This window comes from Pseudomonas sp. M2 (assembly GCF_015751845.1).
Taxonomy (GTDB): domain Bacteria; phylum Pseudomonadota; class Gammaproteobacteria; order Pseudomonadales; family Pseudomonadaceae; genus Aquipseudomonas; species Aquipseudomonas putida_E.
Genome location: NZ_JADOUD010000001.1, coordinates 3,952,303 through 4,004,733 on the forward strand (window position 1 = coordinate 3,952,303; position 52,431 = coordinate 4,004,733).

Below are 52,431 nucleotides of genomic sequence, written 5' to 3' on the forward strand. Positions count from 1 at the left end.
TGGCCGACCGGCCCGACGAAGAGTTTTTCGGCCCGCTGCTGCAGGTGATTCGTTACACCGACTTCGATGCCGCCATCGACGAGGCCAACAACACCCAGTACGGCCTGGCAGCCGGGCTGTTGTCAGACTCCCGTGCCCGCTACCAGTACTTCTGGCTGCGCAGCCGCGCCGGCATCGTCAACTGGAACAAGCAACTGACCGGTGCCGCCAGCAGCGCGCCGTTCGGGGGGGTAGGCGCCAGTGGCAACCATCGCGCCAGCGCCTATTACGCCGCCGATTACTGCGCTTACCCCGTGGCTTCGCTGGAGACTGCCAGCCTTGCCCTGCCGGCGACCCTGACGCCGGGCGTCACCCTATAACAACAGGTCACGGAGCCTAGCCGATGAAATCCTATGAAGTGAATTTTGATGGCCTGGTGGGGCCTACCCACAATTACGGCGGCCTGTCCTACGGTAACGTGGCCTCGCAGAGCAACAGCCAGCAGGCCTCGAACCCGCGTGAAGCGGCGCGCCAAGGCCTGGCAAAGATGAAAGCGCTGGCCGACATGGGCTTCAAGCAGGGTGTGCTGGCGCCGCAGGAGCGCCCCGACGTAGCGGCGTTACGTCGCCTGGGCTTCAGCGGCAGCGATGCCGAAGTCATCCAGCGCGCGGCCAAAGAGGCCATGCCGCTGCTGGTCGCCAGTTGTTCGGCATCGAGCATGTGGGTGGCCAACGCGGCCACCGTCAGCCCCAGCGCCGACACCGCTGATGGCCGCGTGCATTTCACCGCGGCCAACCTCAACTGCAAGTACCACCGCAGCATCGAGCATCCGACCACCAGCCGTGTGCTGGCCGCCATGTTCAGCAATGAGCAGCACTTTGCCCATCACCCGGCGCTGCCTGCCGTGGCGCAGTTCGGCGACGAGGGCGCGGCCAACCATACGCGCTTCTGCCGCAGCTACGGCGAGCCGGGCGTTGAGTTTTTCGTCTACGGTCGCAGCGCGTTCGACAGCCGCTATCCCGCGCCGCAGAAGTATCCGGCGCGCCAGACCCTGGAAGCTTCACAGGCCGTAGCACGGCTTCACGGTCTGAGCGAGGACGGTGTGGTCTACGCTCAACAGAATCCGTCAGTGATCGATCAGGGTGTATTCCACAACGATGTGATTTCGGTGGGCAATGGCGAGGTGCTGTTCTACCACGAAGATGCTTTCCTTGAGACTGACGCGGTGCTTGGCCAGCTGCAGGCTAAACTGGCCAGCAAGGGTGGCAACTTCCAGGCCATCCGTGTACCACGGGCAGCGGTGGCGGTAGAGGATGCGGTGCGTTCCTACCTGTTCAACAGCCAGCTGCTCAGCCGCGACGACGGCTCGATGCTGCTGGTGGTGCCAGAGGAGTGCCGCAACAATGAGCGCGTCTGGGCCTACCTGCAGCAACTGACCAGCCAAGGTGGCGCGGTGAAGGAGGTCAAGGTGTTCGACCTCAAGCAAAGCATGCAGAACGGCGGCGGCCCGGCATGCCTGCGCTTGCGCGTGGCTTTGAAGGAATCGGAACTGGCGGCGGTCAATCCAGGCGTTATCATGACCGCCCCGCTGTACGACACACTGTTGCAGTGGGTCGACAAGCACTACCGCGACCGCCTGGGCGAAGCGGACCTTGCCGACCCGCAGTTGCTGGTCGAATGCCGTACGGCGCTGGATGAGTTGACCCAGATTCTGAAGTTGGGCTCGGTCTATCCGTTCCAACGCCAACCTTGAAGAGAGATTTTGTAATGACCGACGCCCTGCGCCTGATCCTTGAAGATGTAGACGGCACCCAGCTGGAAACCTCCTGCACCCGCTTTGCCGTTGTCTGGCAGGGCAAGGAAGTGTGGATTCAGCAAGACGGCCGTGGCCAATTGCTGATCGGTGTCGACGTCGATGAGAACGACACCGAGTACGCCAACCTGCTGCTGCGCCCGATGGCTACCAACCTGGTCAGCCTGCAGCTGGAGATGGAACCGGCAGAAGTCGGTGAAGACGATGACCACGTCCATGGCCCCGACTGCGGCCACGACCACTAAGGAAGCGCCTATGCTCGCCCTTGGCAAATTGCTTGAGCTGACCCTGACCGATCATGAGCCGGCCGAGAAGACCCAAGTCACACCCAAGGGCGTGCGTTTACGCTGGCTGGGGGAGGGCGCACTTGAGGTGCGTCCGCCCGAAGGCGACGATTGCGGGTTGGACCTGCTGTTGTCGGCCGGTATCCATGGCAATGAAACGGCCCCGATCGAATTGCTCGAACGGCTGCTGCATGGCGTGGCCAATGGCAAGATCAAGCCGCGTTCTCGTGTGATGTTCCTGTTCGGCAACCCTGCGGCCATCCGCAAGGGCGAGCGCTTCATCGAGCAGGACATCAACCGCCTGTTCAATGGTCGTCACGAGCTTTCCAGTGGTTTCGAGGCATTGCGTGCCGCGGAACTTGAGCAGTTCGCCCGGGTGTTCTTCAGCAAGCCGGAGCGTACCCGCCTGCATTACGACCTGCATACCGCCATTCGTGGCTCCAAGATCGAGCAGTTTGCCCTTTACCCCTACAAAGAGGGGCGCAAGCATTCCCGCCGCGAGCTGGCTCGCCTGGCTGCTGCCGGCATGGAGGCGGTGCTGCTGCAGAGCAAGTCATCGATCACCTTCAGTGCTTTCACCTATGAGCAGCTAGATGCAGAGGCGTTCACCCTGGAGCTTGGCAAGGCACGGCCGTTCGGGCAGAACGAGCAGGTCAACCTCGACAAGCTGGAGGAGCGCCTGATCCAGATCATCGAAGGCAATGAGCCTGAGGCCGAAGATTCGCTCGATGGTCTTAAACTGTTCAGTGTGGCTCGCGAGATCATCAAGCACAGTGAGGGCTTCCGCCTGCACCTGCCGGTGGATATCGAGAACTTCTCCGAGCTGAGCAAAGGTTATCTGCTGGCCGAGGACCTGGCCGAAATGCGCTGGGTGGTGGAGGAGGAGGGGGCGCGGATCATCTTTCCCAATCCCAAGGTCAAGAACGGGCTGCGCGCCGGCATTCTCATCGTCCCGGACTCGGGGCAGCGCCTGGGCTGAGATTGCGCATTGCCTTGCAGGAGCGGCCTTTTGTCGCGCAAGGGCGCTTCTACAACGGCCAGTCGTCGCTGAATGCTGCCCATGAAAACCATTTAATTCACCGCCTGTTCCATTTTCCCTTCCCTTGAGCGGTAATTGGCTTGCCAGCGGCAAAAGCCTGCATTTAGCATCCGGTCATGTCATTTTCGTTTGCATGAGCCTTAAAAGCCGTCCAATCGACGCTTTGCATCGCATAAACACACTGCACCGAGATTGCAGGACCGATATAATGCGGCCCTTTGCCGTCGTTTCGTCGACGCGTTTGCCCACCAGGGCCGCCGTTTCCGTGGAAGAACCTATGAAAAGCGCAGAAATCCGTGAAGCCTTCCTTCGCTTCTTCGAAGAGCAGGGCCATACCCGAGTCGCCTCCAGTTCGCTGATCCCGAACAACGACCCGACCCTGCTGTTCACCAACGCAGGCATGAACCAGTTCAAGGACTGCTTCCTCGGTGCCGAGAAGCGCGCCTACACCCGTGCGGTCAGCAGCCAGAAGTGCGTGCGCGCCGGCGGCAAGCATAACGACCTGGAAAACGTCGGTTACACCGCGCGTCACCATACCTTCTTCGAGATGCTGGGCAACTTCAGCTTCGGCGACTATTTCAAGCGCGATGCGATCACTTTCGCCTGGACCTTCCTGACTTCCGACAAGTGGCTGAACCTGCCCAAGGAAAAGCTCTGGGTCACCGTCTACGCCAGCGACGACGAAGCCTACGACATCTGGACCAAGGAAGTCGGTGTGCCGGCCGAGCGCATGGTGCGTATCGGTGACAACAAAGGCGCCCCTTACGCCTCCGACAACTTCTGGACCATGGGCGATACCGGCCCGTGCGGGCCTTGCACCGAGATCTTCTACGACCACGGTGCCGATATCTGGGGCGGCCCACCCGGTTCCCCTGAAGAAGACGGCGACCGCTACATCGAGATCTGGAACAACGTCTTCATGCAGTTCAACCGCACTGCCGATGGCGTGCTGCACCCGCTGCCAGCGCCGTCGGTGGATACCGGCATGGGCCTGGAGCGCATCAGTGCGGTCATGCAGCACGTGCACTCGAACTACGAGATCGACCTGTTCCAGAACCTGCTGAGCGCTGCGGCCAAGGCCATCGGCTGCAGCAACGACGGTCAGGCTTCGCTGAAAGTCGTGGCAGACCACATCCGCTCTTGCGGCTTCCTGATCGCAGACGGCGTGCTGCCGTCCAACGAAGGCCGTGGCTACGTGCTGCGCCGCATCATTCGTCGTGCCTGCCGTCACGGTAACAAGCTGGGCGCCAAGGGCAGCTTCTTCTACCAGATCGTCGCCGCCCTGGCTGCCGAGATGGGCGAGGCGTTCCCGGAGCTCAAGAGCCAGCAAGCGCACATCGAGCGCGTGCTCAAGGCCGAAGAAGAACAGTTCGCCAAGACCCTCGAGCAGGGCCTGCGCATCCTCGAGCAGGACCTGGCCCAGCTCAAGGGCGACGTAGTGCCGGGTGACGTGGTGTTCAAGCTGTACGACACCTACGGCTTCCCGATGGACCTGACCGCCGACATCGCCCGAGAGCGCGAGCTGACCATCGATGAAGCGGGCTTCGAGCGTGAAATGGATGCCCAGCGTGAGCGCGCCCGTTCCGCCAGCGCCTTCGGCATGGATTACAACAGCCTGGTCAAGGTCGACACCGCTACCGATTTCGTCGGCTACAACACCACCGAAGGTCAGGGCAAGGTCATTGCGCTGTACAAGGACGGCCAGTCGGTCGACCAGTTGGGCGAGGGCGAGCAGGGCGTCGTGGTGCTGGACCGCACCCCGTTCTATGCCGAGTCCGGTGGCCAGGTTGGTGACACCGGCTACCTGCAGTCGGGCGCCGTACGCTTTGACGTGCAAGACACCACCAAGACCGGCGGCGCTTTCCTGCACCATGGCGTGGTCGCCAGCGGCGCGCTGGTGATCGGTTCTCCGGTCCAAGCCAAGGTCGATGCCGAAGTGCAGCACGCCACCTCGCTGAATCACTCGGCCACTCACCTGCTGCACGAAGCGCTGCGTCAGGTGTTGGGCGAGCACGTGCAGCAGAAGGGCTCGCTGGTCGACAGCCAGCGTCTGCGTTTCGACTTCAGCCACTTCGAGGCGGTGACGCCTGCGCAGATCAAGGCTCTGGAAGACATCGTCAACCGTGAAGTGCGCAAGAACACCCCGGTGGAAACTGAAGTCACTGATATCGAAACCGCCAAGCGCAAAGGCGCGATGGCCCTGTTTGGCGAGAAATACGGCGATACCGTGCGCGTGCTGAGCATGGGTGGCGATTTCTCCGTCGAGCTGTGCGGCGGGATCCACGCCAAGCGCACCGGCGATATCAGCCTGTTCAAGATCATCAGCGAAGGTGGCGTGGCCTCTGGCGTGCGCCGTATCGAAGCGGTTACCGGCGCTGCCGCGCTGGCTTACCTGAACGCTGCCGAAGAGCAGGTCAAGGAAGTCGCGCAGTTGGTCAAGGGCAACCGTGACAACCTGATCGACAAGCTGTCGGCTGTGCTCGAGCGCAACCGTCAGCTGGAGAAGCAGCTGGAACAGCTGCAGGCCAAGGCCGCCAGCGCCGCAGGGGATGATCTCTCCAGTGCGGCTGTTGAGGTCAAGGGTGCCAAGGTCCTCGCCGCCCGCCTGGATGGGCAGGATGGCAAGGCCTTGCTGGCCCTGGTCGATCAGCTGAAGAACAAGCTCGGCCACGCAGTGATCCTGCTGGGCAGCGAGCATGAGGGCAAGGTCGTGCTGGTGGCCGGCGTGACCAAAGACCTCTCCAGCCAACTCAAGGCTGGTGACCTGATGAAACAAGCCGCTGCGGCAGTGGGTGGCAAGGGCGGTGGCCGTCCGGACATGGCTCAGGGCGGTGGCGTCGACGTCGCTGCGCTGGACCAGGCCCTGGCGCTGGCCGTGCCGTTCGCAGAGCAGGGACTTTGAGATGGAGGGGCCGGTGGTCTAGTCACCGGCCCCTCCATGTTGGATGGTTTTTTTGAGGCCCTGTATGGGCTGAGGCACCATTGAAATGGCGTTGATCGTACAGAAATTTGGCGGCACCTCTGTCGGTTCCATCGAGCGGATCGAGCAGGTTGCCGACAAGGTCAAGAAACACCGTGAAGCGGGCGACGACCTGGTTGTTGTGCTGTCGGCCATGAGTGGCGAAACCAATCGCCTGATCGACCTGGCCAAGCAGATCACCGATCAGCCGGTTCCGCGTGAGCTGGACGTGATCGTGTCCACCGGCGAGCAGGTCACCATTGCCCTGCTGGCCATGGCCTTGATCAAGCGTGGCGTGCCGGCGGTGTCCTACACCGGCAACCAGGTGCGCATCCTCACCGACAGCGCGCACAACAAAGCACGCATCCTGCAGATCGACGACCAGAAGATTCGCGCCGACCTCAAGGAAGGGCGCGTGGTGGTTGTAGCCGGTTTCCAGGGGGTCGACGAGCACGGCAGCATCACTACCCTGGGCCGCGGCGGCTCCGATACCACTGGCGTGGCCCTGGCGGCCGCGCTCAAGGCTGACGAGTGCCAGATCTACACCGACGTCGATGGCGTCTACACCACTGACCCGCGCGTCGTGCCGCAGGCGCGCCGCCTGGAGAAGATCACCTTCGAAGAGATGCTGGAAATGGCCAGCCTCGGGTCCAAGGTGCTGCAGATCCGCTCGGTGGAGTTCGCCGGCAAGTACAACGTTCCGCTGCGCGTGCTGCACAGCTTCAAGGAGGGTCCAGGTACCCTCATTACCATTGATGAAGAGGAATCCATGGAACAGCCGATCATTTCCGGTATCGCCTTCAACCGTGATGAAGCCAAGCTGACCATTCGCGGCGTGCCGGACACTCCGGGCGTCGCTTTCAAGATCCTCGGCCCGATCAGCGCCTCGAACATCGAAGTGGACATGATCGTGCAGAACGTCTCGCACGATAACACCACCGACTTCACCTTCACCGTGCACCGCAACGAGTACGAGAAGGCCCACAGCGTGCTGGAGAACACCGCACGTGAAATCGGTGCCCGCGAAGTGATCGGCGATACCAAGATCGCCAAGGTATCGATCGTCGGTGTTGGCATGCGTTCCCACGCAGGTGTTGCCAGCCGCATGTTCGAAGCTCTGGCCAAGGAGAGCATCAACATCCAGATGATCTCCACGTCCGAGATCAAGGTGTCGGTAGTCATCGAAGAGAAGTACCTGGAGCTGGCCGTTCGCGCGCTGCATACCGCGTTCGAGCTTGACGCTCCGGCCCGACAGGGCGAGTAAGGCGTTGCCTTGAGGGGCGCGGCTTGCCGCGCCCTTCGCGTTTCTGCTCGTCACGCAGGCCCTGTCCTGCCAGCGTGACGCGCTATGGGCCCCTGTGTCGTCGTCCACGACCAGGCCCGGTTTTTCCCAGACTGTTATCCCTGAATGTCTTGCGTAAGGAGAAAGCTATGTTGATTCTGACTCGTCGGTGCGCCGAGAGCCTGATCATTGGAGATGGCGAGATCACCGTGACGGTGCTCGGCGTCAAAGGAAACCAGGTGCGCATCGGCGTCAGCGCCCCCAAGGAAGTGGCTGTTCACCGCGAGGAAATCTACCTGCGGATCAAGAAAGAGAAGGATGAGGAGCCAAGCCTTTAATTTTTTTGAAGTTTTTTTCAAAAAAAGGGTTGCAAACGAGGAAGAGCCTGTTTAATATTCGCCTCGTGTTGCGGTGAGGTGGCCGAGTGGCCGAAGGCGCTCCCCTGCTAAGGGAGTATACCTCATAAGGGTATCGGGGGTTCGAATCCCCCCTTCACCGCCATTATTCGCTTAGGGCGCTGTAATCGGTAAGAACGCTAAGTCGTTGAAGTTAAACGAAAAAGTTCTTGCAAAAATGTTTCAGCGACCTATAATGCGCGGCAAGACACGGACTCATAGCTCAGCTGGATAGAGTACTCGGCTACGAACCGAGCGGTCGGAGGTTCGAATCCTCCTGAGTCCGCCACTTTTGAAGTGGCTTTGCTTAAAAAGCTGCTTCAAGCAACCAGTGGTAATCTGGTCTAAAACTACCAACTACGGACTCATAGCTCAGCTGGATAGAGTACTCGGCTACGAACCGAGCGGTCGGAGGTTCGAATCCTCCTGAGTCCGCCACTTTTGAAGTGGCTCTGCTTGCAAAGCGACTTCAGTAAGCCAGTGGTAATCTGGCCTAAAACTACCAACTACGGACTCATAGCTCAGCTGGATAGAGTACTCGGCTACGAACCGAGCGGTCGGAGGTTCGAATCCTCCTGAGTCCGCCACATATCAAGAAGCCCGCTCAATTGAGCGGGCTTTTTGTTTTCTGCCGTTCACTGATTTATCAGTGATGCCCGCTAGACTGAAAATAAACCCCCCGACACTTCTTTGCGCGCCGCATGTGTTTTTTCTTTGGCTCGTGCCGTCGCACACATGGCTTCGAGCGTTGTCATAGCTTTATCGCGCAAACGATTGTTCTGGCCAAAATTTTAAGCGATCTGACAGCTTAGGCAGTGTATGATTGCGCCCGTCAGCCCCGCCGGGGCTTGTGGAATACCACCATGGACTTACCCAGTAGTTACTTCTTAACAAGATTCTTACAGCCTGATCTGACCGATTGATTCCCCCGGCGTGCTCCGCTGCTGGGAGTGGAGTTCGCCTATGACTGAAGTAGAAGTAAAGAAAGCACAAGAGAGCCTGCAGGATCGCCTGGCCCAGGTGGTCGAACTGTTGCAGCGCCAACGCGTGGTTGAGGACCTGACCCACCGTCAGGAAGGTCATCACCACGACCTGGTGGAAAACCTCGTCCACCGTCAAAACCTCGTCGAGTTGCAGCGCAAGCTCGACGACCTGCACCCTGCAGATATCGCCTATATCCTCGAAGCATTGCCCCTGGAAGACCGCCTGACGGTCTGGCAGCTGGTGCGCTCGGATCGTGACGGCGACATCTTGCTTGAAGTTTCCGACTCGGTTCGTCAATCGCTGATCGCCGACATGGACGATCACGAGATCCTCGCTGCGGCCAAGGAAATGGACGCCGATGAGCTGGCGGACCTGGCGGCGGAGCTGCCGCGTGATGTCGTTCACGAGCTGATGGAAAGCCTCGATGCGCAGCAGCGCGAGCGTGTGCGCTCGGCGTTGAGCTACGACGAGGAGCAGGTCGGTGCGCTGATGGACTTCGAGATGGTGACCATCCGTGAAGATGTCAGCCTGGAAGTGGTTCTGCGTTACCTGCGTCGCCTTAAAGAGCTGCCCAACCACACTGACAAACTGTTCGTAGTCGACTACGACGGTATCCTCAAGGGTGTGTTGCCGATCAAGCGTCTGTTGGTCAACGATCCGGACAAGAAGGTCGCGGAGGTCATGGCGATTGATCCGGTCTCCTTCCACCCCGACGAAGATGCCTACGATGCGGCGCAGGCTTTCGAGCGCTATGACCTGGTTTCGGCGCCGGTGGTGGACAAGAGCGACCGCCTGATCGGCCGTTTGACCATCGATGAGATGGTCGACCTGATTCGTGAAGAGAGCGAGAGTGAAGTTCTCAACATGGCTGGCCTGCGCGAGGAGGAAGACATCTTCGCCTCGGTCTGGCGTTCATTGCGCAACCGTTGGGCCTGGCTGGCGATCAACCTGATAACCGCGTTTCTGGCCTCGCGTGTGATCGGCCTGTTCGAGGGCTCGATCGAGAAGCTCGTGGCACTGGCGGCGCTGATGCCGATCGTGGCGGGTATTGGCGGCAACTCTGGCAACCAGACCATTACCATGATCGTTCGCGCCATGGCGTTGGACCAAGTGTCGCCGGGCAATACCAGCCGCCTTATGCGCAAGGAGCTGGCGGTGTCGCTGCTCAATGGCCTGATCTGGGGTGGAGTGATCGGTGCTGTGGCGTTCTGGCTGTATGACAGCTGGTCGTTGGGGTTGGTGATGACTGCGGCCATGACCTTGAACCTGCTGCTGGCCGCGCTCATGGGGGTGTTGATCCCGATGACGCTGACGCGCCTGGGGCGCGACCCTGCCATGGGGTCCAGCGTGATGATCACTGCCGTGACCGACAGTGGTGGGTTCTTCATCTTCCTGGGGCTGGCTACGCTGTTCCTGCTTTGATATTGGGAAGTGCACGCCAGAGCGATCAAGGCATGCGCCTGGCCGCACCACCAAGGCCTGTGCGCAGCCCAACAAAAAAGCCAGCTTACGCTGGCTTTTTTTGTTCTCGCTACGCGCCTCAGGAGGCGTCGGCTGCCATTTCCACATCGTGAGCGATGAGGGCGACCAGCGCGTTCTGCTGTCGATGGGACAGCTGACGGAAGCGTTGCAGCAACTCGCGCTCATGCAGGGACAGCTCGGGGCTATCCAGGCGCATGCTCAGCTCGTCGCCCAGCGCACCTTCCTGGATAAGGCTCTGCTCCAGGCGTGCGATGATCTCGGAGTTCATGCTGCGGTGATGGTTGCGCGCTACCTCGGCAATGCGCTCACGCATTCCGTCTGGCAGGCGGACGACGAACTTGTCAGCGGTGCGGCTCGAATAAATAGCCTGTTTCATTGGGCGCATATAAATTAACCGGTTTTTGGTTCAGGGGAAGCGGTTCACAAATTGGCCGCACGGGATGCAGGTACGACCGTGGCGACGACAAAATGTTCAACCGCCTGGAAAATTTGGTGCTCATCTTGCCTCAAGGTCGCCGTTTCCTTGGCGTCAATTCTGTGACAAATAGTGATCCCGGTAAAGGCTTTTTGCCAGTACCAATTATCAGAAATGAGTACTGGTTGGAAAAGTTTTGCATTTCCAGGTTCGCCTTACCGTCAGCCCTTTGCCGTCAAAAACCCGTAAAACGCGGCAAAGGGTAGAGAAAACCCTTAAAATGCGCAGGTTTCCTTCCATAGAGCATAGTGGCTATGCAACATGACGCAAGCTCCCAAGATAAAGCCTCAGGCGTGCTGATATATCTGATGGGACCCTCTGGCTCGGGAAAAGATTCCCTGATCGAGGCCGCTCGCGCGCAACTGGCTGGCGCGGGTGTGGAAATTGCCCGGCGAGTCATCACACGTTCCGCAGAAGCCACAGGTGAAGCGGCGCAAAGCGTCACGCCAGAGCGCTTCGAAGCGATGCGAGCGGCAGGGGAATTTGCCATGCATTGGCAGGCCAACGGTCTGGAGTATGGGATCCCCAAGCAAGTGGACGTTTGGCTCGCGCAAGGGCGGTCGGTGCTGGTCAACGGTTCCCGTAGCTATCTGCCCGAGGCGCGTAGGCGCTATCCCGGTCTGCTGGCAGTACGCCTGGAGGTTGACCCAGAGGTGTTGCGTGCGCGCCTGATTGCCAGAGGCAGGGAGACACCGCAAGAGATCGATCAGCGCCTGGCGCGTAGTGCCAGGCTCCAGGGCTGTCCCGATCCCGGCGTGCATGCGCTGGACAACTCCGGGTCACTGGCCACGGCGGTCAGCGCATTGTTCGACCTGCTGCGTCAACAGGGAGTGTCCGTTTGACACGAGCATCGGAAAAGCCCTACGTGCAAAAAGCCCGATAGATGCATGACAAACGGCTGCCCTCTGGTTAACATGCTCGCCGTCCAGCTGTGCAGCGTTCGCTGCCGGTTCTTGTGTCTCAGTAGCTCAATTGGATAGAGCATCCCCCTCCTAAGGGGAAGGTTGCAGGTTCAAATCCTGCCTGGGACGCCATATTTATCAATGGGTTAGAAGCATTCACTGAGAACGGATTTTTCTCTGCGGGTGCAGGATGGGTGCAGTTGAGCATTCTCTATCACTACACAAGCCAGCATGGATTGCTCGGGATTCTCAGCTCTGGATCAATCTGGGCTACCAATACTCACTATCTGAACGACCACACTGAGTTCGTTCATGCTTTGTCGTTCGCGTCCTCTGTTGCGAGCTATTTTTTTGATACGGATTACTGGCACTCCTTCAGCCTGATGCTGCACAAAGCCCTTGGCGAGCTACGGGGTGAAAGCGTGTATGTGGCATCCCTTAGTGAGAAACCCGATCTGCTCAGTCAATGGCGAGGCTATTGCCCTGGAGGTAATGGTTACTGCATCGGCTTTGATCAGAATCTCTTGGCCGAGTATTGCGAGGAGAAGGGCTTTCGCTTTGAAAAATGCCTTTACAGGCACGACGATCAACAAGCCGAGGTGACTGGTATTATCACTTCGTGTATGGGCCTTTTCCCCTCCATCCCCTACACCCTTGAGCAGTTCCATGACATGGGCTTGGAACAGCAAGCCGGTGTGATGGAAGAGTTCCATAATCGGTTATCTGGTGATCTCAAAGCTCAAGCTGAGGAGGCTCTCAGCGTGATTTGCGAGTCTCTGATTGAGTTCGCTCCGAGGTTCAAGAATGAAGGCTTTCATGAGGAGGCCGAGTGGCGAATCATCGTCAACGAGCCTCATGATGAGGTGCAATTCCGGCCTGGTCCTTCCTACGTCATACCCTATATTTCCATGGACTTGATCGAGGCTAAGCCTGGGATCCTGCGCAAAATCATTGTTGGGCCTAACCCCAACCAGTCGCGGGCTCTCAAAGCGGCAGAATTCCTAGTCCAAAAATATGGCTACAGCCCTGACATCGTCACTAGGTCAAACCTGCCGTTTAATTTCTGGTGATCATCCCGCGTCTCGGATACGCAGGACAGTTGTTGTTGAACAGCTGGCGTGCCTGGCCGTGGCTCGGATACCCAGGCCGGCGCCGAGCAGTTCCTTGACCCGCTTGTGGAGTTCCTCGTCCACCGGCCGGCCTTGGTACTTGCCGGCCGCTTTAGCCTTCTGGATACCTTGAGCTTGTCGCTCGCGACGCTGCTCGTAGTCCTTCCGAGCGATCGCCGCCATCATCTCCACTAGCATCGAGTTGATCGCGGCCAGCATCCGGCCGGTGAACTCGTCGCCGTGTGTGTCGCGCATACCCTGGTGGCTGGTTGGCAGGTCGAGTGCGACTATGCGCAGGCCCTTGGCGTCGATCGCACCCTTGAGCTTGGCCCAGTCGTCAGCGGGGAGGCGAGAGAGGCGGTCGATGGATTCGACCAGCAGCACGTCACCCTTGCGGGCGTCCTTGAGCAGGCGCAGCAGCTCCGGCCGATCTGCGGCTGCACCGCTGGCGTTCTCCAGGTACTCACAGGCGATGACCTTGTTATGGTCGCTGGCAAACTTCTCCAGGGAGGCCCGGGCGCGGCCGGCGTCTTGCTCGTCGGTGGATGCTCGGAGGTAAGCGCGGATAAACATAGTGCAACCTGTATCAGTTAGGGTGTTGTCCTATCACTGTTGCACTTTGGGTGTTACTTTTCAAGCGGAAAGGCTGATAAAGGCTCAAATTGCCCGTATCAGCCAAGGCATACTTAACGAGCAGCACTGCTTCAAGCATGATGGCCATTTCACCATAAGGACCACCAAGATGAGTTCCCAGATCCAAGCGCCAGGCTATCGCCTCGCAAGTTTTACTTGTATGCACTGTGGGGTGATCTCGCAGATGCATTGGGCCGACCTGGCGATTCCTCAGTTCGGATCCTTTAACTCAACAAATTGGGTTGTATGCGCGTGCCAGCATTGCAAAGGCGAGAGCATTTGGCGGAAATCGGGGAATGTAGGCAAGGGAACACTGGCTTATCCCAAGACTCTGATAGCCCCTCCAGTACATGAAGATCTGCCGCCCTCCTGCCTAGCTGACTTTGAAGAAGCCAGACTCATCTGTGGAGTTTCTCACCGCGGCGCAGCCGCTTTGCTGAGGCTGTGTCTTCAGAAGCTTCTCGGTGAAATCGGTGGCAAGGGCGAGCACATTGACACTGACATCAAGACCTTGGTGCAAGGTGGGTTAGACCCCCACATCCAGCAAGCGCTGGACGTAATCCGGGTGACTGGAAACAACGCGGTCCACCCCTTGGACATGAGCCCGGAAGATCTTCGCGACTACGTGCCGGTGATGTTCGATATGATCAGCCTGATCGTGGAAGAGCGCATCGCCAGGCCTAGAAAAATTGCGGAGCGCTTCGCCGGCTTGCCCGAAAAAGCGCGTCAGGCTATTGAGAAACGGGACCGACCTAAAGTCTGAGGTGGGTCATAAACAACTTTGAGTGGAGCGCTCTAGAGAATGCTTGCCGGCGCCGAAATCGGCATACGCTCGCCGATACAGCGCTACAGAGCTTCCTGAGACGTTGGCGTCGACCTGCAGGACCTCGCTCGCGCTGAGGCCGTTGGCGCTTATCAGCCTATAGCCTGACGTGGTCTCGGACAATGTCGCATCAGGCCTTTGCTCTTGCCATTGGGGAAAGACGCAGAGCGCATACTGCTTCGGCGATTTGAGGGTTGTGCCCGTAAAAACCGGGCCTTGTTTGATGAGTTCACTAGGTGAGTAGCAGCCGCTAGAGAGAAGGCTTATCGCAGCTAGCAGGCCGATGTGGATATAGCGCATGATCAGATCATCCATTACCAGGTCAGCAGGCAACCTATCATGCGCCACAGAGTTTCCGCACTTCTAGGATTTGTCCTGGGCCTCAATTGAGGCCGAGATGATCGCCCCACCCCAGCGCCGCTCGCCGATGCAGATGGGGACAGGGTTTCCGCTGGCGGTGGTGTTCTTGGCGCTCCCGAACGCATACGACGGCAGGTTTTCCGGCGCGGCGCTCTGAGACAGGCCGCCGGCCTGAGGGCTCAGCATCTGGATGACGCCGCCGGCAGTTGCGCCAATGCCGGCACCGAGGAATGCTGCTTGGGAGCCTGGCGCAACGAAGAATGATGCGACGATCAACACAATCCCGACGATCGTTTGCATAACGCCGGCGCGTTTGCTTCCCTCAACTACGGGCACGATCCGAACCTCACTGGCGCCGGCACGCTCAAAATCTTCTTCGCCAACATTCTGCCTGTTGCGGAAAATGGCGAACCGCATACCCAGTGCTTCCAACCGCTTGATCTCCTGTTCAAAGCCTTCCAGCGTTGCCTTCAACGCTCGGAATACCTCCCAGGTGTTTTGGCTATCAAGCAGGTAGTCCTTCTTGCGGAAGAATTTACGAATCAGTGGGCCGGACAGGTAAACGGTGGTGAGGGCAGGTGAATTTCGGACTTGGGCGGCCATCATGGATTCTCCTTTGGCATTGGCAGGTACACGCCGAGTCGGCGAGCTAACATCTCACGACTCTGCAGGCCCTGGATGCGAATAGCCTTCTCGCGGGCAGGATCAGGGTTCCAGGCGGCGCAGTGGCAGGCCGATACCGCCTTGACGCCGCGGTAAGACCCGCGCAGCAGATCGGCAGAGATGCGCGCCTCTTCTTCGGTGAAAAATGGGCCGTCTATGTCGACTTGGCGACCACGCTGCACGCATTGCACATTCCAGACGTCATAGCCGCTCACAGCTATGGGATTGACGGCGAAGTCGCCGGTTTTGCACGCCTCGCTGAATCGATCTTGGTAGCTCATCAGGCCCCCTCCACAGAAGTCTGCTGCTTCATCCGCTCAGCCATCTCGGGCGGCAGGGGGTTGTTGCTTGGCAGTTCCAGCGGAATCGGCTTGAGCCACTCGATCAGGTCCATCAGGCCCTGGCTTACCTTAGTCAGGGAGCCGATCTCTGCTGTCTTGCTGTCAAGCTCTACCCCGGCCCGGATGACGTCATTGCCCAGGGTCTGCACCATGTGCAGAAGGTCGCGCATACCACCCGCCAGGCGGCCCAGCGTAAGCACGGCATCAGCGTGATGGACGGCAATGCCGGCGGCGCCGAGCTGGATCAGCTGTTGATTGGAAAAGCCGCTGAGACGGGCTGGGCCGCGCAGGATGGCTGCTGTAATGCGCTGCTCCCGGCCCTGGCGCATTTCGGCCATCAGGTCACTTCGGTCCTTCGAGTTCAGGTCATAGACATAGGCCCTGCACTCGGCATCCATCGCCGCGCCCGCTGCGTCAGTCGACGCCAGTGGCTGAACGGGCAGCAACTGGGTGGATGCGAAGGTGTGAAGGTTGGTCGCTGTTTCGACGATGCTGGGCAGAGCCGCTTTAGCGGCGTCGGCGAATAGAGTGTATGCGTCGAGCGACTGGCGGGCCTTGGCAGCGTTCGTCAGATCGACGTTCTCCCGGATTCGCTGAGCCTTGGCGAGCGCGGTCCCGTGCTGATCCATGATCAGGTTTTGTAGGCGCATGAGTGGGCCAACGTTCGGCCAGAGTGCCCACTTAGTGCCCGGCAGGTTCTGACCTTGATACTGGACGAAGTCGTTTACGAAGGCGCTCGCGTCGCCGATGCGGGTGAGGGTGCCTACAGCGTGATTCAGTTGCATGGTTTGATCCCTTTTTGGGTGGTTTTCTGCTCTGCCTCCAGGTCGGAGAACAGGGTTGCTAGGTCGTTTGTCTTGGCGCCGCTTCCGCCGGCGGCCGCGGCGCTTAGCTCATCCATGATCTTGCTGATCTCCATCACGGTCTGGTCCTCGCTCAGGGTAGAGACCTGCCTGCGCAGGCCATCAATGCGCTTGCGTGTACTCATGGCGTGCCTCGATGGCTTGTTGATAGAGGGCGGCCGCGTAATCGGGAATGGAGGCGCCTGCTGGGAGCTGTTCGGCCGTAACCGCCCCAGGTGAGGGGAACGTCATATCGAGAAGACCGGCCGGGCTCCTGCGACCCAGCCGCTCGGTCTTTCGGGCGTGCTGGACAATCGCCAGGGCTAGTTCCTCTGCCTGAGCGCTGCTCATCGCCGAGAAGGGGAAGAAAAACGATGCGGGGTGCCCCTGGATTCGATAAGCCAAGACGTGGCCCGTTTGGTCAGGTAGATCCATCTGCCCGGCGGACGCGTCCACAACGGTCAGCGTGACCAAGTGCACCGAAACCTCATCTGCTCCGATCAGCGACGCCAGGCGTTTCACCTCGGAACGGAGGCTGCGCGCATTCATCGCTGCATCTCCTCGATCTGCTCTCGCAGCTCTTCGACGGCTTTCTGCAGCTCCTCCACTTCAATCACCTTGGCAACGGAGCTGAGGGCTTCGATCAGGTGGCGACCTTGATCCGGCGGCAACTCGCCTGAAGCGATGGCCCGCAGGATGGATTTCGCCGCGCTGGGCAGGTCGGAGTCGTCCAGGTCGAAAAGCACGGGCTCAGAGGTGGCTTTGATTGGCGGCACCAGGCGTTCAAGGATCAACCGGCACGCCTGCATATCACCCTTCTTGGCAGCGGCCAGTACTTTCTTGGTCACCGCTTCAGCTCCCTCTGCGAGCTTCGCGCGGATGGCTTGCGTTTGACCCGAGCGCCCGCCAGGGTTGCCGGAATGGCCTGGCTTGAACTGCCCGCGAGCACTGCGCTCTGGCTGATTAACTGACTCGTGCAAGACCGCCCTCCATTGAGAAGGCCGGTTTGTTCTCGGCAAGGGCGATCAGCAGTGCGTTTGCTTCGATGTGGCCCTGCTCAGCGGCAGCGCGAAGGCGCGTCCAGGCGGCGGAAATCTCTGCCTTGGTGGGCCGTACCTGCTGGCCGCGCAGCTTCGTAGGCGAAGTCATGTGGGGTCCTCAAATAGAGACTGTGAGAACCCACATTAGGGCTGATCTGAGCGCATAACCAGTGTTTTATGGGTGCACCTTAGGTGCTACACATAACGGGACAGAACGGGACGAATAAGCCTGATTTTCGGGCCTCTGAGAGCGGCGTTTTCGTTCCACTATATTAGAACCACCCTAAGTGATACGGGTCGCCAAACTTCGAAGTTTTCGTGGTATGCCCAGGTTCGCACCGCCGGTGGAAACCTCGCGCCACGAAATGACGAAGTTCGGTTTTGTGGTGCGCCTGCGGCTGGGGTCTCCTCATTTTTGAGGCCCCCCCCCCCCGGCCACCAGGGGAACGATTCGTTCACCCCCAACGGGGAATACCAGGAGATCAGGAGGGGTTCGATTTGAAATCGCGCCCCGCACCCGGCCTAGCTGTAGCGAAGTGGGATTTCCTCGCATCGAGACAAAGGCGGGGGGCGCACTTCGCTGGCTCCCATGGCTTACATGTGAGCCACGATCACCTGTTCTGGCCTGCTGTCAGGGCAGTGCTACCAGGCCTATCTAGAGGTCAGAATCGGACGACTTGGTCTGTCTCGGCTGGAGGTCCGGCTTTCGACTCAAATCCAGAAGTGGGCGAGCTAAGCCGGAATCACGGCTTAGCCAGGGCGGGAATTCCCGCGTTGGGGATTGGCTTGGGGGTGATGTAGGATCGCTACTATCACTCACGAGCGAGGTGCGGGTATGGACGAAGAGATGCTGCGCAAGATGCGGGAGGCGATCGAGAACTTCCCGCCTCGACCGGACCTGGACGCGCTAATCGAAAGCGGCGATATCGTCAAGGTTCCTGGTGGGTACCAGGCGCCGACTGAGAAGGGGCGCAAAGCGATTGAGAAGTACGCGATCGGCATCACGATCAGCAACAAGGGCAAGCCCCCGATTTACCGCCTCAGCATTCGCAGGGCGCGCAAACCTTCCGCCTGATGCGGCAGCGCCTCCACCGTGTGGAAAACGACACACTGTGTAGAGATCAACACTGACGAGCTTTTACGACCAAGTCGCTAAAGGGGATTGGCTGAGGTTTCAGCCGATCTTTGGTTGTCGAGTCGACTGATTTTGGTAGTTTCGGGCACCGGCGAGAGATGGCGGATAATCTACCGGCATCTCGTGTGCTCAGATCTGAGCGCATCTCCCGGCGTGGTAATGCCCTCAAACTTGAGGAGATCTGAGCAGCTGTGCTCACATCTCACCGATCTGTTCCCACAGAGATCCGTTCAGCTGAGTGGATATATCCTCAATCTGAGGAAGTGTGAGGGTGCCAGGCCTGATGGCTGGGCCTGGCTGGCCAACTTAACCTCGGGCGTCTCGCCCAGGCTCGTCCTCAGCTACCCGGAAGCGCCAGTAGCGGTCAGGTTTTACCCAGACCACATTGTCAGGGGTGAGCTTTCGGAAGGCAGCAAGAACACCTTTGCTGAGTACTTGGTTGCCGTCGGCGTTTTCGATCAGCAGCTCCTCGTGGCCTGCCTTGATGATGTGGTCAACCACATCGTCCTGATAAACACACGCTTCAGCTTGAACCTTTGACAGCATCCAAGAGGCGACCGAGTTAGCATCCATCAGTCTTCCTCATCAGCAGTTATCCGCACCAAGCCCTCAGACTTGAACTCGCCTTGCTCAAGTTTTTTTCCGGCAAACCACTGACATATATAGATCTCACTGCTCGGACGATAGGCCTTAACTGACATATCTGGCCCGCCCACGTTCAGCTTGACCATGGCCCCGATCTCGAACTCTTGTTGGCTCATTCCTTACTCCTTGCGTTCTTAGAGGAGGATCCCTCAGTCGGTACTTGGGGGCTGGCCATTTGCTTTCAAGGGAGCGACAGCCAACATTCACCATTGGTGGGGTAACGCTGCCAGCGTTAGCCGTTCATCGGGGTGAAACTAATTGCATCGTAGCACTTGCGTAACTAGTCACGATGACGCAGTATTGGTCCGTCGTAACTAGTCACGGAGAATTTGATGACCGACGAGCAGAAACAGCCTCGCTCAGCGGCAGAGCGCCAGAGGCTCTACAAAGAGCGTCAGCGCGAAGCTGGGTTTCGGCTTACCGCACTGTGGATTCATGAGGAAACGGAGCAGGAAGGGCGCCAGGCGGCGTTAGACGGTAAGCCACTCAAGCCCCAGGGGAGCAAAGACCCGGTGAGCTGGGCGATCGGGTGGTTGAACGAGAAGGGCAAGCAGTAAAGGGTGGGTTTTTTCCACATTTGGAGGTGGCCAACCCGGTGCTCGAACACCGGGAGGGCCCATCACACGACGACGCTATGAGGCACACGTCATGCAATTTATGCAAGATACCAGCACCACGCAACAACACCAAGTGCCCGTAGGCACTGCAGGCTCGATCGAGCGCCGGAAGGCCTATGCGACTCACTTGGTCAAAACGGCCCTGCGCTATGCCGATGAGGCCGAGCTGCGCCAGATCATCAGCGCGGTCGAACTTCAAGTGGCCACGATGCTGGCCAGCCGGTTCAATCCCGGCCTCAACGATGCGAGCTATGAGGTGTATCGCAAGTTCTGGCTGAATGGGGGTGCGAAATGAGCCGCCTACCACAGCCGGTAATAATCGAGGGGGAGGTCCTGGGCGAAGCGGTCCTGGATGCACGCGAGATGTGCTCGATGAACTTCGCCAGGGATGAGTTCCACAAACTTTACGCGCTGCTCTACCCAATGTGCTCTAGCCATGAGGAAGGGCCGATGTGCGATATTGCGCGGCATCTGGAGCAGGTCATCATCTTCACCGGCAACTTCATGTGGAAGCATCGCCACCTTGGCGCCTCGCACGGCGTAGTGGGTGAAGAGGGAGGTGGTAAGTGACTGTCTCTTTTGCCGATGCACTACAGGCCGAACGCTCTCACTCCGACTCATGGTGGCTTGCGCTGAGCCAATTACGCAGTGACGGGCAGCTGCCCAGATGGGTCGACGGGCTTGGCACGACGGGGGATTTGCATCTGGCCAGGGAGCTCCGTTTGAGGTTCGACATTGCCTTGCGCGATCAGTTGGCCCTGGGTAAAGGGCGAGCATCCGATGATGCTGGACGACAGATGCTGGTGGACCTCATCGAGACGGAGCGAACTCTTTACCTGCGCTGGTGGGAAGCCTTACGCAGGCTGCGACGCCAGAAGAGCGCGCCGCAGTGGGTGATGGATCAATCGCTTAGCCGTGGACCCGATTGGGATCGATTCGATGAGAAGCGCAGCCAGGTCAACATGATCATGTTCGGCGTGACAACTGTTCGTGGCCAGAGCGGTGAGATTACGCGCTAGTCCCTAACTGGCTTGAACGGGCACTACCCTGAACCGGGGTGGTGCCTTTTTCGTTGTGCGGTAGATGATCCAGATACGGGCCAGATGCTCGTGCCGTCGAGGTGCAGTGCACGCAATCAGAGCCCATGGGGATGGTAAATTATAAAGACTGGGAGTTTTTCCGTTCACAGGGTCCCCGCAACCCCAGCAAAGCCGGCGAGTGACTGGGAAAAAATCCCAGTCGGTCGCAGGGGTGTCAACACAACCGGACGCAACCGGAAAGCCGTATGGGAAAAATTCCCAGTCGATGGCGGAAAAAATCCCACCGAAAAAATCGAAATCAGGTGAACTTGAATGGCGCCGGGCCTGGGGATATTTCTAGGTTCTTCCCTGGACACTCGTCGATGTATGCCCAGGCGAGCGCATACAGCGCGCACTGAGCCATACCAGGTTCACGGCCACCCTTCCTGTAGGTGCGAGTTCGGATAATCAGGCCTGCGTCGATCAGTTCCTGCAGCGCTGATGCGAGCGTTTTGGCGTCCATCTTGCGCCCCTCGGCCATCATCTCGACAGTGCAAGCCAGGTCACCATTGTTGCGCCCGTTGTAGTGCCGCCCAAGCTTGATCAGGACGGTAACCGCCTTGGGGCTCAGGTTGTCGAATGCTGGGTGCATGAGCAGTCGATGGGGCAGGGCGAACACCCGCCCCCCAAAGTCGACCTTGTACTGTTTCTTTCTTGCCATTCGGCGACTCACACCAGGGCGCCGGGGGCACGAGCTATAGCGCCCCCGGCTGCTGCCTTAGTCGATATCCGTGTGCAGGACGTACAGTCCTACACGGTGCGGGCGCCGGCCTGGCGCTGCAGCTTGGTAGCACCACCTAGTCAGGATGCCCCAGCCCTGCCGCCGCAGGTGCCGGATCGTGGAGGGCGGGTGGACGATATCCAGCGACTGCGCCGCCTCGATGGACGATACAGGGCCCTTGCGCAGCGCGGCGATCATTCGCGATGCTTGGGCGTGGGTTGAATGGTTGTCAGGCAGATCAGCATCTGCGATAGTTTCGGCCGTCATATTGGCTCCTTTCAGTAGGGGTCAGGCCCAGGTGGTGGTAGTGCACTGCCTGGGCAATTTCTCTCTCCTCGTATCCATCCCTTCGCTACGCCCCACGGCCATCTATCGCCGCAATCCCTTCAAGCAGACGCCTAAGGTAATGCTGGCTGGTAGCAGCAGCCTTCGCCGTCGAGTCGGCCAGCTTCCTGACTTCCTGAGCGCTGCCGTAGCCGCTGGCGATCATTCGCATACCCGTAGCCAAAAGGCTGAGCATTGCGTGGGCTTCGTCCACGGCTTCTCGCAAGTCGTCGTAGGTAGGTCGGTAGGGAGTAGCGCCCAGTGTGGGCGGATGGGTAGAATCGAGGCGCTGCGGGCTGTCTCCAGATTGCTTTGCGGCACGCTGGGCCAGTGCCTCTAACACTGGCTCGGCACCACCCTTCACCAGCGTCAGTTCTGGCGCATCCTTGTTTCGAGCCATTACCGACCACCTTCCTTAGCTGCCCGCTCGATGAACGCCTTTAGCTCCGACATCAGAGCCAGGCGGCGGCGCCCGATCTTGAACGTCTTGATTTCTCCCTTTGCAATGAACTCGTAGGTGGCCGATCGGGAAATCCCGAGGATGCGGCCGGCCTCCTCAACGCCAACGGACAGAGGGGTGGTTTGTGGTGCTTGTTCCATGATGTCTCTCCTGCGGCCCGCGACGCGGGGTCGAGAGAATGCTAGGTGAGAAAGCTAATGCACGTCAACTGATGTGCAGCACTGTTTGTGAGTGCATGGACTTCTATGGACGTGCCGTATACGCTGCTTGGTCTCAGATGGAGGTGCGTTATGACCAAAAACAAGCCCAACCAAGGTGCCCGGAAGACCGAGGCCTTGACGTTGCGTCTAGACCCCAAGGTGCGATTCCTCATCGACCTATTGGCGAGGCAGAAACGACAGTCAATAACAGGCGTGATTGAGTCGGCGATTGAGACTTACGCAACGAATTTCCACATTGAGGCGGATCTGTGGAGTGAGGAGGATGGAGAAGATAAAACGCAGACAGTGTCGATGTATAAGCTCTCTAAAGAGCTATATACCACAGACGATTCTTTCCGCTTCATGATGCTTGTGTGGCATTGTCCGAGACTTTTAAGCTATGAAGAACTCAGGCTTAAAGAAACAATTTACAGCTCGAAATTTTTCTGGGACCAATATCCAGATAGTACAAATGCTGTGGACGACATAGATACTGATCTTCTTCGAGAACATTGGGTCAGCCTACTAAAACACGTTGAAGAGCATAAGAGTTCGCCGACCGTAGTGCCCTACGAATCTAAATGAGTTCGACGGCAGCAGCCTTGCTGTCCGGAGCAAGGTGCGCGTAGCGCAGGGTCATCTTGATATCCGAGTGGCCCAAGAGGTCGCGCACTGTATTCAGGGGTACGCCGGCCATCACCAGGCGCGAAGCAAAGTCGTGCCGCATATCGTGCCAGCGGAAGCCGGTTATCCCTGCGCGCTCCAGTAGCCCGAGCCACGCGCTTTTGACGTCCTCGAGCCGTCCTCCATCATATGACGGGAATACGAATCCCGACTTCTTTCGGCATTCCTTCTGCCAAACCTGAAGAGTTTCGAGAGCCTCCTTGTTCAAAGGGATGTGGCGAGTCTCATTGGTCTTGGCTGTATCGCCGATGATAGTAAGTGTCTTGGTCGCAAAGTTGACTCTTGGCCATTCGAGGTTGAATAGCTCGCCGCGCCGGATACCGGTGTTGAGTGATACCAGCACCATTGGCTTTAGATGGTCAGTGAATACCCGGCCTGCAAATGAAGGGAGCAGTTTTCGGCCTCTATCAGCTCGCCACCTATTGGCGCTTTCTCGATCTGCCCGGGCTTCATCTTGGCGATCGTCCAGGGCCTTGCGCAGTTGTAGGTTCTCGTCGGCGCTCAGGTACCGCACGACCCCCTTGCTGTCGACCTTCAGCTGTTTGAGTTTGGCCATTGGGTGGGTAGTGATGATTTCCCATTCCACCGCTCGACTGAATACACCGCTGATACTGCCCATCTTCCGATTCACAGTGGCCGGTTTGTTGCCAGCCTGCAGCCAGGTAGTGCGGATCTTCTCCAGATCGTGGCCGGTGATGGCGTCGATGCGCTGGGGCATGATCGTCTCGAAGTTGTTGGCGAGCGTGTGGGCAGTCTTTTCGTAGCCCCGGTGGTGCGCCTTGAACCACGGGAGATAGGTGTCGGTGATGAAGCAGCGCAGGGAGGGTAGGGTGGCTCCTCGGCGACCCTGTGAGACGGCTGTGGGCTCGCCGTGCTTGCGAGCTTCAGCAAGGTACTGGGTCGCTTCTTGGCGGGCCTGTTCGAGGGTGAGGATGCCCACCCGGCCCAGGGTTTTCTTGCGGCCCCTGGCCCAGGTAACGACATAGGACCTCGCCCCCGCGGCGGTCACGCGCACGTAAAGCCCGGTGATGGTAGTGTCGTGGACTTCGTACTCGCGACCGGTGACCTGCAGGCCGGCCAGCAACTTGGCGGTTAGCTTCTCTTTCACTTCGTCCCCGTGGGTGCATTGTGGGTGCAGAAATGAATATACGGGTGCGTCTGGTTAGACGCAACTGGACGAAAAGCCTAGTAAATGCTGGCGTGTTTCCATTGCTGTGCTGGTTAAAATGGCCCTCCTAAGGGGAAGGTTGGCAGTTCGAACCTGCCCTGGGACGCCATATTTTCTCTCGCTCCATACGCTTACTTGCAGTTACCCGCCTTGCGGTAACCTGCACTCTGCGCTTCTGCTTCACTGCCAAATGCCACCTGATTTTTCTGAGCGACCTGGCTGTAACCGGGGCAACCGCTGGCCAAGTGGTACACGTGACTGTTGCGGTTGCCAATGATCGCACCGTCAGTCGACGCACTCGCCAGGGTCGGCTTGCCGATATCTCTCGCAGCCGTTTTCGGGGTTGCCGAAGCTACCACGTCCATAGCCCCGGCAGGCTTGTAGCCCAGCGTCCATTTCCGTTCGCCGGTGACGAATGGGTTCGAATGCCCCATGATCGCGGCGATTCGCTGATTGCGCTGCTTTTCCCACGCAGAAACCGGGTGCTGTTTATCCCAGGCCATAAGCACCTGCTGCTGTTGTCTCGACATGCTCAACTTGTACCGGTCGAACATGTAGAACGTGGTGCGCGCAACCAGCCCTTTGACTTCGTCACGCGGCTCGGCGGTTTTCTGCTGGAAGTCGACCTTGGTGGTGCACTGCCCGTACTGGGGCGCAACGCCTGAAACCATGCCGTAGTTGAAATTGCTGCGGTCACCGTTCACTTCACCCACGGACGGATAGAGGTTGAACAGGTCGGCTTCCATGGCGCGGAAGGTAGGGTCTTCATTGACGCAATGCTCGCGACCGCCGTTCTGCCAGCATTTGCGCTGGTGGCCAAAGGTCCAGGCCGGCACGATGTGCTCCCATTCGGTACGTTCGGCGCGGGTCTGTACCTTGCGGGTTTCGTAGCCGCAGGATTTGGCGTCGACCCGGCCACCGGATTTGCCGACCCAGGTCCATTTACAGCCACAGTACAGTTCGCCCATTGGGCTGTTTGCCTGGTCGAGGAAGATTTTCTGCTTGGCGACAACCTTGGCTTCGGTAAACGTTGCGGGGGGATTGGCGAAGGCGGCAGGGATGACAGAGAGGGCGAGGGTAACGACGTACAGCAGTTTCTTCATGAGAAAGCATCATCGGATTTCGGGGGCAGAATTATACGGTGTGCTGACGTCAATTGAAGAAATGTCCTATCGCATCGCCGTAGTGTGCCTATTGCGCGACGCTGATGGGGTTTCTCGATTTGGGTCTACGCCTGTTGCATAATGTCCCGAAACCAACGGTCATGATTTGAAGCGCGCGGCCGATAACGGGGTTGCTGCACTACGCCCTTGTTGACCCCTTCGAAGCGAATACCATGCTCCCCATCTATTTGAACCTAGGTTGCGCCGATCATCCTCGCCAAGGCTTTATCAATATTGATGTGGAGCCCACAGGGGCCGATCTGCAATGGACGCCGGGCCAGGCTTTGCCGTGGGAACAAGGCACGGTGCCAGGAATCTACAGTGCTCATCTTCTGGAGCGACTCGGGCGTAACCAAGGTATTCGCTTGCTGCACGAATGCCGTCGAGTCCTGCAGCCCGGCGGGGTTATCCGTCTCGTCTGCGCCAACCTGGAAACGTTGGTCGACGATTATCTGAATAACCGCACACGCCCTGAGGCGCCAGGCATCGGTCGCGCCGAATGGCTGAACAAGGCCCTGCGCCAGCATGCCTGGACCTTCGACGCCGAGGAGCTGACGCGAATCTGCAAGATGGTCGGCCTGGAACCGGTAGCTATCACCGCAGAAGGCAACAGCAGCGATCCGCACCTGAGTGGGCTGGACGCTACGGTGCCGGGCCAGTTGGTGCTTGAGTTTTGCAAGCCGCAGCGCCAATTGGCGGCCGATGCCCAGCCGCTGGTCAGCATTGTCATGCCGACCTACAAGACCGAACACCTCTACGACGCCTTGGGCAGCGCGCTGAACCAGACCTACCGCAACCTGGAAATCCTGGTGTGCGACGACTGCCCGACTGATGAGATCGAAAGGATCTGCGCCGACCTGGGCCAGGACGACCCGCGCGTGCGTTATGTGCGCAACCCAGATGCTGGAAAGGACATTGGCCGTCTTAACCATGTCCTTTGCCTGAAAGAGGCGCGCGGCGAATTCATCAAGTTTCTCAACGACGACGACCTGCTGGAACTCGAATGCGTGGAGCGGATGCTCGACAGCTTCCGCAGTTATCCAGACGTTACGCTGGTAACCTCCAAGCGCCAGCGCATCGACCAGTACGGCGAGCCGCTGGCCGATATCGCCGCAACCCAAGCCCCCGTGGCAGACGATGCGATGATCGAAGGCCTGTCGCTGGGCACCGCACTCATGCAGTCGCAGATCAATTTCGTTGGCGAGCCGAGCACGGTCATGTTTCGCCGCGCCGATATGCTGGAAATCACTCCGGACTTCATGTCGGTAGACGAACAACCCATCGCCTGGGCCTCCGACGTGGCGATTTTTCTCAACCTCGCACTGCGCGGCAACACCGTTTATCTGGTCCAGCCACTGAGTAGCTTCCGCATTCACGGCGAGCAATGCCAGGTGCTTTACGGCGCCGCCGCACAAGGTGAATCCCGACGCTCCTGGGCAATCATGCGCGACTTCTGGGCGCGGCATGAATTCGACAAGGCGCTCTGACATTGCGCAGTATGCCCACGCCTGAACAACACAAGGCCGGCCAACGCCGCCAGCCGCAGGAACACCGCTCATGAATGGTCGGCCCCCCGTTTTCGTGACCCAGCCCGCATTGCCCGAGCTGGAGGCTTTCTTGCCATACCTGCGGGAAATTTGGGACAGCCGCATGCTGACCAATGGCGCAGCCATGCACCAGCGACTGGAAGCGGCGCTGTGCGCTTACCTGGGCGTGGAACACATTTCGCTATTCTGCAACGGTACCCAGGCGCTGATAACGGCGTTGCAGGCGGCCGGGCTCAGCGGTGAGGTGATCACCACGCCGTACTCCTTTGTTGCCACTGCCCATTCGCTGCTATGGAACAATCTGACGCCGGTGTTCGTCGATATCGACCCGCACACCCTGAACCTAGACCCGGCACGCATCGAGGCGGCCATCACCGACCAGACCACAGCCATCCTGCCGGTACACTGCTATGGCCATCCCTGCGATGTGGAGGCGATACGCGCGATTGCCGAGCGCCATGGCCTGCAGGTGATCTATGACGCGGCACATGCTTTTGGTGTTCAGGATACAAACGGCAGCCTGCTGCGCCACGGCGACCTCGTGACCCTGAGCTTCCACGCTACCAAGGTGTTCAGTACCTTCGAGGGCGGCGCTGTCATCTGTCGCGACGAGGCGACCAAGCGGCGCATCGACCAGTTGAAGAACTTTGGTCTGTCTACCGACGGAAGCACCGTAGAACTGACCGGCACCAACGGCAAGCTCAGCGAAATTCACGCAGCCTTTGGCCTGTTGCAACTGGAGGGCCTGGATGAAGCGCTGGGGAAGCGGCGGCTGATCGACCAGCGTTATCGCGAAGGGCTTGCGGGGATTGCGGGTATTCGCTGTATCGAGGGCAGGGGCGAGGCAGTCGCCAATCATGCGTACTTCCCGATACTGGTAGGGCCTGAGTTTGCTCTTGGCCGTGATGCGCTGTTCTCGCACCTCGCCGCTCACGACATTCATGGGCGGCGTTATTTCCAGCCCCTGATCAGTGGCCTGCCGATGTACCGTGGGTATCCATCGTCCAGCGCCGACAACCTGCCGGTAGCGCATCAGGCGGTGGAGCAGGTGATCTGCCTACCGATCTATCCTGACCTGGATTTCGGCACCGTGGACTTCATTGTCGGTTTGATCGCCGGGGCCGGTGCATGACCAGGGTGGCGATCATGCAGCCGTACCTGTTTCCCTACATTGGCTACTGGCAACTATTGAAGGCCGCAGACTGCTTCGTAGTCTACGATGACGTCAACTTCATCACGCGGGGGTGGATCAACCGCAATCGCATCCTGATTAACGGGGCGCCAGGGATGATCACGCTGCCGTTGTTGCAGGCCTCGCAAAACCGCAAGATCAACGAAATAGAAATTGCACCTGCTGCTCAGTGGCAACGACGCATGCTACGCAGCGTGGAAATGGCCTATCGCAAGGCACCCTGTTTCGATCAGGTATTTCCAGTGATCGAGCATATTCTGGCGCACGAAGACAACAACCTCGCGGGTTTTCTGAGTCATCAAATTCAGGTGTTGGCCAACTTCATGGGCCAATCGACGCGGCTCGTTACCAGCAGCCAGGTCTACGGCAACGCTCAACTTACGGCGCAGGCGCGGATTCTGGATATCTGCCGCCATGAAGGTGCAACCTGCTATATCAATGCCCAGGGCGGGCGCTCGCTCTATGAGCCGGAGAGGTTCGCCGACGCCAATATAGATCTGCGTTTCATCGGTATGCGGGTACTGGCCTATCGCCAACGCTGCGAGGGTTTCACACCGTACCTGTCGATCATCGATGCCCTGATGGAGGTTGGCGCCGAGGGCATCGGGCCGCACTTGGCGGCCTACGATTACCTCTGAGGTTCAAGCCTGGCAGACTACATAGATACTCGCAGTGAGGTCCGGGTATTTCATGCCCATCTTGTAACAGCCTTCGAAGAACGCCTGGTCGATGATGCCGGCACGCAAGGCTGCATCGAACTGAAAGTTGGCCATCGGCTTGAACAGGATGCCGCCGCGCTGGGTCACCTGGAAGCCGGCCTGTAACGCCTCGTGTTCCAGGGTGTCGAGGCTGTAGGTGCAACGGTGGCCGTGCTTGCGCTCGCCATCGGTAACAGCCGCATTGAAGTCGATCAGCCCCATGCCCACCGCGATCTGCCGTGACGCCGCATTGGCATTGGGCACGACGATGAACAGCCGGCCGCCCGGCGCCAGCCACTCGCGTATCTTCTTGAGTACCGGCTGTGGCTCGGTGAGATGTTCGAGGGTATGGATCAGGAAGATGTTGTCGAACCGACGCTCCAGGGTAGTGTCTTCGAACCGACCCAGGATGAATGTTGCGCGCGCATCGCCAACGTTCTTGCGGGCGACTTCGATCAGGTCGGTGGCCCCTTCAAGCACGGTCACGTCATCGAAGACCTGCAGCAACTTTTTGGTGAACTCGCCGTGATAGCATCCCATTTCCAGCGCATTTCCAGGGCGAAACTGCCCGTTGAGCGCCTTGAGCATGTAGTCGCGGTGGATGTAGTCGAAATCGTAGGCGTACAGGCGGTTTTCCGTGTCCTGGTACTCGGTGTTCAGGTCGCGTGACATGGTTAACCCTGGTTGGAGTGATACATGCGCCTGGCCGGTGGCTGATACCACTCGTCCAGCGTTGCGGGTACCCGCGCGTTATAGCCGATGACCTGGCGCATCATCGGGTCGAGGTTTGGCCCCAGGTCATAACCCAGGGCCCGCGGGTAGTCGAATTGCTGCTTGATGAACGGCTTGGAAAACATCGGCGTGACCGAGCGGCGCACCCGGTCGGTAACGTTGCTGCCGCCGGCGTGCCAGACATTGGAATTGAACATCAGGATGCTGCCGGCCGGGGCGATAGCCTGTTCGGCGTGGGCCATGAAATAGTCGTCGGTCGGCTTGGCTTCGGCCTTGTGCGAACCGGAGAGCATCCAGGTCGCGCCATTGGCGGCGGTGAAGTCGTCGAGCATCACCAGTGTGTTCAGCAGCAACGGCATATCACCGGAAAAAGAACGGATATCCCGGTGAACGCGCTGGGCGTAAGACTGGCTGTCGCGGGTGTTGATGGCCCCGCCATAGGAGTTGAGGATGAACTGCCCACCGAAATAGCGCTCGATGAAGGCATAGATAGGGTAGGCCTTCAGGCAGTCGAGAAAACTGCCAAACTGGCCGATCAGGTGGTGCACGGTGTAACTGGTGTCCTGATCGATGCCGTTCTTGATCTGGTAGTCGCGGCAGATTGCATAGGCCTTGTGGATGTCTTCACGCATCTGCTCGACGATAGCGATCGGGATGGCGCTCTCGAAGATAACCCAGCCTTGCTCCGCCATGCGCCGGTCGAATACCTCGCTGGAAATCATGGGCGCTTCACCTGATCGTGACGATGCATTTGGAGGGGTACAGCTCGCACTTCTCCAGGGTGTATTCGGAAGGGGTGAAGACTTCTTTGAAGGCCAGTGCTTCGCCGGGTGCTTGAGCCCATGTCAGCTCGTCCATCAGTAGCATGCTGCCGGAAACCAGGTGTGGCTTGATCGCCTTGAGCGCTGCCAGTGTCGGCTCGTACAGACCCATGTCGAAGTAGGCGAAGGCGACGATGGCCGAGCCGTTGTTCTTGAAGAATTCGGGCGCGGTCTGACAGACGTCCCCCGCAACCAGTTGATGTACTCCGCGCTTGTGTCCCAGCACGTTGTTGCCTTCGTGCACCTGCAGCAGTTCGCTCAGGTAATCCTTGTAGCTGGCTTTGGTGGAGTAGGAGTTCTCAACCCACACACCGCTTTCCTTGCAGTCTTTTTCACCCGGTGCGCAATAGCCTTCAAAGGTGTCGAAGCCGACGATCTGCCGCTGTTTGTTGAACGGTTCGTACATGGCCCTCAGGTTTTCCAGCAGCACCAGGTTGTGGCCGTACCAGGTGCCAAACTCGCAGATCATCCCCGGGATATGCTTGAAGCGTTTGTACAGGTCGCTCAAGACGATGAACTTCACCAATACTGAGCTGCGGGTATACAGGCCGATATTGAAAAGCACGTCGTCGTCAGAGAGCGGGCTGTTCAGGTACATGTCGCGCAACTTGTCACGAAAGGCGTACTGCAAATCCGATGCGGTGGATTCGAGTTTGTAGACTTCGTTTTGAAGCTGTTCGTTATTCATCATCACTCCACTGGGCCAGGCCGAAGCCGCTGGTCCCGAAACGGTTGCCGTTGTACAGCATGTAGGTGCGCTCGCCGCTCTGGAAGATGAACGGGTAGCAGGTCATCAGCGAGTCCCAGCCTTCGGCTGACGGTGCGATACCCGCATCGTCATGGCGGGTCCAGGTCCTGCCGTCGGGCGACTCTGCGTAGCGGATGCGGTACGAGCCTGCGCCGTTGCGGTAGTCCTGCGATGCGCGGGAGCAGTACCACATCTTGTAAATCCCGTTTTCCTTGATGACGCAGGGGCGGGAAAAGGCTTCGGTCTCAAAGCGCGATTCCAGGCATTGCGGCGCGAAGCGGGTGAACTCGAATCCGTCCTTGGATTCGGCGTACTTGATCACGTACAACGGCTCGTATTTGCCGTCCACCTCCAGCCAGCGTGTACCGGACACGTACCACATCTTCCACAGGCCTTGGTCGAACAGCACGGTGGGCGTCACGGCCAGGTAGGGCTCGGTTGCAGTGCGATCCATGATCGGGCCTTCGAACAGTTTTTCGAAGTGCAGCCCGTCGTCATCAGAAACCGCGACGCCCATGGCATTGTGGTAGGGCACGGTCAGGCGCTGGTTCCACCCGCTGTAGTACAGGTAGGTACGGCCATCTTTCTTCAGGGCGTAGCTGGGCATCACGCCTTCGTCATCGAAGGTGCCGGGAGCGCCGAAACCCAGGCAAGGTTCTCGGTGGCGGGCAACGACGGTGCGCGGGTCCTGCTTGTCCAGGTCTACCGCGTAACACAGGCTTTTGCCTGCGCTGTTGCGGGTGGAGATGAATACCCGAATCACATCGTCCAGCACCAGCGCGGTGGGCACTTGGGCGTGGGAGCCGACCCAGTCTTTATCGGGGTCGAAAGTTCTACCGAGTTTTTTCCAGGCCATGCTCTACCTAAAAATCCAGTTCCTGACTGCTCTTTACCGCGCGCGCGGGTGCGCCGATGTAGAGCTGCCAGGGTTGAGTGTCTTTTGAAATCAGCGCACCCATGGCAACGCAGGTACCTGCGCCGATGGTGCAATTGTTGGTGATGGTCGCGTTGACGCCGAACCAGGCGTAGGGCTCAACCAGGCAATGCCCGGAGAGGACCACATGGGAAGCAAAGAACACATGGTCGCGGATCTCGCCATGGTGGCCGATGTGGTTGCCGCTCCACATCACCACATTGTTGCCGATGGTGGTGAAAGGTTGCAGTGTGTTGTCTTCGAGAATGAAGCAGTTTTCACCGATGACGTTGTCGTTCACCGTGGCATTGGGGCTGACATAGCTAATGAAGTCGTAGCCCTTTTCCTTGCCCTGAATGTAGACCGACTCACGTAGGCGGTTCATCTTGCGCCCGGTCATGGGCGCAAACAGCTTGTAGTCGGTGCTTGGGAAATAGTCCTGCAGGGTTTCGAAGGGCACCACCGGCAGCCCTTCGAACATTCTCGATTCTGGCAGGTAGCGTTCGTGCACGGTAAAGCCGACCACGTCCACTGCAGGGTCTTTTTTCAGGTAGTAGTGCGCCAGTTGGGCGGTGTCCAGCACTCCGAAAATGACAACTTTTGGCATCAGGGTATCCAGGGTGTTCGAGGATGAGTCAGGTCAACCGGAGCTGAGCGTACGCTGTGTATACTGCTGGCCACGATAGCACCTCCGCTTGCGTAACAAAAAAGGGCACCGGGCCGATGGGAAAGATTCTTGATCGAAATCAAATCCGCTTTTATCGCGAGCAGGGTTACTTGGTTGCCGACGGCATTTTCGACCCGCTTCATCTCGATGAAACCCTTGCCCACTTCAATCTGGCATTTGCCCAACAGTTGGACCGCATGGCTCTGCCTGTCGCTGGTGGCCCTACCCTTGAAGCCCTGCACCTGAACATGGCCGCACTGCTGGGGGCGAGCGTTCCTCTCTATCTGGCGACGCTGCGCATGTGCTCCAAGCTGTACGGCGTCTACCGGCTGATGACCGCCGAGCGCCTGCGCGACGCAGCTGCCGACCTGGGCGTCGTCACTCCGTTGTTCCAGACCACCCCTGTGTTGCATCTGATGTCGAAAAAATTGGTGATCCCGGGAGGTTATCAGGGGTTCGACGTGCACCAGGACTGGACTTCAGTCCAGGGCAGCCTGGATACCATCACCACCTGGATCCCGTTCATGGACATCGACCCGCAGTTGTTCACCATGGAGGTGATGCCCGGCAGCCATTTGCTGGGCCTGCTTAGCGGCGACCAGGAACAGCATGTGTTGAGGGTCGACGAAAAGCACTTCAAGGAAGATGACTTCGTTCCTGTCTGTGTCGGCAAGGGCGGCGTTTGCTTGATGTCGAACTTCACCATTCATCGGTCTTCCCGTGAAGGGGATGAACGTTTGCGGATTTCCGTGAGTGGGCGCTATGAAAATGCCAGTGAGCCCACGTTCATCGAGCGTGAGTATCCGTTCACCCAGCACAAGACTATACAGCGCGGGTTGATTACCGAGCACTTTCCGAGCGTGGAACAGGTACGCGGCGTGTATGCCAGCGAAGGCCACCAATAGCCGACATATGGCCTGCATCGGCTGCACGCACGCTTAAAGTTTCCTGCCGGCATGCCGATCACTGAAGCACTGGATACAGGCAATGCACCTGTATCGCCGTGGTTGGAGTTCCCGCCCTCAGCGGCTGGATGCGTCGCCTTGCGTCCGCTTCAATCCATGCACCGCTGCCAGTCGACGTAGTTCGTGGTGGGCATTGGTCTCAATGAGGTCCTGAAGGGGCAAGTATGAATTTTTATGTCAATCAGGTGAAGAACAAGCCGGACTACCGGGGCTCGCTGTTCAGGGGTGATATCTTCCTGGAAACCGGCCTTGGCAATGCACATGAGCTGTGTGCATTGGCCCGGCAGAGCATCACCGCCGCCTTTGATGGCGAAACTGACCACCAGTCGCTGCACAAAATGATGCCGGTGGAGACTTTCGTAGAGCGCGTCACGGCGCTCAAGCGGCAGTTTACCAATGGCCCGCAGGCCAAGGCGTTGATCCGCGATTTCATTCGCGAGATTGGGGCCGACCCCAAGGACTATATCTTCGACGTGCCTCGTGTGCGTGTAGTGCCCAACTACGAATACCTGCATGCAGGTGTGAGTTACGCATACAAGCCCCACCGCGATACCTGGTACGGCAGCGTGGAAAGCCAGGTGAATACCTGGATGCCGGTGTACAGCATCGAGCCCGAACAGACCATGATGATCAACCCGGCCTATTTCGAGCGGCCGGTGCGCAACAGCTCCGCCGATTGGAGCCTCAATGACTGGATCCATGTGCAACGGCACAAGGCTTCGCAGAACATCACCGAAGAAACCCGGGTACACCCGGTGCCGCTGGAAGACATCGATACCAGCGGCGAACTGCGTGTGGCTGCCAACAGTGGCGAAATGCTGATTTTCTCTGGTGCCCATCTACACGGCACCGTAGCCAACTTCACCGACAAGGTACGGTTCAGCGTGGACTTCCGCCTGATCCACCTGCAAGACCTGCTGCATAAGCGCGGTGCACCGAACGTCGACAACGGTTGTTCGGATGCAGAGGCCGGCTTCAAAGACTTTTTCAATGCCAGCGACTTTTCGCAATTCCAGGGAGTTAACCCATGACCAAGCGTCGTCTGACTGCTGCCGAGGTCGAGTACAACGAAAAGCGCGCCAGCGTGCTGAGCCGTGTCGATGCCCAATACGTGGCTGATGCGCCGTTCGTGTTTGCCAACCGTATCGCCGTGACCGCTGCGCTTTCGCGCATCGAACTGTTCAAGATGGTGCAGGACATTCCGGGCGCTATCGTCGAGTGCGGCGTATACAAGGGCAACTCGTTGATGCTGTACATGCAGCTATCGATGATTCTGGAGCCCTATGCGATCAACCGTTCGATCATCGGTTTCGATACCTTCGGCGGCTTTGCCAGCATCGATGCCGAGCAGGATCCAGCCGACATCAATGAAAGCATGTTCTCCGACACCGACGAGACCCTGATTCAGGACATGATCGAGGCCAACGATCTGATTCGCCCGGTCAATCGGATCCCGCGCTGCGAGATCGTCAAGGGCGACATTCTGGAAACCGTGCCTGCTTTTGTGAAAACCCGCCCCGATCTGGTAGTGGCCATGCTGATCCTCGACACGGACCTGTATTCGTCCACCAAGGTGGCGCTGGAGACTTTCCTGCCTTACATGCCTAAAGGCGCGATCGTGGTGCTGGACGAAGTCGCCTACCGCAACTTCCCTGGCGAGACTGCCGCGCTGCGTGACGTGCTGGATCTGAACAAGATCGAACTCAAGCGCCTGCCGTTCGATTCGTCGGTGGGCTACTTCCGCGTTTGACCTGATCATCGGCATGTCTGCAGGCCAATGCAGCATCGCCGAATGAAAAAAAGCCCGCAGCGCCGAGGGCGCTGCGGGCCAAATCGGCCGAAGCCGCTTCAGTGTCAGATGTGCAGGGCGTGGCCCAGCGCGCGCAATGCCGCTTCCTGCACCGCTTCGCCCAGGGTCGGATGAGCGTGGATAGTGCCCGCGATATCCTCCAGCCGCGCGCCCATTTCCAATGACTGGGCAAACGCTGTGGACAGCTCTGAAACCGCCACGCCAACCGCCTGCCAACCCAGGATCACGTGATTGTCACGCCGCGCCACCACGCGCACGAAGCCGGTTTTCGACTCCAGGCTCATGGCGCGGCCATTGGCGGCGAAGGGGAACTGCGCGACGATGCAGTCCAGCCCTTGCTGGCTGGCCTGTTCCGGGGTCTTGCCGACCACAACGACTTCCGGGTCTGTAAAACACACTGCTGCAATTGCGCAGGGTTCGAACCGTCGTGCCTTGCCGGCAATGATTTCGGCGACCATTTCACCTTGCGCCATTGCGCGGTGTGCCAGCATCGGTTCGCCGGCCACGTCACCGATGGCCCAGACGTTGCGCATGCTGGTCTGGCAGCGTTCGTCGATGGCGATGGCCGCACCGTTCATCTTCAGTTCGAGGCTTTCCAGATTGAAGCCCTGCGTGCGCGGGCGGCGGCCAACAGCCACCAGCACCCGGTCGGCCTCCAGGCGCAGCTGTGCACCTTGAGCATCGCGGGCCAGCAAGCAACCGCTGTCGTAACCTTCGACGCTGTGCCCAAGGTGCACAGCGATGCCCAGCTTCTTCAGCGATTCGGCCACCGGCGCGGTCAGCTCGCTGTCGTAGGTCGGCAAGATGCGCTCACGCGCCTCCACCACGCTCACCTGCGCGCCCAATTTGCGGTAGGCGATGCCTAGCTCCAGGCCGATATAGCCGCCGCCAACCACCACCAGATGCTGGGGCAGTGTTTGAGGGGCCAGGGCTTCGGTCGAAGAGATGATCGGCCCGCCCAGCGGCAGCATGGGCAGTTCGACGCTGTTCGAGCCGGTGGCCAGCAGCAGGTGCTCGCACTGGATGCGCTGGCCATCGACGTCGACGTGCTTGCCGTCGAGGATCTTCGCCCAGCCATGGATGACCTTGACCCCGTGTTTTTTCAGGAGTGCAGCGACGCCAGTGGTCAGTCGGTCAACGATGCCGTCCTTCCAGGCCACGCTGCGGCCGATGTCCAGGCGTGGCGTGGAGACGCTGATGCCAAGTTCGGACGGCTCGGTGTAGCGGGATGTCTGATGGAACTGCTCGGCCACATGGATCAGTGCCTTGGACGGGATGCAGCCGATGTTCAGGCAGGTGCCGCCCAGCGCCTGGCCTTCCACCAGCACGGTGGGGATGCCCAGTTGCCCGGCGCGGATGGCGGCCACGTAGCCGCCAGGGCCGCCGCCGATGATCAGCAGGGTGGTGTCGATAGTCTGTTGCATGCTCACTCCACGAACAGGCAGGCGGGTTGTTCAAGCAGGCCACGTACAGCCTGGATGAACAGCGCGGCATCCATGCCATCGACCACACGGTGGTCGAACGAGCTGGACAGGTTCATCATCTTGCGAATAACGATCTGGCCATCGATCACCATCGGCCGCTCGACGATACGGTTGACCCCGACGATCGCCACTTCCGGTGTGTTGACCACCGGTGTGCTGACGATGCCACCCAAGGCGCCCAGGCTGGTCAGGGTGATGGTGGAGCCGGACAGTTCCTTGCGGCTGGCCTTGTTGTTGCGTGCGGCGCTCGCCAGCCGGGAAATCTCGCCGGCGTTGCCCCACAGGCTGCCCGCTTCGGCGTGGCGCAGCACCGGTACCATCAGCCCGTTGTCGCCCTGTGTGGCGACCCCCACATGCACCGCACCATGGCGGGTGATGACCTGGGCTTCGTCGTCGTAGGTCGCGTTGATCTGCGGGAAGTCGCGCAGTGCCACGACCAGGGCGCGGACCAGGAATGGCAGCAGGGTCAGCTTGCCGCGGCTGTCGCCGTACTTGCTGTTGAGCTCTTGGCGCAGGGCTTCGAGTGCGGTGACGTCGATTTCCTCGACATAACTGAAGTGCGCCACACGGCGCTTGGCATCCTGCATGCGCTGGGCGATCTTGCGGCGCAGGCCGATCACTTGCACCTGTTCGCTGTCGGTGCGTTTCGCGTAGCCTCCTGGCGCCTGGCCCGCAGGGCTCTGCGGCTTGCTGATGAATGCATCCAGGTCTTCGTGCAGGATGCGCCCGGCCGGGCCGCTGCCATGCACGTAACGCAGTTCGATGCCGGCATCCAGGGCGCGCTTGCGCACGGCAGGCGAGGCCAGAGGTTTTTCGTCGGCCTGGCGCGCCACGATCGGCGCGGCGGTGTGCGCCGAGACAGCCGGGCTGGCTACCGGTTGCGCTTCGACACGCGGTTCTGCCTTGGCGGCTGCTGGGGCTGCCGGGGCTTCTACCGGTTTGGCCTGCGGCACATCCACATGGTTGCCGCTGCCTTCCACTTCGATGCGGATCAGCTCGCTGCCGACCGCCATCACTTCACCCGGCTGGCCGCCCAGGGCCAGCACCTTGCCGCTGACCGGCGAAGGGATTTCCACGGTGGCCTTGTCAGTCATGACATCGGCCACCACCTGGTCTTCGGCGATTACATCGCCGACCTTGACGAACCATTCGACCAGTTCGACTTGCGCGATGCCTTCGCCAATGTCCGGCATCTTGATGACGTGCGTGCCCATTCAGACCTCCATGACCCGTTTCAATGCCGCGCCTACCCGCGAAGGGCCTGGGAAATACGCCCATTCCTGTGCGTGAGGGTAGGGCGTGTCCCAACCGGTGACGCGCTCGATGGGCGCTTCGAGGTGATGGAAGCAATGCTCCTGCACCAGCGCTACCAGTTCGGCGCCGAAGCCGCAGGTACGGGTGGCTTCATGCACCACCACGCAGCGGCCGGTCTTTTTCACCGACGCGACGATGGTGTCCAGGTCCAGCGGCCAGAGGCTGCGCAGGTCAATCACTTCGGCATCCACACCGGTTTCCTCGGCGGCCACCTGGGCCACGTAGACGGTGGTGCCGTAGGTCAATACGGTGACGTCGTTGCCTGGGCGGGTGATGGCCGCTTTGTCCAGCGGCACGGTGTAGTAACCGTCTGGCACGGCACTTTGCGGGTGCTTGGACCACGGCGTCACCGGGCGGTCGTGGTGGCCGTCGAACGGGCCGTTGTACAAGCGCTTGGGCTCCAGGAAGATCACCGGGTCATCGCATTCGATCGAGGCGATCAGCAGGCCTTTGGCGTCGTACGGGTTGGAGGGCATCACCGTGCGCAGGCCGCACACCTGAGTGAACATCGCTTCGGGGCTCTGGCTGTGGGTCTGGCCACCGTAGATGCCGCCACCGCAAGGCATGCGCAGGGTCAGTGGCGAGATGAATTCGCCGGCCGAGCGATAGCGCAGGCGCGCCATTTCCGAGACGATCTGGTCGGAGGCGGGGTAGAAGTAATCGGCGAACTGGATTTCCACCACCGGCCGCAGGCCATAGGCACCCATGCCCACGGCGGTGCCGACGATACCGCTCTCGGAGATCGGCGCGTCGAACACGCGCGACTTGCCGTACTTGGTCTGCAGGCCCTCGGTGCAGCGGAACACGCCGCCGAAGTAACCCACGTCCTGGCCGTAGATCACCACGTTGTCGTCGCGCTCAAGCATGACGTCCATGGCCGAGCGCAGGGCCTGGATCATGGTCATGGTAGCGGTGGCCATGGCGGTTTCCGGTTTGATGCTGTTGTTGTGGTCGTTCATCTCAAACCCCCAGTTCCTGGCGCTGACGGCGCAGGTGGTCGGGCATTTCCTTGTACACGTCCTCGAACATCGAGGCTGCACTCGGGATGTGGCCGTTGGCCAGGGTGCCGTATTGTTCGGCTTCCTTTTGCGCGGCGATGACGGCCGCTTCGAACTCGGCGGTGACGGCCTGGTGTTCTTCCTCGGACCAGTGGCCGATCTTGATCAGGTGCTGCTTCAGGCGGGCGATCGGGTCGCCCAGCGGGAAGTGGCTCCAGTCGTCGGCAGGGCGGTATTTGGATGGGTCGTCGGAGGTTGAGTGCGGGCCGGCGCGGTAGGTGACCCACTCGATCAGGCACGGGCCCAGGCCACGGCGGGCGCGTTCGGCGGCCCAGCGCGAGGCGGCATATACAGCGACGAAATCGTTGCCGTCCACACGCAGGGAGGCGATACCGCAACCCACGCCACGGCCGGCGAAGGTGGTCGATTCGCCGCCGGCGATGGCCTGGAAGGTGGAGATCGCCCACTGGTTGTTGACCACGTTGAGGATCACCGGGGCGCGGTATACGTGGGCGAAGGTCAGCGCGGTGTGGAAGTCCGACTCGGCCGTGGCGCCGTCGCCGATCCAGGCCGAGGCGATTTTGGTATCGCCCTTGATCGCCGAGGCCATGGCCCAGCCGACCGCCTGTACGAACTGCGTCGCCAGGTTGCCGCTGATGGTGAAGAAGCCGGCTTCGCGCACCGAATACATGATCGGCAGTTGGCGACCTTTGAGCGGGTCGCGTTCGTTGGACAACAGCTGGCAGATCATTTCCACCAGCGACACGTCGCGGGCCATCAGGATGCTCTGCTGGCGGTAGGTGGGGAAGCACATGTCGGTGCGGTTCAGCGCCAGCGCCTGGGCGCTGCCGATAGCTTCTTCGCCCAGGCTCTGCATGTAGAAGGACATCTTCTTCTGGCGCTGGGCGACCACCATGCGGCTGTCGAATATCCGCGTCTTGAGCATGGCGCGCATGCCTTGGCGCAGCAGCTGCGGATCGATGTCTTCGGCCCACGGGCCAAGCGCATCGCCGTGCTCGTCGAGCACGCGGACCAGGCTGTTGGACAGGTCGGCGGTGTCGGCAGCATCGACATCGATGGGCGGTTTACGGACTTGACCCGCGTCGTTCAGGCGCAGGTAGGAAAAATCGGTCTGGCAGCCTGGCCGGCCGGTAGGCTCGGGCACATGCAAACGCAGGGGGGCGTACTCGTTCATGCTTTTTACGCTCGCTCGGATGTTGTTTTTGTGAGCTCTGAAGCGGCCGCCGCTGATCACCGGCTTGTGACTGGCAGGTCAGCGTCAATTACATAGTAGTGACACGCCGGGAGAATTTTTCTCTCAAGTTGATTGCCTTTAGCGAGCGGCGCAGATAAACATTCCGCATAAACACAAAAAACCGGTGATTTTGTCTCATGCGCAAACTCGATCGTACCGATATCGGCATTCTCAACAGCCTTCAGGACAACGCCCGCATCACCAACGCAGAACTTGCGCGGTCGGTGAACCTGTCGCCCACGCCCTGTTTCAACCGGGTCAAGGCCATGGAAGAGCTTGGCGTGATCCGCCAGCAGGTGACCTTGCTGTCGCCAGAGGTGCTGGGGCTGGATGTCAACGTGTTCATCCATGTCAGCCTGGAGAAGCAGGTAGAGCAGGCGCTGCACCGCTTCGAGGAAGAAATCGCCGAGCGGCCGGAGGTGATGGAGTGCTACCTGATGACCGGCGACCCCGATTATTTGTTACGGGTGCTGTTGCCGAGCATCCAGGCGCTGGAGCGGTTTCTCGATTACCTGACGCGGCTGCCGGGGGTGGCGAACATACGGTCGAGCTTTGCCTTGAAGCAGGTGCGGTATAAAACGGCGCTGCCATTGCCGTCCAATGGCATGACCCTGCGCGAGTGAGGGGGCAAGAACTGCATCGTTGCGGATGCAGGTGCTTGATATTTTAAACACCCCCAGCCTATGTTGTTGCCAGCCCATAACAACAAGGACAAGCGTCATGACCACCGCAGCCCCGCGCTCGCTCGCCGAGCACCTCCAGGGCATCGACCAGATCGAATGTGTCACTCCCGACCTTAACGGTGTCCCTCGTGGCAAGGTCATGACTGCCGAAGGCTTCCTCGAAGGCAGGCGCCTGCAAATGGCACGTGGCGTCTTGTTGCAATGCATCATGGGGGGCTACCCGCCAGCGAAATACTACGGCAGCGACGATGGCGATCTGGCCCTGGTGGCGGAGCCTGCGCAGATCCACCGCTTGCCCTGGAGCGAGGAGGGCCTGGCGCTGGCGATCTGCGATGCCAATGAGCTCGATGGCCGGCCGTCAGGGCTGTCCACCCGCGGGCTGCTCAAAGCGGTGATCGCCCGCTACGCCGCTTTGGGCCTGGCGCCGGTCGTTGCAACCGAGCTGGAGTTCTTCGTCTTTGCGCCCAACAGTGACCCTGTACAGCCATTTTTGCCGCCGTTGGGCAAGGATGGCCGCCGCGAGCTCGGCCACTCGGCATTCAGTGTCAGTTCCAACAACGGCCTGCGGCCGTTCTTTCAGGAGGTTTATCAGTGCATGGCGGCGCTGGGCCTGCCGCGCGACACCTTCATGCATGAAATGGGCGTCAGCCAGTTCGAAATCAACCTGCTGCACGGTGACCCCTTGTTGCTGGCCGACCAGACCTTCCTGTTCAAGCACCTGCTCAAGGAAGTCGCGCTCAAGCATGGCCTGACAGTGGTGTGCATGGCCAAGCCCCTGGCGCATACGCCGGGCAGCTCGATGCATATTCATCAGAGCCTGGTGGAGATCGCCACGGGGCGAAACGTGTTCAGCGATGACCAGGGGCGGCCGAGCCAGACCTTCCATCATTTCATAGGCGGCCTGCAGGCGTGCATGGCCGATTTCACCGCGCTGTTCGCGCCCAATGTCAACTCGTACCAGCGGCTGTGCCATCCGTATGCGTCGCCGAACAATGCCTGTTGGTCGGAGGACAACCGCGCTGCGGGGCTGCGTATTCCGGCCAGCGCCCCCGTAGCGCGGCGGGTCGAGAACCGCCTGCCGGGTGCAGATGCAAACCCCTACCTGGCCATTGCCGCCAGCCTGGCAGCCGGCCTGCACGGCATCGAGCAGCGCCTGGAGCCTGCACCGGCCATCCAGGGTGAGTTCGAGGTGCCTGAGCACCTGAGCCTGCCATGCACCCCGCATGCGGCGCTGGAGCGTCTCAAGCGCAGCGCCTTGGCCCGGGAACTGTTCGGGGCTGAGTTCATCGAAGGTTACGCTGCCACCAAGACGCTCGAGTTGACTGATTTCTACAACGAGATCACGCCGTGGGAGCGGCGAGTGTTGGCGGCACAAGCCTGAGCGCGACACGAACGCTACTGCGCGCGCCCCTGTTCTGCTATTTCGCAGGCAGGGGACTGCGCCGCGGCTGATTTGCTTTTATGCTTGCCAGCAAGCCAACGCCACCTGACCAGGGAGCCCGACGGGACGTATGCGAAACATCTGGAAGCCGTTTCAGTCGTTGTATTTCGCTGCCTTGATGATGCTTATCGGCTCGGGTCTGCTCAGTACTTACCTGGCACTGCGCCTGGCGGCCGATCATGTCGACAGCCTGTGGGTCGGTGCCTTGATGGCGGCCAACTATTTCGGCCTGGCTGTTGGCGGCAAGGTTGGCCACCGACTGATCGGCCGGGTAGGGCACATCCGGGCCTATACCACCTGCGCCGGAATCGTCTGCGCGGCAGTGCTGGGCCATGGCATGACCAACTGGCTACCGGCCTGGGTCGGGCTGCGGATGCTCGTTGGCCTGGGCATGATGTGCCAGTACATGGTCATCGAAAGCTGGCTCAACGAGCAGGCCGACGCCAAGCACCGCGGCGCGGTGTTCGGCGGCTACATGATTGCCTCCTACCTGGGGCTGGTGCTCGGTCAGCTGATTCTGGTGGTGCACCCCGAGCTTGGCCCTGAGCTGTTGATGCTGGTCGCGATGTGCTTCGCCCTGTGCCTGGTGCCGGTGGCGATGACCCGGCGCATTCACCCGGCGCCGCTGCGCCCGGCACCGATGGAGCCTAAATTCTTCATCAAGCGCGTGCCGCAGTCGCTGAGCACCGTGCTCGGTTCGGGTTTGATCGTCGGCTCCTTCTACGGCCTGGCGCCGCTGTATGCGTCCAGCCAGGGGCTTTCTACCGAACAGATCGGCTTGTTCATGGGTAGCTGCATCTTTGCCGGGCTGCTGGTGCAGTGGCCGTTGGGCTGGTTGTCCGACCGTTATGACCGGGCCGTGCTGATCCGCAGCGTGGCTGTGGGCCTGGCGCTGGCGGCGGCGCCGCTGGCGATCCTGCCCAATGTGCCACTGGAGTTGCTGTTCGGTATCGGCTTTCTGATTTCGCTGCTGCAGTTCTGCCTTTATCCCCTGGCTGTCGCTTTTTCCAATGACCACGTGGAAAGCGAGCGGCGTGTCTCCTTGACCGCCATGCTGCTGGTCACCTACGGCGTGGGGGCGTGCATCGGGCCGCTGGCGGCGGGGGTGCTGATGAAGGTGCTGGGCGCACAGATGCTGTATGCCTTCTTCGTGTTCTTCGCGCTGGTGCTGGTGTGGCGGATTCGCCCGAAGGCGGTCACCGGGCTGCACCAGGTACAGGATGCGCCGCTGGGGCACGTGGCCATGCCGGCGGCGGGTTCGCCGTTGTCGGCGGCGCTCGACCCGCGTGTGGATGAACAGACCGTGCAGGAGGTGATGCAGGCGCCGGTGGCGGCTGAAGATACCGAGGCGGAAGAGAAGGCCGAACCGGCTGACCCGGGCGAGGTTAGCAAGCCGGTTTGAGGCGGGGCCGGGGTAGGCACAAAAAAATTAGCTTTATTAGGGCTGCTGCGCAGCCCATCGCCGGCAAGCCGGCTCCTACAGGTACAGCGCAGACTTCAAGAGCTGCGCAGACCTGTGGGAGCCGGCTTGCCGGCGATGGGCCGCAAAGCGGCGCTAAATCGCTTGAAAGCCTGGCATTAGTCTTGAGGTGGCGTTTGCGCGTTCGGCAGGCGATCAATAATCGTCTTTATCGAACCGCCGCGCTTCGCGCTGCAACTGGTATACGAAGCTCTCTATCTTGCGCTGCGCCTGCCCATTGAGGTTATGGAAACGCACGCCGGCAAAGGTGGTGTTGATCCGCTCTTCGTAATGCAGGTGGCGCAGCTCGACCATGGTGTCCACCAGCCCCAGCGGGCTGCTGGCCTTGAAGCGCTCGTAAACCTGGCCCAGTTGCAGGCGCTCCTCGACATTGCCTTCAAAGCGCAGTTTGCAGCCCGTGGCGGAGATGTCCAGCAGCTTGCCGCGCAAGGCGCCATTGCCCTTGAGGTGGGTGCCGTCGAGAATCACATCGACCAGCTGCGACAGCTTCAGCGCGGCGCGAAATGCATTGCGGCGCTGGTGGTAGGTCATCTCGTCCGGCAGGGCACCGCGGTATGAGCGGTGGCCATCGACCTCGGTGATCCTCAGTTCGTGGTTGCACTCCCACGCAATGCGTACGCCGTCGTGGAAACCTTCGACGCGGAACGGCTCGCCGTTCTCGATGAATTTTTCGCCATCGCGCGGGATCATCTCGTCCAGCGCCAAGGTATTGCTGTCACGGTCCACATGAACCACGTAGCTCTGAAAGCGCTGGCTGCGCTCATGGAAGGTGATGATCAAAGGATCATGGCTCTCCATCAACTGGCGCAGGTTGGCCGCAATCTCCAAAGGAGTGTTCAGCACCTTTGGCGGCTGCGGAGCATCGGTCTCATTGAACACGGGTTATCAATCTCCAGGCAAAAACGACACACGCAAGTAACGGCATTTTGCCAGTATGTTCCGTGCCTTGATAGAACTAATCACACTTGGCTGAGCGCCCGGGGCTTGGCCAATGGCGAGGTGGCGCCACGGCTGTCGTAGAGCGACGGAGAGTCGCCGCCCATGAGGATTCTGATCTGGTTGGCTGTGACGTGCTGTTGTACCTGAACGATCCTGCCATTGGTCTCGTTGACCTTCTGACAGGTTTCCATCAATTCGGTCAGCACGTTGAGTTGTTGCATGATGACTTCACCGTTCGGCGACTGCGCAGCGACGGCCTGCACCCCGGCGCGGTCGGCGCTGAGGCCGAGGCTGGTGAGCAGGTTATGGCGGCGGATGCCTTGCTGCTCGAGCAGAACGATCAGCGATTGCTTGCGGGCCAGGATGCCCTCCAGCGGCGCCATATCGCGCCCGTGCAGGGCGACTGCCTCCTGCTCAAGCAGGTCGAGCAGCTCCTGGGTAGGGGCGATGTCGTCTTCGATCAGTTGCAGCAATGTGATGTCGTGCATGGCTAACTCTTGGCTTTTCAAGCGTCCGTGAAGTCAGCGCGCCGAACGGTCAGCGCTGGGCTTCGAAATCGAGCAGTTTGCTGGCGACCCGGCCGGCATCGACCTGGTAGCTGCCATCTGCGATCGCCTGTTTCAACTGTGCCACGCGGGCATTGTCGACAACGGGCTGGTCGCGCAGCTTGTCGCTGACCTTTTGCAACTGCTGGGCCTCTTGGCTGAGGTGTACCGCTTCTCCGCTGGCGCTTGCGCTTTTCGGCGCGGTGGTTTCGCCGGACTTGTCGGCGTTGCCGGGCGCGGCATTGCCGCGAACGCCGCCCGTGATGGACGGAGAGTTATTCAAACGACTGAAGTCGATGACCATGATCAGAAACCCCTGGGTATTTGGACGCTTGCCATGTTTTCGGCCATCCCGAAAGAAACTTTAGGCACAAATGCTTAGCCGCCTGTCGGCAAGCCCGCGAACCCGTTCTGACACAGTTTAGGAAAAGCGGTTGCACACCGCCAGCCCAATCTACATGGCGACCTCCACTTGGCCGGGGGCCGTGACCCGGGCCTTCACTACCCGCTGCGAATTCAGGTTGCGCACCCGGATCTGTTCGCCCTGGCCGCCCTTGCTGAGGGCCTCGCCGGGCATACGTACGGCGAGGCTGCCGCTGCGGGCGATGATCACCACATGATCGCCCTTGCGTATCACTTCGGCCTGCTCCAGGTGCTGCGGGGTCAGCACCTGGTCGATCACCGTCGGGCGCAGCATCTTCATGCCGACCGCCTGGTCGAGGTCGGTGAGAAAGCCTTGGGTGAGGGTGCCAACGTCACGTTCGCGCAGGGCCACGTCACCTTCGCCAACGATATTCTGGCGCTTCAGCGGGCGGGTAACCACCACCACATCGCGGAACAGCCGCACTGTTGCCGGTACGAAGACGGTCCACGGCGCGGCGCCGTTGCAGGCTACACGTATCGTTACACGCCCCAGTGGCTGCGCCGGGCTTTCCAGCGAGGCGTCCAGTTGCTGGCTGCACAGGGGCATGCGCAGGCGCGGGTCGAGCGAGTTGACCTGTATTTCGTAGCGGCCTGCTGTCTGGGTCGTGGCCAGGTAATCCTCTACGGTGAATTCAAGAAACCCTTGGGTGACACCGATAAGCTGTTCAGGCAAGGTAACCGCGTCCGCCAGCGTGCGAGCGCCGGGTGCCAGCAGGCACAGCGCAGCCAGCGAGCCGCTCAGCAGGTGCGTCAGTCGTCGGAAAATTGTCGTTTTCGTGTACATGACGCTCAAAAAAGCAAAGCCCGTGCCGACTCGCTGTAGGAGTGGCTACGAAATGGCAGAAAGAAAAAGGAGTCAGGCATGGCGGGGGTTATGGATTCAGTCAACCAGCGCACACAGCTGGTTGGGCAGAATCGCCTGGAGTTGCTGCTGTTCCGCCTCAATGGCGCGCAGCTTTACGGCATCAACGTGTTCAAGGTCCGCGAGGTGCTGCAATGCCCTGAGCTGACCGTGCTGCCCAAGTCCCACCCGGTGGTGCGTGGTGTGGCCAACATTCGTGGGGCGACCATTCCGATTCTCGACCTGTCGATGGCCACCGGTTTGCCCGGGCTGAAGGAAGAGACTCGCAACAGCTTCGTGATCATCACCGAGTACAACACCAAGACCCAGGGTTTTCTGGTGCACTCGGTGGAGCGCATCGTCAACATGAACTGGGAAGAGATCCACCCGCCACCCAAGGGCACCGGCCGCGATCACTACCTGACTGCGGTCACCCGGGTGGACAACCGCATGGTTGAAATCATCGACGTGGAAAAGGTGCTGGCCGAGGTGGCGCCGTCGTCCGAGTCGGTGTCAGCCGGTGTGGTCGATGCCGAGACGCAGGACAAGGCCGTACTGCTGCGTGTGCTGACCGTCGATGATTCGTCGGTGGCGCGCAAGCAGGTCAGCCGCTGCCTGCAGACGGTCGGTGTCGAGGTGGTGGCGCTCAATGATGGGCGCCAGGCTCTGGACTACCTGCGCAAGCTGGTGGACGAGGGCAAGCGGCCGGAAGAAGAGTTCCTGATGATGATTTCGGACATCGAGATGCCAGAGATGGACGGCTATACGCTGACGGCCGAGATCCGCAGTGACCCGCGCATGCAAAAACTGCATATCTGCCTGCATACTTCGTTGTCCGGGGTGTTCAACCAGGCGATGGTCAAGAAGGTCGGTGCCGATGACTTCCTGGCCAAGTTCAAGCCGGACGACCTGGCCCAGCGCGTGGTCGACCGGATCAAGGCAACGCATTGAAGTAGCCGGGAGGCGACTCCCGGTACCTGTGATTGAAAAGAGGCCGCAGTAGTGTCTACGGGTAATTTGGATTTCGAACAGTTCCGGGTATTCCTGGAGAAAGCCTGTGGCATCCTGCTGGGTGAGAACAAGCAGTACCTGGTCTCCAGCCGACTGAACAAGCTGATGGAGCAGCAGGGCATCAAGAGCCTGGGTGAGCTGGTGCAGCGCATCCAGGCCCAGCCACGTGGCGGCTTGCGCGAGCAGGTGGTGGATGCGATGACCACCAACGAAACCTTGTGGTTTCGCGATACCTACCCATTCGAAGTGCTGAAGAACAAGGTCATTCCCGAGTTCATCAAGAACAACCCCGGCCAGCGCCTGCGCATGTGGTCGGCGGCCTGCTCGTCGGGCCAGGAGCCGTACTCCATTTCGATGGCCATCGATGAGTTCGAGCGCGCCAACCTGGGCCAGTTGAAGATGGGTGCGCAGATCGTTGCCACCGACCTGTCCGGTTCGATGCTGAACAACTGCAAGACCGGCGAGTACGACAGCCTGGCGATCGCCCGTGGCCTGTCCCAGGAGCGCTTGCAGCGCTACTTCGACACCAAGGGGCCAGGGCGCTGGGCGGTGAAACCGGCCATTCGCAGCCGGGTCGAGTTCCGCTCGTTCAACCTGCTCGACAGCTATGCCGCGCTGGGCAAGTTCGACATCGTGTTTTGCCGGAATGTGTTGATCTATTTCTCGGCACAGGTGAAGAAAGACATCTTGCTGCGTATTCACAGCACCCTGAAGCCGGGTGGGTATCTTTTCCTGGGGGCGTCCGAGGCGCTCAATGGTTTGCCGGACCATTACCAGATGGTGCAGTGCAGCCCGGGAATCATTTACCAGGCCAAGTGATGGGCTGCGGGCTGTTTTGGGAAGCCTGACATCGAGCGCCGCCAGCGCGGCGTTCGATCTCAAGAAACCCGCACTCTAAAAGCAGGCCTTTTGCACCCCGTCGCCACTCACGCCGCTTGACGTCAATTTTTTGTTTTGCCGCTTTTGCCGCCCGGCAATTGCCGCTTTCCCTTCTCCAGGCGGAAGCCTTTTGCCGCTTTTCTGGCATCGCGCCATCAGCCATCCCTGCTCCAGCCCAATGTTTCCGGCCTTTCAAAACATTGGCACAGCCCTTGCTATAGCTTGGCCAACGATATTCCGGTCAACCTTCGAAGGTTTCCCCGACATGAGCATCAGTTTCGACAAGGCGCTTGGCATCCATGAAAAGGCCCTGGGCTTCCGCGCCCAGCGCGCCGAAGTGCTGGCCAACAACATCGCCAACGCTGACACGCCCAATTACAAGGCGCGTGACATGGACTTCTCTTCGGTGCTCGCCGCCGAAAGCCAGAAGCAGCAGAGCGGTGGCCGCTTTGCCATGGACCGTACCAACAGCCGCCACATCGAGGCCGAAGGCCTGGCAATGGCCGACGACACGCTGCAGTACCGCACGCCGACGCAGCCGTCGATCGACCAGAACACCGTGGACGCCCAGATCGAGCAATCGAACTACACGGAAAACGCCATTGGCTTCCAGGCCAGCTTTACCCTGCTCAACAGTAAATTCAAAGGGCTGGTATCGGCCCTGCGCGGAGAATGACCATGTCCCTGTCCAGTGTTTTCAACATTGCCGGTAGCGGCATGAGTGCGCAGAACACCCGCCTCAACACCGTTGCTTCCAACATCGCCAACGCCGAGACCGTTTCGTCGAGCATCGACCAGACCTACCGCGCGCGGCACCCGGTGTTTGCCACCACCTTCCAGAATGCGCAAGCCGGCGGCAGCCAGTCGCTGTTCGAAGATCAGGGTGAGGCAGGGCAGGGTGTGCAGGTCAAGGGCATCATCGAAGACCAGAGCAACCTCGAAGCACGCTACGAGCCCAACCATCCGGCGGCGAACAAGGACGGTTACGTCTACTACCCGAACGTCAATGTGGTCGAGGAGATGGCTGACATGATCTCCGCCAGCCGCGCGTTCCAGACCAACGCCGAGCTGATGAACACCGCCAAGAACATGATGCAGAAAGTACTGACCCTGGGTCAGTGATAAGGAATCCAGACCATGGCAGTCGATAGCACCAGCGGTGTGAACCTCAATGATGTCCTGACTGCGTCGGGCGTCGGTGGCACCGCCAAGAAAGCCACCGATACCGCGTCCAAGACCGGTACCGACGCGCTTGGCAAGGACGCGTTCCTGCAGTTGCTGGTTACCCAGATGCAGCACCAGAACCCGCTGGACCCGCAGGAGAACGGCGAGTTCGTGGCCCAGTTGGCGCAGTTTAGCAGCCTGGAAGGCATCACCTCCCTGAACGAATCGGTCAGCAGCATCACCAATGCCATGGCTTCGTCCCAGGCCCTTCAGGCCTCGTCACTGGTCGGCCGTTCGGTGGTGGTGCAGAACGACAAGGCGGTGGTCGATACCACCCAGAGCTTCAATGCGCAGTTCGTCGTGCCGCAGGCAATCAGTGAAGCGAAGATCACCATCAAGGACAAGGACGGCAACACCGTCAAGACCATCGAGTTGGGCGAGCAGGCAGCCGGTTATGCCGATTTCATCTGGGACGGCACCAACAACAGTGGCGAGAAGGTCGACCCGGGTACCTACACCTTCACCGCCAGCACCACCGTGGATGGCCAGTCGGTGCAGATGAGCACGCTGCTGCCAGCGAAGGTGACCAGTGTCAGCTTCAATGCCACCGGCGAAATGGTGCTCAACCTTGCGGGCGTCGGCAAGGTCTCCCTCTCTGACGTACAAACCATCGGTATCTAAGGCCCGCTAGCGCGGCACAGGAGCGAATTCATGTCTTTCAATATCGGCCTTAGCGGTCTGTACGCAGCCAACAAGCAGCTGGACGTTACCGGCAACAACATCGCCAACGTCAATACCACCGGCTTCAAATCCTCGCGTGCCGAGTTCGCCGACGTCTATGCTGGCGCCAATCGCCTGGGTGTGGGCAAGAACCAGGTCGGCAACGGCGTGCGTCTGGCGGCGATCTCGCAGCAGTTCTCCCAGGGCGACGTCAATAACACGGGTAACGTGCTGGACATGGGTATCCAGGGGCAGGGCTTTTTCGTCCTCTCCGACAACGGCTCGCGTGTCTACACCCGTGCCGGTGCTTTCCAGGCCGACAAGAACAACTTCGTGGTCACCTCGGACGGCCTGCGCCTGCAAGGCTACGCTGCCGATGCGACCGGCAAGATCCAGAAGGGCGTGCTGACCGACCTGCAGATCGATACGTCGGCGCTGCAGCCCAAGGCCACCTCGCTGATCGACCAAGGCATCAACCTGAATTCGTCGGCCACCGACATTCCGTTGGAAATCGATGATGGTACGGGCGCCATGGTGCCGAACCTGCCGTTCGATCCTACCGACGAGACGACCTATTCCAAGTCGTTCCCGACCAAGGTGTACGACAGCCAGGGTAACGAGCACACCATGGAGCAGTTCTACCGCAAAACCGGTACGAACGAATGGACCATGTACACGTTGGTCGACGGTCGTAACCCGTTCGATCCTGCTTCCACCACGCCGCTGACCGGCACCATCAGTTTCAGCAGCGATGGTTCTGTCAGCAGCATGACTGCCGATAACACAGGGCACCCGGCGGGTGCATCGTTCACCGTGACCAACAACACCTTCACCATGACTGGTTGGGTGCCGGCGGTGGAAGATGCGGCGGGCAACTGGGCGTCCAATGGCGCTGCCGGCAACGCCGACGGCATGAAACTGTCGATGAACAGCACCACGTCCTACAACACCGAGACCGCGCGCATGTCGCAGTCCCAGGATGGCTACGCCACCGGTATCCTCTCGAGCCTGAGCATCGACTCCACTGGTGTGCTGTTCGCCAGCTTCAGCAACCAGCAGTCGCGCGCCATTGGCCAGGTGGCACTGGCCAGTTTCGCCAACGAGCAGGGGCTGCAGCAGATCGGTGGCACCCGCTGGACCGAAACCTTCTCTTCCGGCATTCCCGGCATCGATGAGCCCAAGACCGGTACGCTGGGTAGCGTCGAGTCCAATGCGCTGGAGGCTTCGAACGTCAACCTGACCCAGGAGCTGGTCGAGCTGATCAAGGCGCAGAGCAATTACCAGGCGAACGCCAAGACCATCTCCACCGAAAGCACCATCATGCAGACCATCATTCAGATGACTTGATGGTCGCGGGTTAATGGTGTGAAGGCGAACCCCTTTGTCGTGAAGGGGTTTGTCGTTTTTGCAGGAGTGTTTCATGAAAAGGTTGCTTGTCGCGTTGCTCGCTGCCTTCTGCCTGTATCAGGCGCAGGCCGGTACTGCGCCCTGGTGGCGCTGGGAAAGCCAGGTGGATGGGCGCTTGGTGTGCTCGCAGTGGTCGCCGGGGGATGGTTGGAA

65 protein-coding genes and 5 tRNA genes (2 of these 70 cut by a window edge) are annotated in these 52,431 nt (G+C 59.9%); 38 read left to right on the forward strand and 32 right to left on the reverse strand.

Annotation, left to right across the window (positions count from 1 at the left end; translation table 11 throughout):
• The 12 genes from astD to mgtE all read left to right on the forward strand — a co-directional run.
• Positions 1-359 carry the final stretch of a succinylglutamate-semialdehyde dehydrogenase gene (astD, locus tag IWW33_RS18340; RefSeq protein ID WP_119687580.1) on the forward strand. 1,105 nt of this gene lie to the left of the window's left edge, so 359 of the gene's 1,464 nt are visible here — the last part of the coding sequence; its start codon lies beyond the left edge, outside the window; the stop codon is at positions 357-359.
• 23 nt (positions 360-382) lie between these two features.
• Complete coding sequence (gene astB / locus IWW33_RS18345; protein WP_125924513.1) at positions 383-1,732, forward strand: N-succinylarginine dihydrolase; 1,350 nt, start codon at positions 383-385, stop codon at positions 1,730-1,732.
• A gap of 14 nt (positions 1,733-1,746) precedes the next feature.
• Positions 1,747-2,037: a hypothetical protein gene (locus tag IWW33_RS18350; protein ID WP_039602667.1), complete on the forward strand. Its 291-nt coding sequence runs from the start codon at positions 1,747-1,749 to the stop codon at positions 2,035-2,037.
• 10 nt (positions 2,038-2,047) lie between these two features.
• Entirely contained in the window at positions 2,048-3,055 is a 1,008-nt protein-coding gene (gene astE, locus IWW33_RS18355; RefSeq protein WP_046785389.1) for a succinylglutamate desuccinylase, read from the forward strand.
• Positions 3,056-3,392: 337 nt separating this feature from the next.
• Positions 3,393-6,017, forward strand: coding sequence for an alanine--tRNA ligase (gene alaS / locus IWW33_RS18360; RefSeq protein WP_174142110.1), 2,625 nt, complete (start codon positions 3,393-3,395; stop codon positions 6,015-6,017).
• A gap of 85 nt (positions 6,018-6,102) precedes the next feature.
• Positions 6,103-7,338 (forward strand): aspartate kinase, encoded by a 1,236-nt coding sequence (locus IWW33_RS18365; RefSeq protein WP_119687577.1) that lies wholly within the window; start codon positions 6,103-6,105, stop codon positions 7,336-7,338.
• Between the two features lie 167 nt (positions 7,339-7,505).
• Positions 7,506-7,694, forward strand: a complete 189-nt coding sequence (gene csrA / locus IWW33_RS18370; RefSeq protein ID WP_003254503.1) for a carbon storage regulator CsrA — start codon at positions 7,506-7,508, stop codon at positions 7,692-7,694.
• A gap of 72 nt (positions 7,695-7,766) precedes the next feature.
• Positions 7,767-7,857, forward strand: a tRNA-Ser gene (locus IWW33_RS18375).
• A 106-nt stretch (positions 7,858-7,963) separates the two neighbouring features.
• Positions 7,964-8,040 (forward strand) — tRNA-Arg (locus IWW33_RS18380).
• Between the two features lie 72 nt (positions 8,041-8,112).
• Positions 8,113-8,189: transfer RNA gene (locus IWW33_RS18385), tRNA-Arg, on the forward strand.
• A 72-nt stretch (positions 8,190-8,261) separates the two neighbouring features.
• Positions 8,262-8,338 (forward strand) — tRNA-Arg (locus IWW33_RS18390).
• A 376-nt stretch (positions 8,339-8,714) separates the two neighbouring features.
• Positions 8,715-10,157, forward strand: coding sequence for a magnesium transporter (gene mgtE / locus IWW33_RS18395; protein WP_012315589.1), 1,443 nt, complete (start codon positions 8,715-8,717; stop codon positions 10,155-10,157).
• A gap of 118 nt (positions 10,158-10,275) precedes the next feature.
• On the opposite strand, the gene IWW33_RS18400 is transcribed toward mgtE, so the two are convergent.
• Complete coding sequence (locus tag IWW33_RS18400; RefSeq protein ID WP_003254499.1) at positions 10,276-10,602, reverse strand: Arc family DNA-binding protein; 327 nt, start codon at positions 10,600-10,602, stop codon at positions 10,276-10,278.
• A gap of 344 nt (positions 10,603-10,946) precedes the next feature.
• On the opposite strand from IWW33_RS18400, the gene phnN reads away from it, so the two are divergent.
• The 3 genes from phnN to IWW33_RS18415 all read left to right on the forward strand — a co-directional run bounded on the left by phnN (position 10,947) and on the right by IWW33_RS18415 (position 12,664).
• Entirely contained in the window at positions 10,947-11,534 is a 588-nt protein-coding gene (gene phnN, locus IWW33_RS18405; protein WP_174142109.1) for a phosphonate metabolism protein/1,5-bisphosphokinase (PRPP-forming) PhnN, read from the forward strand.
• A 115-nt stretch (positions 11,535-11,649) separates the two neighbouring features.
• A tRNA-Arg gene (locus IWW33_RS18410) sits at positions 11,650-11,726 on the forward strand.
• A 68-nt stretch (positions 11,727-11,794) separates the two neighbouring features.
• Positions 11,795-12,664, forward strand: coding sequence for a DUF2971 domain-containing protein (locus IWW33_RS18415; protein WP_196914305.1), 870 nt, complete (start codon positions 11,795-11,797; stop codon positions 12,662-12,664).
• Here the strand turns inward: IWW33_RS18415 and IWW33_RS18420 are convergent, their stop codons facing one another.
• Positions 12,665-13,276, reverse strand: a complete 612-nt coding sequence (locus IWW33_RS18420; protein WP_196914306.1) for a recombinase family protein — start codon at positions 13,274-13,276, stop codon at positions 12,665-12,667.
• Between the two features lie 169 nt (positions 13,277-13,445).
• On the opposite strand from IWW33_RS18420, the gene IWW33_RS18425 reads away from it, so the two are divergent.
• Positions 13,446-14,099 carry a DUF4145 domain-containing protein gene (locus tag IWW33_RS18425; RefSeq protein ID WP_196914307.1) on the forward strand — a complete coding sequence of 218 codons (654 nt, stop codon included), beginning with the start codon at positions 13,446-13,448 and terminating at the stop codon, positions 14,097-14,099.
• Positions 14,100-14,105: 6 nt separating this feature from the next.
• On the opposite strand, the gene IWW33_RS18430 is transcribed toward IWW33_RS18425, so the two are convergent.
• From IWW33_RS18430 to IWW33_RS18465, 8 genes are read right to left on the reverse strand one after another with little or no spacing between them, the layout of a single operon-like run.
• The gene (locus tag IWW33_RS18430; RefSeq protein WP_196914308.1) at positions 14,106-14,474 is read right to left on the reverse strand and encodes a hypothetical protein; all 369 of its coding nucleotides are present in this window, start codon (positions 14,472-14,474) and stop codon (positions 14,106-14,108) included.
• A gap of 48 nt (positions 14,475-14,522) precedes the next feature.
• Positions 14,523-15,122: a tail assembly protein gene (locus IWW33_RS18435; protein WP_196914450.1), complete on the reverse strand. Its 600-nt coding sequence runs from the start codon at positions 15,120-15,122 to the stop codon at positions 14,523-14,525.
• The gene (locus IWW33_RS18440) at positions 15,122-15,463 is read right to left on the reverse strand and encodes a hypothetical protein (protein ID WP_196914309.1); all 342 of its coding nucleotides are present in this window, start codon (positions 15,461-15,463) and stop codon (positions 15,122-15,124) included. Before IWW33_RS18440 ends, IWW33_RS18435 begins: the two co-directional genes overlap by 1 nt.
• Positions 15,463-16,308 (reverse strand): hypothetical protein, encoded by an 846-nt coding sequence (locus tag IWW33_RS18445; RefSeq protein ID WP_196914310.1) that lies wholly within the window; start codon positions 16,306-16,308, stop codon positions 15,463-15,465. The genes IWW33_RS18440 and IWW33_RS18445 overlap by 1 nt, the downstream gene beginning before the upstream one ends.
• A complete protein-coding gene (locus IWW33_RS18450; protein WP_196914311.1) occupies positions 16,299-16,511 on the reverse strand; it encodes a hypothetical protein in 213 nt (70 codons plus the stop codon). Before IWW33_RS18450 ends, IWW33_RS18445 begins: the two co-directional genes overlap by 10 nt.
• Entirely contained in the window at positions 16,489-16,914 is a 426-nt protein-coding gene (locus IWW33_RS18455; protein WP_196914312.1) for a hypothetical protein, read from the reverse strand. Before IWW33_RS18455 ends, IWW33_RS18450 begins: the two co-directional genes overlap by 23 nt.
• The gene (locus IWW33_RS26930; protein ID WP_348635183.1) at positions 16,911-17,384 is read right to left on the reverse strand and encodes a DUF5681 domain-containing protein; all 474 of its coding nucleotides are present in this window, start codon (positions 17,382-17,384) and stop codon (positions 16,911-16,913) included. The genes IWW33_RS18455 and IWW33_RS26930 overlap by 4 nt, the downstream gene beginning before the upstream one ends.
• The gene (locus tag IWW33_RS18465; protein ID WP_196914314.1) at positions 17,329-17,514 is read right to left on the reverse strand and encodes a hypothetical protein; all 186 of its coding nucleotides are present in this window, start codon (positions 17,512-17,514) and stop codon (positions 17,329-17,331) included. Before IWW33_RS18465 ends, IWW33_RS26930 begins: the two co-directional genes overlap by 56 nt.
• A 726-nt stretch (positions 17,515-18,240) precedes the next feature.
• Between IWW33_RS18465 and IWW33_RS18470 the strand changes: the two genes are divergently transcribed.
• Positions 18,241-18,480 (forward strand): hypothetical protein, encoded by a 240-nt coding sequence (locus IWW33_RS18470; RefSeq protein WP_196914315.1) that lies wholly within the window; start codon positions 18,241-18,243, stop codon positions 18,478-18,480.
• A 366-nt stretch (positions 18,481-18,846) separates the two neighbouring features.
• On the opposite strand, the gene IWW33_RS18475 is transcribed toward IWW33_RS18470, so the two are convergent.
• On the reverse strand, positions 18,847-19,113 hold the full coding sequence (locus IWW33_RS18475; RefSeq protein ID WP_196914316.1) for a hypothetical protein: 267 nt from the start codon (positions 19,111-19,113) through the stop codon (positions 18,847-18,849).
• On the reverse strand, positions 19,113-19,301 hold the full coding sequence (locus tag IWW33_RS18480) for a DUF2158 domain-containing protein (RefSeq protein ID WP_196914317.1): 189 nt from the start codon (positions 19,299-19,301) through the stop codon (positions 19,113-19,115). The genes IWW33_RS18475 and IWW33_RS18480 overlap by 1 nt, the downstream gene beginning before the upstream one ends.
• 216 nt (positions 19,302-19,517) lie before the next feature.
• On the opposite strand from IWW33_RS18480, the gene IWW33_RS18485 reads away from it, so the two are divergent.
• The 4 genes from IWW33_RS18485 to IWW33_RS18500 all read left to right on the forward strand — a co-directional run bounded on the left by IWW33_RS18485 (position 19,518) and on the right by IWW33_RS18500 (position 20,821).
• The gene (locus IWW33_RS18485; protein WP_196914318.1) at positions 19,518-19,742 is read left to right on the forward strand and encodes a hypothetical protein; all 225 of its coding nucleotides are present in this window, start codon (positions 19,518-19,520) and stop codon (positions 19,740-19,742) included.
• A gap of 91 nt (positions 19,743-19,833) precedes the next feature.
• On the forward strand, positions 19,834-20,097 hold the full coding sequence (locus tag IWW33_RS18490; RefSeq protein ID WP_196914319.1) for a hypothetical protein: 264 nt from the start codon (positions 19,834-19,836) through the stop codon (positions 20,095-20,097).
• Positions 20,094-20,372: a hypothetical protein gene (locus IWW33_RS18495; protein WP_196914320.1), complete on the forward strand. Its 279-nt coding sequence runs from the start codon at positions 20,094-20,096 to the stop codon at positions 20,370-20,372. The genes IWW33_RS18490 and IWW33_RS18495 overlap by 4 nt, the downstream gene beginning before the upstream one ends.
• The gene (locus IWW33_RS18500; RefSeq protein WP_196914321.1) at positions 20,369-20,821 is read left to right on the forward strand and encodes a hypothetical protein; all 453 of its coding nucleotides are present in this window, start codon (positions 20,369-20,371) and stop codon (positions 20,819-20,821) included. Before IWW33_RS18495 ends, IWW33_RS18500 begins: the two co-directional genes overlap by 4 nt.
• A gap of 319 nt (positions 20,822-21,140) precedes the next feature.
• Here the strand turns inward: IWW33_RS18500 and IWW33_RS18505 are convergent, their stop codons facing one another.
• The 4 genes from IWW33_RS18505 to IWW33_RS18520 form a co-directional block, all read right to left on the reverse strand.
• Entirely contained in the window at positions 21,141-21,542 is a 402-nt protein-coding gene (locus IWW33_RS18505; RefSeq protein ID WP_231386167.1) for a helix-turn-helix domain-containing protein, read from the reverse strand.
• 57 nt (positions 21,543-21,599) lie between these two features.
• Positions 21,600-21,869 carry a helix-turn-helix domain-containing protein gene (locus IWW33_RS18510; RefSeq protein WP_196914322.1) on the reverse strand — a complete coding sequence of 90 codons (270 nt, stop codon included), beginning with the start codon at positions 21,867-21,869 and terminating at the stop codon, positions 21,600-21,602.
• A gap of 85 nt (positions 21,870-21,954) precedes the next feature.
• A complete protein-coding gene (locus IWW33_RS18515) occupies positions 21,955-22,326 on the reverse strand; it encodes a hypothetical protein (RefSeq protein WP_196914323.1) in 372 nt (123 codons plus the stop codon).
• Positions 22,326-22,526: a helix-turn-helix domain-containing protein gene (locus tag IWW33_RS18520; protein WP_196914324.1), complete on the reverse strand. Its 201-nt coding sequence runs from the start codon at positions 22,524-22,526 to the stop codon at positions 22,326-22,328. Before IWW33_RS18520 ends, IWW33_RS18515 begins: the two co-directional genes overlap by 1 nt.
• A gap of 150 nt (positions 22,527-22,676) precedes the next feature.
• Between IWW33_RS18520 and IWW33_RS18525 the strand changes: the two genes are divergently transcribed.
• Entirely contained in the window at positions 22,677-23,171 is a 495-nt protein-coding gene (locus IWW33_RS18525) for a hypothetical protein (RefSeq protein ID WP_196914325.1), read from the forward strand.
• Here the strand turns inward: IWW33_RS18525 and IWW33_RS18530 are convergent.
• The gene (locus IWW33_RS18530) at positions 23,164-24,378 is read right to left on the reverse strand and encodes a tyrosine-type recombinase/integrase (protein ID WP_196914326.1); all 1,215 of its coding nucleotides are present in this window, start codon (positions 24,376-24,378) and stop codon (positions 23,164-23,166) included. The genes IWW33_RS18525 and IWW33_RS18530 overlap by 8 nt on opposite strands.
• Positions 24,379-24,569: 191 nt before the next feature.
• The gene (locus tag IWW33_RS18535; protein WP_174142108.1) at positions 24,570-25,541 is read right to left on the reverse strand and encodes an endonuclease; all 972 of its coding nucleotides are present in this window, start codon (positions 25,539-25,541) and stop codon (positions 24,570-24,572) included.
• A gap of 425 nt (positions 25,542-25,966) precedes the next feature.
• On the opposite strand from IWW33_RS18535, the gene IWW33_RS18540 reads away from it, so the two are divergent.
• The 3 genes from IWW33_RS18540 to IWW33_RS18550 all read left to right on the forward strand — a co-directional run bounded on the left by IWW33_RS18540 (position 25,967) and on the right by IWW33_RS18550 (position 28,978).
• Positions 25,967-27,088, forward strand: a complete 1,122-nt coding sequence (locus IWW33_RS18540) for a glycosyltransferase family A protein (protein WP_231386168.1) — start codon at positions 25,967-25,969, stop codon at positions 27,086-27,088.
• 70 nt (positions 27,089-27,158) lie between these two features.
• Positions 27,159-28,280 carry a DegT/DnrJ/EryC1/StrS family aminotransferase gene (locus IWW33_RS18545; protein WP_174142106.1) on the forward strand — a complete coding sequence of 374 codons (1,122 nt, stop codon included), beginning with the start codon at positions 27,159-27,161 and terminating at the stop codon, positions 28,278-28,280.
• 14 nt (positions 28,281-28,294) lie between these two features.
• Entirely contained in the window at positions 28,295-28,978 is a 684-nt protein-coding gene (locus IWW33_RS18550; RefSeq protein WP_231386169.1) for a WbqC family protein, read from the forward strand.
• A gap of 3 nt (positions 28,979-28,981) precedes the next feature.
• On the opposite strand, the gene IWW33_RS18555 is transcribed toward IWW33_RS18550, so the two are convergent.
• From IWW33_RS18555 to IWW33_RS18575, 5 genes are read right to left on the reverse strand one after another with little or no spacing between them, the layout of a single operon-like run.
• Positions 28,982-29,710 carry a class I SAM-dependent methyltransferase gene (locus IWW33_RS18555; RefSeq protein ID WP_119687573.1) on the reverse strand — a complete coding sequence of 243 codons (729 nt, stop codon included), beginning with the start codon at positions 29,708-29,710 and terminating at the stop codon, positions 28,982-28,984.
• A 2-nt stretch (positions 29,711-29,712) separates the two neighbouring features.
• Positions 29,713-30,492, reverse strand: coding sequence for a phytanoyl-CoA dioxygenase family protein (locus tag IWW33_RS18560; protein WP_125924507.1), 780 nt, complete (start codon positions 30,490-30,492; stop codon positions 29,713-29,715).
• Between the two features lie 7 nt (positions 30,493-30,499).
• Positions 30,500-31,279 (reverse strand): TylF/MycF/NovP-related O-methyltransferase, encoded by a 780-nt coding sequence (locus IWW33_RS18565; protein WP_119687571.1) that lies wholly within the window; start codon positions 31,277-31,279, stop codon positions 30,500-30,502.
• On the reverse strand, positions 31,272-32,195 hold the full coding sequence (locus IWW33_RS18570) for a hypothetical protein (RefSeq protein WP_119687570.1): 924 nt from the start codon (positions 32,193-32,195) through the stop codon (positions 31,272-31,274). The genes IWW33_RS18565 and IWW33_RS18570 overlap by 8 nt, the downstream gene beginning before the upstream one ends.
• Positions 32,196-32,202: 7 nt before the next feature.
• Complete coding sequence (locus IWW33_RS18575; RefSeq protein ID WP_119687569.1) at positions 32,203-32,859, reverse strand: acetyltransferase; 657 nt, start codon at positions 32,857-32,859, stop codon at positions 32,203-32,205.
• Positions 32,860-32,975: 116 nt separating this feature from the next.
• Between IWW33_RS18575 and IWW33_RS18580 the strand changes: the two genes are divergently transcribed.
• From IWW33_RS18580 to IWW33_RS18590, 3 genes are all read left to right on the forward strand, one after another.
• Entirely contained in the window at positions 32,976-33,824 is an 849-nt protein-coding gene (locus tag IWW33_RS18580; protein ID WP_119687568.1) for a phytanoyl-CoA dioxygenase family protein, read from the forward strand.
• A gap of 224 nt (positions 33,825-34,048) precedes the next feature.
• Positions 34,049-34,915, forward strand: a complete 867-nt coding sequence (locus IWW33_RS18585) for a hypothetical protein (protein ID WP_039602838.1) — start codon at positions 34,049-34,051, stop codon at positions 34,913-34,915.
• The gene (locus IWW33_RS18590) at positions 34,912-35,634 is read left to right on the forward strand and encodes a TylF/MycF/NovP-related O-methyltransferase (RefSeq protein WP_012315576.1); all 723 of its coding nucleotides are present in this window, start codon (positions 34,912-34,914) and stop codon (positions 35,632-35,634) included. Before IWW33_RS18585 ends, IWW33_RS18590 begins: the two co-directional genes overlap by 4 nt.
• 104 nt (positions 35,635-35,738) lie before the next feature.
• On the opposite strand, the gene lpdA is transcribed toward IWW33_RS18590, so the two are convergent.
• Genes lpdA through IWW33_RS18610 form a run of 4 tightly spaced genes read right to left on the reverse strand, consistent with a single transcriptional unit; the run spans position 35,739 to position 40,685 of the window.
• Complete coding sequence (lpdA, locus tag IWW33_RS18595; protein ID WP_012315575.1) at positions 35,739-37,118, reverse strand: dihydrolipoyl dehydrogenase; 1,380 nt, start codon at positions 37,116-37,118, stop codon at positions 35,739-35,741.
• A gap of 2 nt (positions 37,119-37,120) precedes the next feature.
• Positions 37,121-38,392 (reverse strand): dihydrolipoamide acetyltransferase family protein, encoded by a 1,272-nt coding sequence (locus IWW33_RS18600; RefSeq protein WP_174142105.1) that lies wholly within the window; start codon positions 38,390-38,392, stop codon positions 37,121-37,123.
• A complete protein-coding gene (locus tag IWW33_RS18605; protein WP_174142104.1) occupies positions 38,393-39,451 on the reverse strand; it encodes an alpha-ketoacid dehydrogenase subunit beta in 1,059 nt (352 codons plus the stop codon).
• Position 39,452: 1 nt separating this feature from the next.
• Positions 39,453-40,685 (reverse strand): 3-methyl-2-oxobutanoate dehydrogenase (2-methylpropanoyl-transferring) subunit alpha, encoded by a 1,233-nt coding sequence (locus tag IWW33_RS18610; protein WP_012315572.1) that lies wholly within the window; start codon positions 40,683-40,685, stop codon positions 39,453-39,455.
• Positions 40,686-40,882: 197 nt separating this feature from the next.
• Between IWW33_RS18610 and bkdR the strand changes: the two genes are divergently transcribed.
• From bkdR to IWW33_RS18625, 3 genes are all read left to right on the forward strand, one after another.
• Complete coding sequence (gene bkdR, locus IWW33_RS18615; RefSeq protein WP_012315571.1) at positions 40,883-41,368, forward strand: Bkd operon transcriptional regulator BkdR; 486 nt, start codon at positions 40,883-40,885, stop codon at positions 41,366-41,368.
• Between the two features lie 199 nt (positions 41,369-41,567).
• Entirely contained in the window at positions 41,568-42,809 is a 1,242-nt protein-coding gene (locus tag IWW33_RS18620; protein ID WP_174142121.1) for a glutamine synthetase family protein, read from the forward strand.
• 130 nt (positions 42,810-42,939) lie between these two features.
• Positions 42,940-44,271 carry an MFS transporter gene (locus tag IWW33_RS18625; protein ID WP_046785382.1) on the forward strand — a complete coding sequence of 444 codons (1,332 nt, stop codon included), beginning with the start codon at positions 42,940-42,942 and terminating at the stop codon, positions 44,269-44,271.
• A gap of 213 nt (positions 44,272-44,484) precedes the next feature.
• Here the strand turns inward: IWW33_RS18625 and IWW33_RS18630 are convergent, their stop codons facing one another.
• The 4 genes from IWW33_RS18630 to flgA form a co-directional block, all read right to left on the reverse strand.
• Entirely contained in the window at positions 44,485-45,228 is a 744-nt protein-coding gene (locus IWW33_RS18630; protein WP_115274168.1) for a flagellar brake protein, read from the reverse strand.
• An 80-nt stretch (positions 45,229-45,308) separates the two neighbouring features.
• Positions 45,309-45,776, reverse strand: a complete 468-nt coding sequence (locus IWW33_RS18635) for a flagellar protein FlgN (protein ID WP_119687565.1) — start codon at positions 45,774-45,776, stop codon at positions 45,309-45,311.
• Between the two features lie 49 nt (positions 45,777-45,825).
• Complete coding sequence (flgM, locus tag IWW33_RS18640; RefSeq protein ID WP_046785380.1) at positions 45,826-46,137, reverse strand: flagellar biosynthesis anti-sigma factor FlgM; 312 nt, start codon at positions 46,135-46,137, stop codon at positions 45,826-45,828.
• A gap of 150 nt (positions 46,138-46,287) precedes the next feature.
• The gene (gene flgA, locus IWW33_RS18645) at positions 46,288-47,040 is read right to left on the reverse strand and encodes a flagellar basal body P-ring formation chaperone FlgA (RefSeq protein ID WP_046785379.1); all 753 of its coding nucleotides are present in this window, start codon (positions 47,038-47,040) and stop codon (positions 46,288-46,290) included.
• Between the two features lie 78 nt (positions 47,041-47,118).
• Here flgA and IWW33_RS18650 point away from each other — a divergent pair, with 78 nt between their 5' ends.
• Together IWW33_RS18650 and cheR are read left to right on the forward strand one after the other, a co-directional pair.
• A complete protein-coding gene (locus IWW33_RS18650; RefSeq protein WP_039601392.1) occupies positions 47,119-48,048 on the forward strand; it encodes a chemotaxis protein CheV in 930 nt (309 codons plus the stop codon).
• A 51-nt stretch (positions 48,049-48,099) separates the two neighbouring features.
• Entirely contained in the window at positions 48,100-48,927 is an 828-nt protein-coding gene (gene cheR, locus IWW33_RS18655; protein ID WP_115274170.1) for a protein-glutamate O-methyltransferase CheR, read from the forward strand.
• Here the strand turns inward: cheR and IWW33_RS18660 are convergent.
• Positions 48,908-49,150: a hypothetical protein gene (locus IWW33_RS18660; RefSeq protein WP_147405220.1), complete on the reverse strand. Its 243-nt coding sequence runs from the start codon at positions 49,148-49,150 to the stop codon at positions 48,908-48,910. The two genes, cheR and IWW33_RS18660, sit on opposite strands and share 20 nt — an antisense overlap.
• Before the next feature lie 102 nt (positions 49,151-49,252).
• On the opposite strand from IWW33_RS18660, the gene flgB reads away from it, so the two are divergent.
• The 5 genes from flgB to IWW33_RS18685 form a co-directional block, all read left to right on the forward strand.
• Complete coding sequence (flgB, locus tag IWW33_RS18665) at positions 49,253-49,663, forward strand: flagellar basal body rod protein FlgB (RefSeq protein ID WP_012315562.1); 411 nt, start codon at positions 49,253-49,255, stop codon at positions 49,661-49,663.
• Between the two features lie 2 nt (positions 49,664-49,665).
• Positions 49,666-50,109: a flagellar basal body rod protein FlgC gene (gene flgC, locus IWW33_RS18670; RefSeq protein ID WP_012315561.1), complete on the forward strand. Its 444-nt coding sequence runs from the start codon at positions 49,666-49,668 to the stop codon at positions 50,107-50,109.
• Positions 50,110-50,124: 15 nt separating this feature from the next.
• Positions 50,125-50,832, forward strand: coding sequence for a flagellar hook assembly protein FlgD (gene flgD, locus IWW33_RS18675; protein WP_174142103.1), 708 nt, complete (start codon positions 50,125-50,127; stop codon positions 50,830-50,832).
• A 30-nt stretch (positions 50,833-50,862) separates the two neighbouring features.
• Positions 50,863-52,218: a flagellar hook protein FlgE gene (gene flgE / locus IWW33_RS18680; protein WP_115274172.1), complete on the forward strand. Its 1,356-nt coding sequence runs from the start codon at positions 50,863-50,865 to the stop codon at positions 52,216-52,218.
• Between the two features lie 73 nt (positions 52,219-52,291).
• Positions 52,292-52,431, forward strand: partial view of a hypothetical protein gene (locus tag IWW33_RS18685; RefSeq protein WP_012315558.1) — the 5' portion only. The gene runs 46 nt beyond the window's last position; the window shows 140 of its 186 coding nt (coding positions 1-140); it begins with the start codon at positions 52,292-52,294; its stop codon lies beyond the right edge, outside the window.

Coding starts and splice junctions, on each gene's coding strand:
- IWW33_RS18620 (WP_174142121.1), top strand. CDS start 41,568: ATGACTGCCGAAGGCTTCCTCGAAGGCAGGCGCCTGCAAATGGCACGT.
- IWW33_RS18610 (WP_012315572.1), bottom strand. CDS start 40,685: ATGAACGAGTACGCCCCCCTGCGTTTGCATGTGCCCGAGCCTACCGGC.
- csrA (WP_003254503.1), top strand. CDS start 7,506: ATGTTGATTCTGACTCGTCGGTGCGCCGAGAGCCTGATCATTGGAGAT.
- IWW33_RS18515 (WP_196914323.1), bottom strand. CDS start 22,326: ATGGCTCGAAACAAGGATGCGCCAGAACTGACGCTGGTGAAGGGTGGT.
- IWW33_RS18495 (WP_196914320.1), top strand. CDS start 20,094: ATGAGCCGCCTACCACAGCCGGTAATAATCGAGGGGGAGGTCCTGGGC.
- IWW33_RS18430 (WP_196914308.1), bottom strand. CDS start 14,474: ATGGATGATCTGATCATGCGCTATATCCACATCGGCCTGCTAGCTGCG.
- IWW33_RS18650 (WP_039601392.1), top strand. CDS start 47,119: ATGGCGGGGGTTATGGATTCAGTCAACCAGCGCACACAGCTGGTTGGG.
- IWW33_RS18465 (WP_196914314.1), bottom strand. CDS start 17,514: ATGACTTCGCCTACGAAGCTGCGCGGCCAGCAGGTACGGCCCACCAAG.
- IWW33_RS18350 (WP_039602667.1), top strand. CDS start 1,747: ATGACCGACGCCCTGCGCCTGATCCTTGAAGATGTAGACGGCACCCAG.
- flgB (WP_012315562.1), top strand. CDS start 49,253: ATGAGCATCAGTTTCGACAAGGCGCTTGGCATCCATGAAAAGGCCCTG.
- IWW33_RS18505 (WP_231386167.1), bottom strand. CDS start 21,542: ATGGCAAGAAAGAAACAGTACAAGGTCGACTTTGGGGGGCGGGTGTTC.
- IWW33_RS18520 (WP_196914324.1), bottom strand. CDS start 22,526: ATGGAACAAGCACCACAAACCACCCCTCTGTCCGTTGGCGTTGAGGAG.
- IWW33_RS18485 (WP_196914318.1), top strand. CDS start 19,518: ATGACCGACGAGCAGAAACAGCCTCGCTCAGCGGCAGAGCGCCAGAGG.
- IWW33_RS18525 (WP_196914325.1), top strand. CDS start 22,677: ATGACCAAAAACAAGCCCAACCAAGGTGCCCGGAAGACCGAGGCCTTG.
- IWW33_RS18425 (WP_196914307.1), top strand. CDS start 13,446: ATGAGTTCCCAGATCCAAGCGCCAGGCTATCGCCTCGCAAGTTTTACT.
- phnN (WP_174142109.1), top strand. CDS start 10,947: ATGCAACATGACGCAAGCTCCCAAGATAAAGCCTCAGGCGTGCTGATA.
- flgA (WP_046785379.1), bottom strand. CDS start 47,040: ATGTACACGAAAACGACAATTTTCCGACGACTGACGCACCTGCTGAGC.
- IWW33_RS18510 (WP_196914322.1), bottom strand. CDS start 21,869: ATGACGGCCGAAACTATCGCAGATGCTGATCTGCCTGACAACCATTCA.
- flgC (WP_012315561.1), top strand. CDS start 49,666: ATGTCCCTGTCCAGTGTTTTCAACATTGCCGGTAGCGGCATGAGTGCG.
- IWW33_RS18550 (WP_231386169.1), top strand. CDS start 28,295: ATGCAGCCGTACCTGTTTCCCTACATTGGCTACTGGCAACTATTGAAG.
- IWW33_RS18560 (WP_125924507.1), bottom strand. CDS start 30,492: ATGATTTCCAGCGAGGTATTCGACCGGCGCATGGCGGAGCAAGGCTGG.
- IWW33_RS18605 (WP_174142104.1), bottom strand. CDS start 39,451: ATGAACGACCACAACAACAGCATCAAACCGGAAACCGCCATGGCCACC.
- flgD (WP_174142103.1), top strand. CDS start 50,125: ATGGCAGTCGATAGCACCAGCGGTGTGAACCTCAATGATGTCCTGACT.
- IWW33_RS18580 (WP_119687568.1), top strand. CDS start 32,976: ATGGGAAAGATTCTTGATCGAAATCAAATCCGCTTTTATCGCGAGCAG.
- alaS (WP_174142110.1), top strand. CDS start 3,393: ATGAAAAGCGCAGAAATCCGTGAAGCCTTCCTTCGCTTCTTCGAAGAG.
- IWW33_RS18600 (WP_174142105.1), bottom strand. CDS start 38,392: ATGGGCACGCACGTCATCAAGATGCCGGACATTGGCGAAGGCATCGCG.
- IWW33_RS18470 (WP_196914315.1), top strand. CDS start 18,241: ATGGACGAAGAGATGCTGCGCAAGATGCGGGAGGCGATCGAGAACTTC.
- IWW33_RS18565 (WP_119687571.1), bottom strand. CDS start 31,279: ATGAATAACGAACAGCTTCAAAACGAAGTCTACAAACTCGAATCCACC.
- mgtE (WP_012315589.1), top strand. CDS start 8,715: ATGACTGAAGTAGAAGTAAAGAAAGCACAAGAGAGCCTGCAGGATCGC.
- IWW33_RS18635 (WP_119687565.1), bottom strand. CDS start 45,776: ATGCACGACATCACATTGCTGCAACTGATCGAAGACGACATCGCCCCT.
- IWW33_RS18570 (WP_119687570.1), bottom strand. CDS start 32,195: ATGGCCTGGAAAAAACTCGGTAGAACTTTCGACCCCGATAAAGACTGG.
- IWW33_RS18400 (WP_003254499.1), bottom strand. CDS start 10,602: ATGCGCCCAATGAAACAGGCTATTTATTCGAGCCGCACCGCTGACAAG.
- IWW33_RS18545 (WP_174142106.1), top strand. CDS start 27,159: ATGAATGGTCGGCCCCCCGTTTTCGTGACCCAGCCCGCATTGCCCGAG.
- flgM (WP_046785380.1), bottom strand. CDS start 46,137: ATGGTCATCGACTTCAGTCGTTTGAATAACTCTCCGTCCATCACGGGC.
- IWW33_RS18585 (WP_039602838.1), top strand. CDS start 34,049: ATGAATTTTTATGTCAATCAGGTGAAGAACAAGCCGGACTACCGGGGC.
- IWW33_RS18445 (WP_196914310.1), bottom strand. CDS start 16,308: ATGCAACTGAATCACGCTGTAGGCACCCTCACCCGCATCGGCGACGCG.
- bkdR (WP_012315571.1), top strand. CDS start 40,883: ATGCGCAAACTCGATCGTACCGATATCGGCATTCTCAACAGCCTTCAG.
- IWW33_RS18490 (WP_196914319.1), top strand. CDS start 19,834: ATGCAATTTATGCAAGATACCAGCACCACGCAACAACACCAAGTGCCC.
- IWW33_RS18420 (WP_196914306.1), bottom strand. CDS start 13,276: ATGTTTATCCGCGCTTACCTCCGAGCATCCACCGACGAGCAAGACGCC.
- IWW33_RS18590 (WP_012315576.1), top strand. CDS start 34,912: ATGACCAAGCGTCGTCTGACTGCTGCCGAGGTCGAGTACAACGAAAAG.
- IWW33_RS18435 (WP_196914450.1), bottom strand. CDS start 15,122: ATGGCCGCCCAAGTCCGAAATTCACCTGCCCTCACCACCGTTTACCTG.
- astE (WP_046785389.1), top strand. CDS start 2,048: ATGCTCGCCCTTGGCAAATTGCTTGAGCTGACCCTGACCGATCATGAG.
- IWW33_RS18455 (WP_196914312.1), bottom strand. CDS start 16,914: ATGAATGCGCGCAGCCTCCGTTCCGAGGTGAAACGCCTGGCGTCGCTG.
- IWW33_RS18625 (WP_046785382.1), top strand. CDS start 42,940: ATGCGAAACATCTGGAAGCCGTTTCAGTCGTTGTATTTCGCTGCCTTG.
- IWW33_RS18440 (WP_196914309.1), bottom strand. CDS start 15,463: ATGAGCTACCAAGATCGATTCAGCGAGGCGTGCAAAACCGGCGACTTC.
- astB (WP_125924513.1), top strand. CDS start 383: ATGAAATCCTATGAAGTGAATTTTGATGGCCTGGTGGGGCCTACCCAC.
- flgE (WP_115274172.1), top strand. CDS start 50,863: ATGTCTTTCAATATCGGCCTTAGCGGTCTGTACGCAGCCAACAAGCAG.
- IWW33_RS18575 (WP_119687569.1), bottom strand. CDS start 32,859: ATGCCAAAAGTTGTCATTTTCGGAGTGCTGGACACCGCCCAACTGGCG.
- IWW33_RS18480 (WP_196914317.1), bottom strand. CDS start 19,301: ATGAGCCAACAAGAGTTCGAGATCGGGGCCATGGTCAAGCTGAACGTG.
- IWW33_RS18660 (WP_147405220.1), bottom strand. CDS start 49,150: ATGGCTGATGGCGCGATGCCAGAAAAGCGGCAAAAGGCTTCCGCCTGG.
- IWW33_RS18450 (WP_196914311.1), bottom strand. CDS start 16,511: ATGAGTACACGCAAGCGCATTGATGGCCTGCGCAGGCAGGTCTCTACC.
- IWW33_RS18535 (WP_174142108.1), bottom strand. CDS start 25,541: ATGAAGAAACTGCTGTACGTCGTTACCCTCGCCCTCTCTGTCATCCCT.
- IWW33_RS18475 (WP_196914316.1), bottom strand. CDS start 19,113: ATGGATGCTAACTCGGTCGCCTCTTGGATGCTGTCAAAGGTTCAAGCT.
- lpdA (WP_012315575.1), bottom strand. CDS start 37,118: ATGCAACAGACTATCGACACCACCCTGCTGATCATCGGCGGCGGCCCT.
- IWW33_RS18555 (WP_119687573.1), bottom strand. CDS start 29,710: ATGTCACGCGACCTGAACACCGAGTACCAGGACACGGAAAACCGCCTG.
- IWW33_RS18365 (WP_119687577.1), top strand. CDS start 6,103: ATGGCGTTGATCGTACAGAAATTTGGCGGCACCTCTGTCGGTTCCATC.